The 42,029-nt window shown below is 66.5% G+C and carries 42 protein-coding genes (1 of these 42 only partly in view); 18 read left to right on the top strand and 24 right to left on the bottom strand.

Features of this window, described 5'->3' with window-relative positions; translation table 11 throughout:
- The 10 genes from ACFOLG_RS14825 to ACFOLG_RS14870 form a co-directional block, all read right to left on the bottom strand.
- Positions 1-2, bottom strand: partial view of a flagellar hook-length control protein FliK gene (locus tag ACFOLG_RS14825; protein ID WP_386093183.1) — a 2-nt sliver only. Its footprint begins 1,069 nt before the window's first position; just 2 of its 1,071 coding nucleotides fall inside the window; only part of the start codon is in view: it crosses the left edge, with 2 bases visible at positions 1-2; its stop codon lies beyond the left edge, outside the window.
- A 6-nt stretch (positions 3-8) separates the two neighbouring features.
- On the bottom strand, positions 9-308 hold the full coding sequence (locus ACFOLG_RS14830) for a hypothetical protein (RefSeq protein WP_386093185.1): 300 nt from the start codon (positions 306-308) through the stop codon (positions 9-11).
- Positions 301-690 carry a flagellar export chaperone FliS gene (gene fliS, locus ACFOLG_RS14835; RefSeq protein ID WP_386093186.1) on the bottom strand — a complete coding sequence of 130 codons (390 nt, stop codon included), beginning with the start codon at positions 688-690 and terminating at the stop codon, positions 301-303. The genes ACFOLG_RS14830 and fliS overlap by 8 nt, the downstream gene beginning before the upstream one ends.
- A 23-nt stretch (positions 691-713) precedes the next feature.
- Positions 714-2,072, bottom strand: coding sequence for a flagellar filament capping protein FliD (fliD, locus tag ACFOLG_RS14840; protein WP_386093188.1), 1,359 nt, complete (start codon positions 2,070-2,072; stop codon positions 714-716).
- A gap of 76 nt (positions 2,073-2,148) precedes the next feature.
- Positions 2,149-2,592, bottom strand: a complete 444-nt coding sequence (locus tag ACFOLG_RS14845; RefSeq protein ID WP_386093190.1) for a flagellar FliJ family protein — start codon at positions 2,590-2,592, stop codon at positions 2,149-2,151.
- Complete coding sequence (fliI, locus tag ACFOLG_RS14850) at positions 2,589-3,896, bottom strand: flagellar protein export ATPase FliI (protein ID WP_386093192.1); 1,308 nt, start codon at positions 3,894-3,896, stop codon at positions 2,589-2,591. The genes ACFOLG_RS14845 and fliI overlap by 4 nt, the downstream gene beginning before the upstream one ends.
- Positions 3,893-4,579 carry a flagellar assembly protein FliH gene (gene fliH, locus ACFOLG_RS14855; protein ID WP_386093194.1) on the bottom strand — a complete coding sequence of 229 codons (687 nt, stop codon included), beginning with the start codon at positions 4,577-4,579 and terminating at the stop codon, positions 3,893-3,895. The genes fliI and fliH overlap by 4 nt, the downstream gene beginning before the upstream one ends.
- Positions 4,579-5,604, bottom strand: coding sequence for a flagellar motor switch protein FliG (locus ACFOLG_RS14860; protein ID WP_386093195.1), 1,026 nt, complete (start codon positions 5,602-5,604; stop codon positions 4,579-4,581). Before ACFOLG_RS14860 ends, fliH begins: the two co-directional genes overlap by 1 nt.
- Complete coding sequence (fliF, locus tag ACFOLG_RS14865) at positions 5,597-7,270, bottom strand: flagellar basal-body MS-ring/collar protein FliF (RefSeq protein ID WP_386093197.1); 1,674 nt, start codon at positions 7,268-7,270, stop codon at positions 5,597-5,599. Before fliF ends, ACFOLG_RS14860 begins: the two co-directional genes overlap by 8 nt.
- A gap of 12 nt (positions 7,271-7,282) precedes the next feature.
- On the bottom strand, positions 7,283-7,615 hold the full coding sequence (locus ACFOLG_RS14870) for a flagellar hook-basal body complex protein FliE (RefSeq protein WP_386093199.1): 333 nt from the start codon (positions 7,613-7,615) through the stop codon (positions 7,283-7,285).
- Positions 7,616-8,084: 469 nt separating this feature from the next.
- Here ACFOLG_RS14870 and ACFOLG_RS14875 point away from each other — a divergent pair, with 469 nt between their 5' ends.
- Genes ACFOLG_RS14875 through ACFOLG_RS14905 form a run of 7 tightly spaced genes read left to right on the top strand, consistent with a single transcriptional unit; the run spans position 8,085 to position 14,326 of the window.
- On the top strand, positions 8,085-8,957 hold the full coding sequence (locus ACFOLG_RS14875) for a FliM/FliN family flagellar motor switch protein (protein ID WP_386093201.1): 873 nt from the start codon (positions 8,085-8,087) through the stop codon (positions 8,955-8,957).
- A 4-nt stretch (positions 8,958-8,961) separates the two neighbouring features.
- A complete protein-coding gene (gene fliN / locus ACFOLG_RS14880; RefSeq protein WP_386093203.1) occupies positions 8,962-9,309 on the top strand; it encodes a flagellar motor switch protein FliN in 348 nt (115 codons plus the stop codon).
- Positions 9,306-10,055 carry a flagellar type III secretion system pore protein FliP gene (gene fliP, locus ACFOLG_RS14885; RefSeq protein ID WP_386093205.1) on the top strand — a complete coding sequence of 250 codons (750 nt, stop codon included), beginning with the start codon at positions 9,306-9,308 and terminating at the stop codon, positions 10,053-10,055. Before fliN ends, fliP begins: the two co-directional genes overlap by 4 nt.
- A gap of 1 nt (position 10,056) precedes the next feature.
- The gene (fliQ, locus tag ACFOLG_RS14890; protein ID WP_449369293.1) at positions 10,057-10,329 is read left to right on the top strand and encodes a flagellar biosynthesis protein FliQ; all 273 of its coding nucleotides are present in this window, start codon (positions 10,057-10,059) and stop codon (positions 10,327-10,329) included.
- Positions 10,330-10,333: 4 nt separating this feature from the next.
- Complete coding sequence (gene fliR / locus ACFOLG_RS14895) at positions 10,334-11,110, top strand: flagellar biosynthetic protein FliR (RefSeq protein WP_386093207.1); 777 nt, start codon at positions 10,334-10,336, stop codon at positions 11,108-11,110.
- Positions 11,103-12,236 carry an EscU/YscU/HrcU family type III secretion system export apparatus switch protein gene (locus ACFOLG_RS14900; protein WP_386093209.1) on the top strand — a complete coding sequence of 378 codons (1,134 nt, stop codon included), beginning with the start codon at positions 11,103-11,105 and terminating at the stop codon, positions 12,234-12,236. The genes fliR and ACFOLG_RS14900 overlap by 8 nt, the downstream gene beginning before the upstream one ends.
- 2 nt (positions 12,237-12,238) lie before the next feature.
- A complete protein-coding gene (locus tag ACFOLG_RS14905; RefSeq protein ID WP_386093210.1) occupies positions 12,239-14,326 on the top strand; it encodes a flagellar biosynthesis protein FlhA in 2,088 nt (695 codons plus the stop codon).
- 30 nt (positions 14,327-14,356) lie between these two features.
- Here the strand turns inward: ACFOLG_RS14905 and ACFOLG_RS14910 are convergent, their stop codons facing one another.
- The 5 genes from ACFOLG_RS14910 to ACFOLG_RS14930 form a co-directional block, all read right to left on the bottom strand.
- Positions 14,357-15,088 (bottom strand): PilZ domain-containing protein, encoded by a 732-nt coding sequence (locus tag ACFOLG_RS14910; RefSeq protein ID WP_386093212.1) that lies wholly within the window; start codon positions 15,086-15,088, stop codon positions 14,357-14,359.
- Positions 15,085-16,050, bottom strand: coding sequence for a hypothetical protein (locus ACFOLG_RS14915; protein WP_386093214.1), 966 nt, complete (start codon positions 16,048-16,050; stop codon positions 15,085-15,087). The genes ACFOLG_RS14910 and ACFOLG_RS14915 overlap by 4 nt, the downstream gene beginning before the upstream one ends.
- Positions 16,051-16,139: 89 nt before the next feature.
- Positions 16,140-17,006 carry a flagellin N-terminal helical domain-containing protein gene (locus ACFOLG_RS14920; RefSeq protein WP_386093216.1) on the bottom strand — a complete coding sequence of 289 codons (867 nt, stop codon included), beginning with the start codon at positions 17,004-17,006 and terminating at the stop codon, positions 16,140-16,142.
- A gap of 195 nt (positions 17,007-17,201) precedes the next feature.
- A complete protein-coding gene (gene fabG, locus ACFOLG_RS14925) occupies positions 17,202-17,942 on the bottom strand; it encodes a 3-oxoacyl-ACP reductase FabG (RefSeq protein WP_088966535.1) in 741 nt (246 codons plus the stop codon).
- A gap of 298 nt (positions 17,943-18,240) precedes the next feature.
- Positions 18,241-19,872 (bottom strand): ABC-F family ATPase, encoded by a 1,632-nt coding sequence (locus ACFOLG_RS14930; protein WP_386093218.1) that lies wholly within the window; start codon positions 19,870-19,872, stop codon positions 18,241-18,243.
- Between the two features lie 171 nt (positions 19,873-20,043).
- Between ACFOLG_RS14930 and dapA the strand changes: the two genes are divergently transcribed.
- Positions 20,044-20,919: a 4-hydroxy-tetrahydrodipicolinate synthase gene (dapA, locus tag ACFOLG_RS14935; RefSeq protein ID WP_386093220.1), complete on the top strand. Its 876-nt coding sequence runs from the start codon at positions 20,044-20,046 to the stop codon at positions 20,917-20,919.
- A gap of 16 nt (positions 20,920-20,935) precedes the next feature.
- Entirely contained in the window at positions 20,936-22,051 is a 1,116-nt protein-coding gene (gene bamC, locus ACFOLG_RS14940; protein ID WP_386093221.1) for an outer membrane protein assembly factor BamC, read from the top strand.
- A 589-nt stretch (positions 22,052-22,640) separates the two neighbouring features.
- On the opposite strand, the gene ACFOLG_RS14945 is transcribed toward bamC, so the two are convergent.
- Entirely contained in the window at positions 22,641-23,912 is a 1,272-nt protein-coding gene (locus ACFOLG_RS14945) for a ribosomal protein uL16 3-hydroxylase (RefSeq protein ID WP_386093223.1), read from the bottom strand.
- Between ACFOLG_RS14945 and ACFOLG_RS14950 the strand changes: the two genes are divergently transcribed.
- Positions 23,911-24,390 carry an FKBP-type peptidyl-prolyl cis-trans isomerase gene (locus ACFOLG_RS14950; RefSeq protein WP_386093225.1) on the top strand — a complete coding sequence of 160 codons (480 nt, stop codon included), beginning with the start codon at positions 23,911-23,913 and terminating at the stop codon, positions 24,388-24,390. The genes ACFOLG_RS14945 and ACFOLG_RS14950 overlap by 2 nt on opposite strands.
- A 30-nt stretch (positions 24,391-24,420) precedes the next feature.
- On the opposite strand, the gene ACFOLG_RS14955 is transcribed toward ACFOLG_RS14950, so the two are convergent.
- From ACFOLG_RS14955 to ACFOLG_RS14985, 7 genes are all read right to left on the bottom strand, one after another.
- A complete protein-coding gene (locus tag ACFOLG_RS14955) occupies positions 24,421-24,960 on the bottom strand; it encodes a phosphatase PAP2 family protein (RefSeq protein ID WP_386093227.1) in 540 nt (179 codons plus the stop codon).
- Positions 24,885-25,109 carry a hypothetical protein gene (locus tag ACFOLG_RS14960; RefSeq protein WP_386093228.1) on the bottom strand — a complete coding sequence of 75 codons (225 nt, stop codon included), beginning with the start codon at positions 25,107-25,109 and terminating at the stop codon, positions 24,885-24,887. The genes ACFOLG_RS14955 and ACFOLG_RS14960 overlap by 76 nt, the downstream gene beginning before the upstream one ends.
- A complete protein-coding gene (prmC, locus tag ACFOLG_RS14965; protein WP_386093230.1) occupies positions 25,106-25,921 on the bottom strand; it encodes a peptide chain release factor N(5)-glutamine methyltransferase in 816 nt (271 codons plus the stop codon). Before prmC ends, ACFOLG_RS14960 begins: the two co-directional genes overlap by 4 nt.
- 3 nt (positions 25,922-25,924) lie before the next feature.
- Positions 25,925-27,367: a magnesium transporter gene (mgtE, locus tag ACFOLG_RS14970; protein WP_386093232.1), complete on the bottom strand. Its 1,443-nt coding sequence runs from the start codon at positions 27,365-27,367 to the stop codon at positions 25,925-25,927.
- Between the two features lie 260 nt (positions 27,368-27,627).
- Positions 27,628-28,311 (bottom strand): monofunctional biosynthetic peptidoglycan transglycosylase, encoded by a 684-nt coding sequence (gene mtgA, locus ACFOLG_RS14975; protein ID WP_386093266.1) that lies wholly within the window; start codon positions 28,309-28,311, stop codon positions 27,628-27,630.
- A gap of 3 nt (positions 28,312-28,314) precedes the next feature.
- A complete protein-coding gene (gene aroE, locus ACFOLG_RS14980; protein WP_386093234.1) occupies positions 28,315-29,136 on the bottom strand; it encodes a shikimate dehydrogenase in 822 nt (273 codons plus the stop codon).
- 110 nt (positions 29,137-29,246) lie between these two features.
- A complete protein-coding gene (locus ACFOLG_RS14985) occupies positions 29,247-29,696 on the bottom strand; it encodes a rhodanese-like domain-containing protein (RefSeq protein ID WP_386093236.1) in 450 nt (149 codons plus the stop codon).
- A 322-nt stretch (positions 29,697-30,018) separates the two neighbouring features.
- Between ACFOLG_RS14985 and glnA the strand changes: the two genes are divergently transcribed.
- From glnA to ACFOLG_RS15015, 6 genes are all read left to right on the top strand, one after another.
- Positions 30,019-31,437 (top strand): type I glutamate--ammonia ligase, encoded by a 1,419-nt coding sequence (glnA, locus tag ACFOLG_RS14990; RefSeq protein WP_386093238.1) that lies wholly within the window; start codon positions 30,019-30,021, stop codon positions 31,435-31,437.
- A 135-nt stretch (positions 31,438-31,572) separates the two neighbouring features.
- Entirely contained in the window at positions 31,573-32,016 is a 444-nt protein-coding gene (locus ACFOLG_RS14995) for a DUF4124 domain-containing protein (RefSeq protein ID WP_386093240.1), read from the top strand.
- A gap of 107 nt (positions 32,017-32,123) precedes the next feature.
- Positions 32,124-33,176, top strand: coding sequence for a nitrogen regulation protein NR(II) (gene glnL / locus ACFOLG_RS15000; protein WP_386093242.1), 1,053 nt, complete (start codon positions 32,124-32,126; stop codon positions 33,174-33,176).
- A gap of 17 nt (positions 33,177-33,193) precedes the next feature.
- The gene (ntrC, locus tag ACFOLG_RS15005) at positions 33,194-34,657 is read left to right on the top strand and encodes a nitrogen regulation protein NR(I) (protein WP_386093244.1); all 1,464 of its coding nucleotides are present in this window, start codon (positions 33,194-33,196) and stop codon (positions 34,655-34,657) included.
- On the top strand, positions 34,654-35,172 hold the full coding sequence (locus ACFOLG_RS15010) for a GNAT family N-acetyltransferase (protein WP_386093246.1): 519 nt from the start codon (positions 34,654-34,656) through the stop codon (positions 35,170-35,172). The genes ntrC and ACFOLG_RS15010 overlap by 4 nt, the downstream gene beginning before the upstream one ends.
- Before the next feature lie 71 nt (positions 35,173-35,243).
- Entirely contained in the window at positions 35,244-37,925 is a 2,682-nt protein-coding gene (locus ACFOLG_RS15015) for an HAD-IC family P-type ATPase (protein ID WP_386093248.1), read from the top strand.
- Positions 37,926-37,956: 31 nt separating this feature from the next.
- Here ACFOLG_RS15015 and ACFOLG_RS15020 read toward each other — a convergent pair whose 3' ends face one another.
- A complete protein-coding gene (locus ACFOLG_RS15020; RefSeq protein WP_386093249.1) occupies positions 37,957-38,883 on the bottom strand; it encodes a LysR family transcriptional regulator in 927 nt (308 codons plus the stop codon).
- Positions 38,884-38,981: 98 nt separating this feature from the next.
- Between ACFOLG_RS15020 and metE the strand changes: the two genes are divergently transcribed.
- Both metE and ACFOLG_RS15030 read left to right on the top strand, forming a co-directional pair.
- The gene (gene metE / locus ACFOLG_RS15025) at positions 38,982-41,261 is read left to right on the top strand and encodes a 5-methyltetrahydropteroyltriglutamate--homocysteine S-methyltransferase (protein WP_386093251.1); all 2,280 of its coding nucleotides are present in this window, start codon (positions 38,982-38,984) and stop codon (positions 41,259-41,261) included.
- Positions 41,262-41,369: 108 nt separating this feature from the next.
- Positions 41,370-41,711 carry an FKBP-type peptidyl-prolyl cis-trans isomerase gene (locus tag ACFOLG_RS15030; RefSeq protein ID WP_386093253.1) on the top strand — a complete coding sequence of 114 codons (342 nt, stop codon included), beginning with the start codon at positions 41,370-41,372 and terminating at the stop codon, positions 41,709-41,711.
- Positions 41,712-42,029 lie beyond the last annotated feature (318 nt).

Here is a 42,029-nt window from a genome sequence, read left to right on the forward strand (position 1 = left end):
ATGCGGGCTTACTCCATCTCTTCGGCGGCCAGGGCGTAAGCGACCCAGCCTTCACGGTTGTGCTGCCAGCCGGCCAGCTGCTCGCCCAGCCGCTGCGTCTCGGCGGCGCAGCTGCGGCGCGCCTGGCGGTGCGCGGCCAGCAGCCGCGGCAGCTGGCTGCGCTCGGCGCTGCTCAGCGGCCGTTGCTGCAGCCGTTGCGCCAGCGTGGCCAGCTCGGCGTCGGCGGCGGCCAGCGCTTCCCAGTCCTGGCGCAGCGAGGCCTGTTCCAGCCGGCGCGCCAGCGTCTGCAGCAGCGCGGCGTCAGCCATTGGCGGCCTCCACCTGGTGCCAGCCGCCTTTCAGCGTGGCCACCAGCCGGGTGACTTCGTCGATCATCGCGGTGTCCAGCTTCAGCCCGGCCTCGTTCAGGCGCCAGGCGCAGTAGTCGTACAGCCGCGCCAGGTTGGCCACCACTTCGCCGCCGGTTTCCATTTCCAGCGCGCTGGACAGGCCGTTAAGGATGTCGATGCACTTGTTGATGCTGTTGCCCTTGGCCTCGAAGCGCCGCTGCTCGATATGGGCACGCGCGCGCGCCATTTCTTCCAGCAGGCCGTTCATCAGCACCAGCACCAGCTGTACCGGCGAGGCGTTGGCGGTCTGTGCGTCCAGGTTGACAGCGTGGTAGCTGCGGTAGCCTTCGTAATCCAACATCCACTCCCTTGTGACGGTGTCGCTCAGGCGCCCAGGCCGGCGAGGATGCCGCTGGTATCGCTCATGCGGGATTGCAGGGTCTGCAGCTGGGTGAACTGCAGCAGGTAGCGGTTGTAGGCCTGGTCATAGCGCATGCTCAGCTGGTCCTGGCGCCGGCTCAGGTCGTTCTGCAGCCGGTCCAGCGATTCCTGGCGCTGCTTGAGCTGGCCGCCCACCGAGCCCAGCCAGACATTGAGATAGTTCTTGTTGCCGGCCAGCAGGCCGCCAGTGCCGCCCAGCAGCTGGTCCAGCCCGCCGGGGTTGGCCGCCAGCGCCGCATCCAGCTTGCTCTGGTTCAGCGACAGCGTGCCGTTGCGGTCGGCGCTGACGCCGTAGCTGAACAGCGTCTGGCTGTTGAAGCTCTGGCGCAGCATGCTTTCCAGCTTGCTGCGCAGGCTGCGGATGCCGGCGTCGCTGGCGAACACCGACGCCGCCTTGCCGCTGGCGGCATCGCCGCTGTCGGTCAGCTCGTCCAGCTTCTGCTTCAGCGTGTTGTAGGCGTCGACAAAGCTCTGCACGTTCTTGGCGGTGCCGCCGTTGTCGGCCGCCACCGTCAGCGTTACCGGTGCCGTGCCGCTGGCCATCGCCTGGGTGAAATTGATGCTCACGCCGCTGATGCCGCTGTAGCTGTTGCTGGCCTGCTGGATGTGGATACCGCTGCCCTCGGCGCCCAGCCACACGTCGGCGTCCTGCGCCGCGGCCAGCTGCACCGGCGCCGCGTTCAGCGCGCTCTGCAGCGCGCCGTCGCTCACGCCGCTGGTATCCAACGTGATCTGGCTGCCGGCGCCGGTCTTGCCGGCGGTGAGCAGCAGCTGCGGCTGGCCGTTGACGGTCATCACGCTGGCGGCCAGCTTGCTGCCGTTGCCGGCGGCCTGGTTGATGGCGCGGGCGATTTCGGTCGGGGTCAGGCTGCCGTTGCCGTCCAGGTCGCCGCTGCTCAGCGTTACCGAGAAGCTGGAACCGTCGGCCAGGCTCACGCCCAGCGTGCCGGCGCTGCTGGCGGTAACGCTGGTGGGCACGCCCTGGTAGGCCAGCTGGTTGGCACTGGCCAGCTTGGTAACGAAAAAGCTGTAGCTGCCGGCCTGGGCGCTGCCATTGGTGCTGGCATTGGCCACCGCGCTGTTGGAAAAAGTGGCGCTCTGTTGCACGACGCTGCTCTTGCCGGACAGCGTGCCGATGGCAGTCTGGAACGCCTGCAGCGCGCTGCGCAGCGACTGCAGCGCCTTGCTGCTGCTGCTGGCGCGCTGGCTCTGGCTGTCCAGCAGGGTTTGCGCCTGCTGGGTGTAGGCGGTGGCCAGTTGTTGGGCCAGTTGTGACGGATTGATGCTGGAAACGTCGCTCATCTTGCATTCCCCTGTGCGGCATTGAACGTGGCTGTCAGCAGTTCAAGGCGACCGTTGTCCGACAAAACTGAAATCCTCATGCCTGCCTCCGCAGCCACACCTGGGTGGCCAGGTCGTCCTGGCGTTTCTGCTCGCCGCGCGCCAGTTCCTGCTGCCAGGCGCTGTGGCGCTGGCGGTAGTTGTGCGCCAGTGCCTCGCACTTGCGGCTCAGCTGCAGCAGGCGCGCGCGGTTGGCCGCCATGTCGGCCTCGTGCAGCGTCAGCTCCTGCTGGTGCTGCGCCATCATGCTCAGCACGTTCTGCTTGTAGTTGCCGCAGTTGGCCACCAGCGCCGGCGCCAGCGCGCCGCTGCTGCCGCTGCCGGCGCACAGCGCCGCCATGCGTGCCATGTTGCGCTGGTAGCGCTGACGCAGCGCCTCCTGCTGCGCCATGCCGATTTCCAGCTGCTGCACCTCGTCCTGGCGCAGCGCCAGCAGGCGCGCCAGGCCCTGCAGCTCGTCCGGCAGTTGCGATTTGCTCATGCGGCCAACGTCTCCAGTTGTGCCAGCGTCTGCGCCAGCGGCGCCGCTTCGGCGGTGTCCTGCTGCAGGAAGGCCTCGATCTGCGGGTACAGCTGTACCGCGCGGTCGGTGGCCGGGTCGGCGCCGGGCACGTAGCCGCCCAGCGGAATCAGTTCGCGCACCTGGGCGTAACGCGCGGCCAGGTCTTTCAGCTGCCGCGCGGCGCGCAGGTGGCCGCCGGCGGCCAGCTGGCTCATGCAGCGGCTGACCGAGGCGGCGATGTCGATGGCCGGGTAGTGGCCGCGCTCGGCCAGCTCGCGCTTGAGCACGATGTGGCCGTCGAGAATCGCGCGCGCGGTGTCGACGATCGGGTCCTGCTGGTCGTCGCCTTCCGCCAGCACGGTGTAGATGGCGCTCATGCTGCCGGCGCCCTCGCCGTTGCCGGCGCTTTCCACCAGCTGCGGCAGCAGGCCGAACACCGACGGCGGGTAGCCGCGGGTGGCCGGCGGCTCGCCCAGCGCCAGCGCCACTTCGCGCCGCGCCATGGCGTAGCGGGTCAGCGAATCCACCAGCAGCAGCACATGTTGGCCGCGGTCGCGGAAATGGGCGGCGATGGCGTGGCACAGCTCGGTGGCCATCATGCGCATCAGCGGCGATTCGTCGGCCGGCGCCACCACCAGGATGGCCTTGGCCAGCCCCTGCGGCCCCAGCGCGTGTTCGACGAACTCGCGCACCTCGCGGCCGCGCTCGCCGATCAGCCCCACCACCACCACGTCGGCGGCGGTCTGGCGGGTGATCATGCCCAGCAGCACACTCTTGCCGACGCCGCTGCCGGCGAACAGACCGACCCGTTGGCCGCGGCCGATGGTCAGCACGCCGTTGATGGCGCGCACGCCGACATCCAGCACCTCGCGCACCGGCTGTTTCTTCAGCGGATTGACGCGCGGCGGATGCACCTCCAGCGGCGCGTCGCCGCCAAGCTTGCCCAGGCCGTCGATGGCTTCGCCCAGGCCGTTGACGATGCGCCCGAGCCAGGACGGGCCGATCTGCAGCCCGGCCTGCTCGCCGGCCGGCAGCACGCGGGCGCCGGTGGCCAGGCCACGCGCCGGCTTGAACGGCATCAGATAGGAAATCTCGTCGCGGAAGCCCACCACCTGCGCCTCCAGCCACTGGCCGCCGTCGGCCTCGATCAGACAGCGCTGGCCGGTGCTGAACGGGCAGCCGGTGGCTTCCAGCAGCAGGCCGGCGGCGCCGGTGAGGCGGCCGGTGCGGCGTGCCACCGGCACCTCGCCCAGTTCCAGCTGGCGCAGCGCGGCGGAAATCATGCGGCGGCCTCCGGCGACGGCGACTCGGCCAGCTGTTCGCTGACCTGCTCCATGCAGGCGTCCAGCCGCTGGCGGCAGCCGGCGTCGGCTTCGTGGTTGCCGGCGCGCACGCGGCATTCGCCCGGCTCCAGCCGCGCATCCGGCGTCAGCGCCCAGCGCGCGGCGCGTTCCGGCGCCAGTTCGCGGATGCGCTGGCATTCTTCCGGGTTGAGGAACACGCTGACCTGCTCGTCCGCCACCGGCGGCAATGCGGCCAACGTTTCATCCACCAGCGCCAGCAATTGCACCGGCTGCAGCGCCAGCTCGCAGCGGATCACCTGGCGCGCCACCTTGGCCACCAGTTCCACCACCTCGCGGCGCAGCGCCTGCTGGTAGTCGCCCTGCAGCTGCTGCAGCGCCTGCAGCATGGCGTCCAGCGGCTGCGCCAGGCTGTCGAAACGGCTGCTCACCTGCTGCTGCGCGCTGGCACTGCCCTGCTGCCAGCCGGCGTCGTGGCCGGCGGCGTAACCGTCGCGCTGGCCCTGCTCCACGCCGCTGTCGTAGCCTTCGCGGAAGCCGCTTTCCATGCCCTGCTGAAAGCCCTGTGTCAGCTGCGCCTGCTGCTGCACGGCGTCGTTGCCGCTGGCCGCGGCCAAGGTGGGCAGCGACAACGGCGGGAAGCGATACGGACGGAAGGCGCTCATCACTCCACCACGTCCTCGGCAAACAGTTGCAGGTCGATCTCGCCGCCTTCGGCCAGCTCGCGCACTGCCTGCATGATTTCCTGGCGCACCTGCTCGACGCGGCTGATCGGCACCGGGCCGGAGCGGCGCATGCTGTCTTCGAAGGTCTGCGCCTGGCGCCGCGGCATCGACTGCACGATGGCGTTGCGGATCGCCGGCTCGGCGCCCTTGAGCGCGATCGCCCACTGTTCCAGCGCCACCGCCTCGACGATGCGCAGGATCACCTGCTCGCTCTGCCGCGACAGCAGGAAGAAGTCGTACATGCTGTCTTCGATGGCGGACACCACGCCCGGATCGTGCGCGCGCAGCAGTTCCACCATCTGCGCGCGGTCGCCGCTCATGCGGTTGATGATCTCGGCGGCCTGGCGCACGCCTTCCACGCTGGCGCTCTGGCTGCCCAGGCTGTCCAGGCAGCGGTTCACCACCTGCTCCAGCTCCTGCAGCAGTTCGTGGTCGATCTCCTTCAGCCGCGCGATGTTCACCAGCACCTGGTCGCGCTGCGCCGCCGGCAGGGCTTCGATCACCTCGCTGGCCTGCGCCGACGGCAGGAAGGCGAGGAACACCGCCTGCATGCGCACGTGTTCGTTGGCGATGCGCTCGGCCAGCCACGCCGGCTGCACCCACTGCAAGCGCGCCATCTTCGGGCGGATGGCATCGCCGTAGATGCTGTTGAGCACGCTGCTGGCGATGTCGCTGCCCAGCGCCAGCCCCAGCGAGCGCTGCAGGAAGGAGCGCGAGGCGCCGTGCACCCCGCTCTGCTCGCGGTATTCGTCGAAGAACTGCTGCAGGCTGTGGCGCACGGTATCCACCTTGATGCCGCTCATGCGCGACATCACCTGGGTGACTTCCAGCAGCTCGTCACGCGACAGGCAGCGCAGCACGGCGGCGGCCGGCTCCTCGCCCATGCTCAGCAGCACGATGGCGGCGCGTTCCACCGGCGACAGTTCCTCGCCCGGGTTGGCCGCAAGGTTCAGCGTATCAGCCACGTTTTTGCACCCATTGTTTGACGACTTCGGCCACCCGTTCCGGCTCCTTGCCGGCCAGGGTCTTCAGGTGATCCACCAGCACGTCGACGCTGGAGCCGGCCGGCGGCAGGTCGTAGTTTTCCAGCAGCGGCACCATCGGCAGCGCGGCGGCGGCCGGTGCGGCCAACGTGGCCGCCGGCTTGGCGGCCAGCAGCTCGTCGCCACTGTCCTGCGGTGCCGCCAGCGCGGCCTGCGGTGCCATGGCGATCTCGTTCAGTTCCACCTGCTGCTGGCGGGTGGCCAGCCACTGGCGCATGAGCTTGAACAGCGGCCGCACCAGCAGCAGCCAGCCCAGCAGCAGCAGCAGCGCGGAGGCGCCGTAGGACACGCCGCTTTCCACCGTGCTGCGCTCCTGCCACCACGGCAGCGGCGCCTCGCGCGGCGGGAAGTTCAGCGACGACACCACCAGCTTGTCGCCGCGCACGGCGTCCAGCCCCAGGCCGTTGCGCAGGATGCGGTCGATATTGGCCAGCTGTGCCGGGGTCCAGCCGCTGGCCGGGGTCGGCGCGGCGCCGTTGTTGAGCACCACCGCCACGCTCAGGCGCTTGAGCGCGCCGCGGCTGCGCTTGACCTGGGTGATGGTGCGGTCGTAGGCGTACTGACGGGTGGAAGCGTTCTTGCGCGACACGTTCGGCGCGGCGCCGGCCGGGGCCGAGGCTTCGATGGTGACCGGGCGGTTGCTCAGCGAGCCGGGCACGCCCAGCGCCAGCGGCTCCTGGTCCTGCTCGTCGCGCACCGCCTCGTTGGTGACTTTCGGCGCTTCGCCGTACTGCTCGCGGGTTTCTTCCACCCGGTCGTTGTCGATGTCGGCGGTGACGCTGACCTTGAAGTTGTTGTCGCCCAGCGTCGGCGCCAGCAGCTCGCGCACATTGCGCAGCGTGTCGTTGCGGAAGCGGCTGGCGGCGTCGCTGCCGCCGGCCAGGCCGGCCACGCCCTCGCTGGTATCGACATGGGCGGACAGGAAGTTGCCGTCCTGGTCCACCACCGTCACCCGCGCCGGCTCCAGGCTGGCCACGCTGCCGGACACCAGGTTGATCACCGCCAGCGTCTGCTCGGCGTTCAGCTGCTGCCCGGGCTTGAGGTTGAGCATCACCGAGGCCGAGCTTTTCTCGCCGTCGCTGCTGACGAACGAGCTGCTGCGCGCCAGCGACAGATGCACGCGGGCATTGGCCACCGGCCCCAGCGCCATGATGCTCTGCGCCAGCTCGCCTTCCAGCCCGCGGCGGAAGCGCACGTCCTGCACGAACTGGCTGACGCCCAGCGGATCGTTCTTGTCCACCAGCTCCAGCCCGTCCGGCAGCTTGGCCACCACCCCCTTGCCGGCCAGCAGCATGCGCACGCGGCCCAGCTCGTCTTCCGGCACCAGCACCTGGCCGCTGGCCGGGTGGATGCGGTAGCGGATCTGTTCGGCATCCAGCACCGCCATCATGTCGGCGGCCGGCACCCGCTCCTGCGCGCCGAACACCGGCTTGTAGCGGGCATCGTCGTGCCACAGGTACATCATCGCCAGCGCGGTAATGCCGGCGGCCAGCAGCAGCATCGGCAGCAGCATGCGCAGCGCCGAGGGCGCCATCAGGCCGCGCGCCGAAGCGATGCGGCCAACCCGGGATTTGAGCGTATTGATCACGTGCGACCCACCTTACAGCGACAGCTTGCTCAGCTCGTCCACGGCGCCCACCACCTTGTTGCGTACCTGGGTGAGCATGGAAAACGACAGGCTGGCCTGCTGGCTGGCCAGCATGGCGCCGACCAGGTCGTCGCTGCGGCCGCTGTCCACCGCCGCCAGCCGGTCGGCGGCGGCGTGCTCCTTGGCATCCACGTTGACGAAGGCCTGGCGCAGGCTGTCGCCGAAGCTGGCGCCGCCCGGCTGGGCGCCGCTGGCCGGCTGGATGGCCTCGCCACCCAGCGCCGTCATGTCGCTCTGGATGCGCGCCCGGTCGGCAAGAATGAGCTGGATCGACTGCTCGAACATGACACCCCCTGATACGGCACCGGCACGCTTGCCGAAGCCACTGAATTTCCAACAGAAAAAACGAATTACGTGAACGTAATATCGCGCACTGCGTCGTCACACTCCGTCACAAAGCGACAACGTTAGCGTTACTGACCGGATACATTTTACAGACAAACCGTCCGATATTAAAATTTATCCATCAACTGACGAGCCGTTTCTTTAACTTACAGTTACAAGAAGTAGTTAAGTCCTTACCGTTAATAGGCTTTTTACTGTGACAAACTGCACACAGCGGCACAGCAAACCCCCAGCAACGGGCAGGTACTTCATCGACAAAAATGATTGAAAAACAGCAAGCAGCCGCTCTGCGCGCGGGCTTGCCCCGCGCGCCGCAGGCCTGACGGGTAAAAAAACAACAGCAGTCGGGGCGCGCGCGCAGCATGGCGCGGCGCCCGCCTCCCCAATCGACTTGATGAGCAGCCAGTAAGTGACCAAACGTACGCAAGCCCTGAGCAGGGCCAGAAGCAAGCTGCTCGCCGCGGCCGACGCCAGCCGCTGCCCGGTACTCGACCCGCGCACGCTGGGGCGGCCGTTCCACCAGCTGCAGGATTTCACCGCGCGGCTGGGCGAGGCGCTGGGGCGCTACTTCGCCCAGCGCTTCAACCGCCGCTACGGCTGCGCCTTCAGCGTGGCCGGCGTGCGCCTGCAGCTGGCGCAGACGCCGCCGGGCATGCAGTGGTGCAGCTACCGCACCGCCGGCGGCCAGATCAGCGTGGCGCTGAAGCGCTCGCTGCTGCTGACGCTGCTGGACTACCGCTACGGCGGCAGCGGCGAGCTGCCAGCGGGCGCCGACGCCGGCCCGGAAACCGAAAGCGAGCTGCGGCTGCTGGATCTGCTGGGCCGCGAGCTGGCGGCACTGCTGCAGCAGAGCATCCAGCCGGAAGCCGCGGCCGCCGACGCCGGGCCGCCGCTGTGGCAGCCGCCGCCGGCCGGCAGCCAGCTGCTGCAGATCACCCTGCACGAGAACACCCGCCAGCTCAGCGGCATGCTGTGGCTGGCGCTGGACGAGCGCTGGCTGGGCCAGCTGCTGGCCAGTGTGGCGCCGCGCCCGCTGCCCGCCGCCGGCGACGAGCCGGCCGCGCTGCCGCTGGGCCGCCAGCTGCAGTTGCGGCTGAACGCGCAGCTGCTGGAACTGCAGCTGCCGCTGGGCGAGCTGCTGGCGCTGCGCCCGGGCGACACCCTGCCGGTGCGCCTGCCGCCGCTGGCGCGGGTGCAGGTGGGCGACGCGCACCTGTTCGATGCCGCCGTGGCCGAACACGACGGCAAGTTGTGGCTAACCTCTTTTCAAGATGTGGAGTAAGGGCATGGAGCCTACCGACGCTTTCGATATCGACGCTATGTTGGCCGCACCGGCCGACGCTGCCGCGGAGCCTGCGGCCAACGTGGCGCCGCGCCGCGACAATCTGCAGATGCTGCGCAAGATCCCGGTCACCCTGACGCTGGAAGTGGGCAGCGCCAAGGTGTCGCTGCTGGAGCTGATGGCCATCGGCCCCGGCTCGGTGGTGGAGCTGGACCGGCTGGCCGGCGAGCCGCTGCTGATCAAGGTCAACGGCACCACCGTCGGCCAGGCCGAGGTGGTGGTGGCCGGCGACAACTACGGGCTGAAGGTGGTGGAGCTGGCGGCACTGGACCTGGACACGCTGCAGCCATGATGCGTCGCGCGTGGCGTTACGCCGTGCCGGCCGGCACGGCGTTGTTGTGTTCGCCGGCCGTGCTGGCGGCCTCGGTGCCGCTGCTGTCCGGCAGCGCCGGCGGCGCGCCGGTGGATTTCACCGTCAAGACGCAGATCCTGATCATCATGACGCTGCTCGGGCTGTTGCCCGTGCTGCTGCTGATGATGACCAGCTTCACCCGTTTCGTGATCGTGCTGTCGCTGCTGCGCCAGGCGCTAGGGCTGCAGCAGGGCCTGCCCAACCGCGTGCTGACCGGGGTGGCGATGGTGCTGACCATCCTGGTGATGCGCCCGGTGGGGCTGGAGGTGTGGGACAAGGCCTTCGTGCCCTACGACGCGGAAAAGATCGGCTTCCAGCAGGCGCTGCTGATCGCCGAGGCGCCGCTGTCGCGCTTCATGCTGGCGCAGACCGGCAAGACCGCGCTGGCGCAGGTGGCGCGGCTGTCCGGCGAGAGCAGGATCAGCCAGCCGCAGCAGCACAGCTTTCCGGTGAAGCTGGCCGCCTTCATGCTCAGCGAGCTGAAGACCGCGTTCCAGATCGGCTGCCTGCTGTTCATTCCCTTCCTGGTGATCGACCTGGTGGTGTCGTCGGTGCTGATGGCGATGGGCATGATGATGCTGTCGCCGCTGGTGATCTCGCTGCCGCTGAAGCTGCTGCTGTTCGTGCTGGTGGACGGCTGGACGCTCACCGTCAACACGCTGGTCTCCAGCATTCAGGCGTATTGAGATGCTGACTCCGGAAATCGCGGTCGACCTGGTGGCCGACTCGCTGCAGGTGGTGATGCTGCTGGTGGCGGTGCTGGTGGTGCCGGGCATGCTGGTGGGGCTGCTGGTGAGCCTGTTCCAGGCCGCCACCCAGATCAACGAACAGACGCTGAGCTTTCTGCCGCGGCTGATGGTGACGCTGCTGGTGATCTGCGTCAGCGGGCACTGGCTGGCGCAGACGCTGATGGATTTCTGCGTCGACATCTTCCGCCGCGCCGCGCAGCTGGTGGGTTAGCCGCGTGGAAGCGCTGATCACCCAGCTGCCGCAGCTGTTGCTGGCGGTGTGGTGGCCGTTCTGCCGCTTCATGGCGGCGCTGTCGATGTCGCCGCTGGTCGGCGACGTGATGGTGCCGCTGCGGGTGCGGCTGATGCTGGCGCTGACGCTGGCGGTGGTGGTGCTGCCGGCGATGCCGGCGGCCGGCATCGACCCGTTCTCGCTAGCCGGCATCGCCAGCGCGCTGCAGCAGGTGATCATCGGCAGCGTGTTCGGCCTGGTGTTCCAGCTCAGCATCGCGCTGCCCTTGCTGCTGGGCAACCTGGTGTCGTCGCAGATGGGGCTGTCGATGGCGGTGATGAACGACCCGGTGAACGGCTCGTCGTCGGACGTGGTGTCCAGCCTGCTGTTCGTGCTGTGCGCCCTGGTGTTCTTCGCCATCGACGGCCACCTGGTGCTGGTCAACGTGGTGTACGCCAGCTTCCGCGTGTGGCCGGTGGGGCACGGGCTGGATATCACCGTGCTCAAGCTGCTGGCCTACCAGGTGGGCTGGGTGTTTTCCGCCGCGCTGCTGCTGGCGCTGCCGGTGATTTTCTCCACCCTGGTGGTGCAGCTGGGGCTGGGTTTTCTCAACCGCGTGGCGCCGACGCTGAACCTGTTCTCGCTGGGCTTCTCGGTGGTGACGCTGTTCGGCCTGTTCATGCTGGCGCTGCTGGTACGCACGCTGCCGGAACATTATCTGCAGTTTACCCAGCACATGCTGGAACTGCTGGACCGCAGCCTGGAGGCGACGCATGGCTGAGCACGGCAGCGGCGACAAGACCGAAAAACCGTCGCAGCAGAAGCTGCGCAAGGCGCGCGAAGCCGGCCAGGTGGTGCGCTCGCGCGACGTGGCCACCGCCATCGGCATCGTGTTGAGCCTGAAGCTGCTGCTGTTGCTGCTGCCCGGCTGGCTGGACGACTTCCGCCGCCTGTTTGCGCTGGGCATGGCACACGGCGGCAGCGAGGGCGCGCTGGACAATGCGCTGAGCGAGGCGTTTCCGGCGGTGCTGTGGCTGCTGGCCAAGATGCTGCTGCCGCTGGCGGTGATTCCGCTGGCCATCGTCGCCGGCGCGCTGTTTCCCGGCGGCTGGGTGTTCAACAGCAGCCACTGGCAGCCGAAGCTGGAACGGCTGAACCCGGCGGCCAACGTTGGCCGCATGTTGTCCGGCAAGCAGCTGCTGCAGGTTGGCAGCGGCCTGCTGAAGGCGCTGCTGCTGAGCCTGCTGCTGTGGCACCTGGCGGCGGACAGCCGCCTGGACTACCTGCGGCTGCAGTCGCTGCCGCTGTCCGACGCCATCGTGCGCGGCGCGGTGCTGATGCTGGATGGCGCGCTGGCGCTGGGCATGGTGTTCGTGCTGTTCGCGCTGGTCGACCTGCCGCTGCAGTGGCTGCTGTTCCAGCGCAGCCAGCGCATGAGCAAGCAGGAAGTGAAGGAAGAACACAAGAGCAACGAGGGCCGCCCCGAAGTGAAAAACCGTATCCGCCAGCTGCAACGCCAGTTCGCCATGCGCGGGCTGCGCAAAGCCGTGCCCCAGGCCGACGTGGTGATCGTCAACCCCACCCACTACGCGGTGGCGCTGAAGTACGACGACAAGCGCGCCGAGGCGCCGTTCGTGATCGCCAAGGGCGTGGACGAGATGGCGCTGGTGATCCGCGAGCTGGCCGGCGCGCACCGGGTGGAGGTGCTGGAGCTGCCGCCGCTGGCGCGCGCCGTCTACCACACCAGCCAGGTGAACCAGCAGATTCCCGCCGCGCTGTACCAGGCGGTGGCGCAGGTGCTCACCTATGTACTGCAACTGAAGGCGTTCCGTAACGGCCGCCGCCGCCGCGAGCCAGAGCTGCCCGCCGATTTCCACCTTCCGCACGAACTGACCGAGCCACGCTGACCATGACTGCCTTCCACCGACTGCTCGCCGCCCTGCGGCGCCACAAGTTCGCCACGCCACTGTTCCTGCTGGCGGTGCTGGCGATGGTGATCCTGCCGCTGTCACCGGCGGTGCTGGACGCGCTGTTCACCTTCAACATCGTGCTGGCCATCGTGGTGATCCTGGTCAGCGTCAATGTGAAGCGGCCGCTGGATTTCTCGGTGTTTCCCACCATCATCCTGGCCACCACCCTGCTGCGGCTGACGCTGAACGTGGCCTCCACCCGCGTGGTGCTGCTGCACGGCCACGAGGGCACCCATGCCGCCGGCCGGGTGATCGAGGCCTTCGGCCAGGTGGTGATCGGCGGCAACTTCGTGGTCGGCCTGGTGGTGTTCGTGATCCTGATGATCATCAACTTCGTGGTGGTGACCAAGGGCGCCGAGCGCATCTCCGAGGTGTCGGCGCGCTTCACGCTGGACGCGCTGCCCGGCAAGCAGATGGCGATCGACGCCGACCTCAACGCCGGCCTGATCAACCAGGAAAAAGCCCAGCAGCGCCGCAAGGACGTGGCGATGGAGGCCGACTTCTACGGCGCCATGGACGGCGCCTCCAAGTTCGTGCGCGGCGACGCGGTGGCCGGCATCCTGGTGCTGCTGATCAATATGCTGGGCGGCCTGGCCATCGGCGTGGCGATGCACGACCTGAGCTTTGCCGAGGCGTTCAAGCAGTACGCGCTGATGACCATCGGCGACGGCCTGGTGGCGCAGATTCCGGCGCTGCTGCTGTCGGCCGCCGCCGCCATCATCGTTACCCGCATCAGCGACGATGGCGACTTCGAGCAGCAGGTCGGCTCGCAGCTGCTGGCCTCGCCCCACGTGCTGTACAGCGCCGCCGGGGTGATGTTCGTGCTGGCGGTGATTCCGGGCATGCCGTGGTTCAGCTTTCTGGCCTTCGCCGCGCTGCTGGCCTATGTCGGCTGGCGCGTCGGCCAGCGGCAGCCGTTGGCCGCCGACAACGGCCAGCAGGCGCTGGGCCAGGCGCTGCTGGCGGAAAACCGCAGCGAGCTGGAATGGCACAGCCTGCCGTATGTGGAGCTGCTGTCGGTGCAGCTGGGCTACAAGCTGGTACACCTGCTGGACCCGGGCCAGGGCGCGCCGCTGCTCAAGCGGGTGAAAGGCATGCGCCAGAGCCAGAGCGAGGCGCTGGGGCTGCTGCTGCCGCCGATTCCGCTGCGCGACGACCTGGCGCTGAAACCCACCCAGTACACCATCCAGCTGGGCGGCACCGTGGTGGCGCAGGCGGACATCCCCGCCGAGCGGCTGATGGCGATCCCCTCGCCGTCGGTGTATGGCGAGCTGGACGGCATGCCGGGGGTGGAGCCGGCCTACCGCATGCCGGTAATCTGGATTGCCGCCGAGGACAAGGCGCACGCGCTGGGGCTGGGCTACCAGGTGGTGGACCCGGCCAGCGTGATCGCCACCCACCTGGCCAAGACGGTGCGCGACTACCTGCCGGAATTGTTCCGCCACGACGATGTGGCGGCGTGGCTGGAGCGCCTCACCGCGCAGGCGCCCAAGCTGGCCGCCGCGCTGGACAAGGCGCTGACCCACAGCCAGTTGCTGAAGGTGTTCCGCGTGCTGCTGGCCGAGCACGTGGCGCTGAAGGACGTGGTGCCGATCGCCAGCACGCTGCTGGAAAACGCCGAGGCCACCAAGGAGCCTATCCTGCTGGCGGCGGAAGTGCGCTGCACGCTGCGGCGCCAGATCGTGGCCGGGCTGATCGGCCCGCAGGCGGAGATGCGCGCCTTCAACCTGGGCGGCGAACTGGAAAACATGCTGCTGGGCGCGCTGAGCCAGGCGCAGCAAAGCGGCAAGGTGGCGCTGGACAACTACCCGGTGGAGCCGAACATCCTGGCGCAGTTGCAGCAGAACATGCCCATCATCCGCGAGCAGATGAAGCAGCAAGCCAGCGCGCCGCTGCTGCTGGTGATGCCACAGATCCGCCCGTTGCTGGCGCGCTACGCGCGGCTGTTCGCGCCGGGGCTGGCGGTGCTGTCCTACAACGAGATTCCGGAAAACCGCGACGTCAGCATCATCGGCAGCCTGGGCTAGCCGCCCGGCCGCGGCCAACGTTGGCCGCAGTTACGGCGGTGGCAGCTGCAGCGCCGCCAGCTCGGCCAGACAGCCGCGCAGCAGCGCGGCACCCTGCTCGCTCAGCGCGCGGATGCGGCAGCCGACGTGCAGCTGCTCGCCCAGCAGCCGCGACTGGAACGGCCGGCACAGCCGCACCTCCAGCTCGGCCTGCAGCACGCGGCCATGCCCCAGCTCGATGCGCACCTTGGGCAGCAGCCGCCCCGGGTGCAGCTGCGGCAGTTCGCGCGGCGACGCGTACAGGCCGATGCCGCCCAGCGACAGGTCGTAGACATTGGCCTGGTACGGCTCGCCCAGCAGGGTGAAGCTGGCGCTGAAGCTGCGCCCCAACGGCGCATCCAGCCGCAGGAAGGCGCGCCGCTGCCAGCGCGTCAGCTGCCACGGCAGCGCGCACTGCAGTTGCTCGCCCAACTGCTGCAGCGGCGGCAGTTCGCACTGCACGATGCAGCCGCCCCCGATCAGCACCAGGCGCCAGCCGCTCGCCGGCAGCGGCTCTAGTGCGGCCGGCAGCTGCAACTGCAGCGTGGCGCCGGCCAGCGGCAGCAGCCGCGCGCCGTCGACGGCCTGCTCGCTGCCCGGCGGATACAGGTATAGCGCCGCCTTGTCCTGCTGCAGCGCGTGCAGCAAGGCGGCGATCTGCGCACCATCGCTGACCAGTTGCGGCCCGGTATCGGTGGCCGGCTGTACCACGCCGGCGGGCAGCATGCTTTCGACTTCGCTCATGTCTGGTTACTTTCTGCTTGCGCTGGCTGGCCGTCGGCCGCCTGCGCTTCTTCTGCCGCCGCCTGCAGCAGCAGGATCATCTGTGCCGCCAGCTGGAACTGCGCCAGTGCCGGCAGTCGGGCGCGGCTGGCGGGGCCGGGCCGCGCCGCCATCGGCGCCATGCGGCCATGCCGCAGTTGCAGCAGCAACTGCTGGCCGGCCGCCAGCATGGCCTGGCGCCAGCGCGGCAGACAGGCCTGCCACTGTGCCAGCACCGTGGTGGATTCGCTATGCAGTTGCAGCAGGGGGCCGGCAGCGCTTGGCCGCAGGCGCAGCAACACGGCGCCCCAGTACGGCAGCTGCAGTTGCAGCAGCAGCTCGTCGCTGCCGACAACGCCCCCCTTCGGCGCCGCCTCGCCCAGCGCCAGCCGCAGCGTTTGCCCCGGCCAGCAATGCGCCAGGCACCAGCCCTGCTCGGCCAGGCTGCGCGCCTGCGCCAGCGGGTCGTGCTCGGGACGCGCCCCCGCCAGCAGCATGGCCGGCAGCAGCGCGCTGCCGGGCGGCGGGCTGGCGACGGCGGCCAGCAATACCCCGCGCCAGCCTGCGGCCAACGTTTCCGCTGCCGGCTTGCTCGCCGGCCAGCCCGGAATACGCGCCTGCTCCGCCGCGGCGGGCAGCTGCGCGGCCGCCAGCGGCGGCCCGGACGGCGCGGCGGCCGGCGACGGCAGCAGCTGCAGTTGCAGCCGCGGCTGGCTGGCCAGCACCCGCATCAGCAGCTGCGCCCCCGGCTGCAGCTCGGCGGCCACCAGCCCTGGCAACAGCAGCGTCAAGCCGTGCTCGGTGACCACCCGCACGCCCAGTTGCTCGCGCGCCAGCACCGACAGCTGCAGGGTGCTGCCCACCGCCGGCAGCGGCAGCGCTGGTGCCGCGGCTTGATGGCCGCTACGCAATGCCTGCACGCCGAGCGAAGGCTCCACGATCATGATGCTATCCCTGCCGCTGGCTGGAAACGGAAAAAGCCAGCTGCTGGGCAGCTGGCGTCAGTGAGCAAAACGCGAGGTTTGCCGTGGAATTACTGCAGCAGCGACATGGCCATGGAGGACATGCTGCCGGACTGCTTCAGCATCGAGGTGCTGGCCTGCAGCAGCATCTGCTTGGTGGTCATGGTGGCGCTTTCCGACGCGTAGTCGGTATCCATGATGCGGCCCTTGGCCTGGGAGACGTTGCCGCTCATGTTGTTCAAGTTGTTGTACACGTGATCCAGACGGTTAGCCGCGGCACCCATCTTGGCGCGCAGGGCACCAACGGTATCCAGGGTGTTGGCCAGGGTGTCGATCATGGTGTTGGCGGGGCCGGCGGTGGCGATTTCAGTACCGGCCGCGCCCGGAGCGGCGGCGTAGTTGGTGCTGGCGGCGCCCAGCGCGGTGGTCAGCGCGGTCAGTTCGGTGGTGGCGTTGAAAGCCATTTTTTCCGCGGTGCTGGAACCGATCTGGAAGTTGACGGCAGCGGTGAACTTGCCACCGGCCTTGAACAGCGCAGCGCCGCCGAAGGTGGTGTTGTTCATGATGTTGTACATTTCCTGACCCAGCTGGTCGTATTCAGCCTGCATCGCAGTCTGGTCGGCGCTGCTGGAGGAGCCGTCGGCGGCCTGGGTAGCCAGGTCTTTCATGCGGGTCAGGATGTTGGTCACTTCGCCCAGCGCGCCTTCGCCGGTCTGCAGCATGGAGATGTCGTTCTGGGTGTTGCGCATCGCCACTTTCATGCCGCTTACCTGGGCGTTCAGGCGGGTAGCGATCTGCAGGCCGGCGGCATCGTCCATCGCGGAGTTGATGCGCAGGCCGGTGCCCAGGCGCTGCATCGAGGTGGACAGGTCTTTCTGGGTACCTGCCAGCGCGGACTGGGTGGACAGGGAAGCGGCATTGGTGTGCAGACTGAGCATGACTAACTCCTTGTATGTTGTCGGATGCGGGCAGCGTTGCATGCCCTCACTGACACAAGGCGGCGCCCGGGGCGCGAAGCTTAAATTTTATTTTGAAAATTTTTACGCCAGTAGAAAGCCAGCCCTGCAAATCCCGCCGGCTGGCCATAAAAAACGGGGCGCCTGGCGCCCCGTTGCGGATGATGCGGCCAACCTTTACAGCGTCAGGCCGCCGGTTACCTCAATGGCGGCACCGTTGATGTAGCTGGCTTCGTCGGACGCCAGCCAGGCATACACGTTGGCGATTTCTTCCGGCTGCGCCATGCGCTTCATCGGCACCTTGTCTTCCATTGCCTGGATCACTTTTTCCGGCATGGATTTCAGGATCGGGGTGGCGACGAAGCCCGGGCATACCGCGTTGGCGCGAATGCCCTTCTTGCCCAGCTCCTTGGCCCAGGTCTTGACGAAGCCGATGACGCCGAACTTGGATGCCGCGTAGTTGGTCTGACCGAAGTTGCCGTATACGCCCACCACCGAGGAGGCGTTCAGGATCACGCCGGCGCCCTGCTCGATCATGGTGTCGACCACCGCCTTGGTACAGTTGTAAACGCCCTTCAGGTTGATGTCGATGACCTTGTCGAACTGGTCGTCGTTCATCTTGATCAGCTGGGCATCCATCACGATACCGGCGTTGTTGACCAGCACGTCAATGCGGCCGAACTGCGACTTCAGCGCGCCCACCATGTCGGCGATCTGCGCCTTGTCGGTAACGTCAACCTTGTAGCCGACTGCTTCGGCACCGCTGGCCTTCAGCTCTTCCACCACGGCATTCACCGCGTCCAGATTGATGTCGCAGACGGCGACGATGGCGCCTTCCTTGGCGAATTTTTCGGCAGTGGCCTTACCAATGCCACTGGCACCACCGGTAATGATGGAGACTTTCCCTTTCAAGCGCATAATTCTTCCTTTGCTGAAATTGCAGGCGACCCGTTAGTCGACCGGTCATGTCCTCCACCACCGACCTTACGAGATAGCTATCCCTGTTTTTATCTGTCTTTTTGCTTATTATGCAGGCTGGATAACGCAATATATTGCGCCGCACAACCTATCGTGCGGTGCAATATAGCGCATGGTTGCCGCGAAGGTAAAGCAATCGCTCTAGCGGCTTTACCGGCACTGTCGGCGGTGTGGCAACTAAGGCGCAACATGCAAAAAGGGTGGCTTGCGCCACCCTTTCTTGCATTCCGGGAACCGATTATTCCAGGCCCTTGCTGGCCAGGTAGTCCTCGTAGTTGCCGGTGTAGTAGTCGTAGCCGCCCTTGCCGTCCAGCTCGATGATGTGGGTAGCCAGCGAGCTGACGAACTGACGGTCGTGCGACACGAACATCAGGGTGCCCTTGTACTTCTCCAGCGCCATGTTCAGCGCTTCGATGGACTCCATGTCCATGTGGTTGGTCGGTTCGTCCATGATCATCACGTTCGGTTTCTGCAGGATCAGCTTGCCGTACAGCATGCGGCCCTTCTCGCCACCGGACAGCACGCGCACCGCCTTGTCCACGTCGTTGCTGCCGAACAGCAGGCGGCCCAGCGTGCCGCGGATCACCTGCTCGTCGTCGCCGTCCTGGCCCCACTGCCGCATCCACTCGGTCAAGTTCCAGTCCAGGTCGAAGTCGGCCTCGTGATCCTGGGCAAAGTAGCCCACCTGGGCCTTTTCCGCCCACTTGATGCTGCCGTGATCGGCGGTGACGCCTTCGGCGAACGGAGCCTCGAAGGCGCCGGCCAGCAGTTTCACCAGCGTGGACTTGCCGGCGCCGTTGGGGCCGATGATGGCCAGGCGTGCGCCGGCCTCTAGGATGAAGTTCACGTCCTTGAACAGCACCTTGTCGCCGTAGCCCTTGTTCAGCGCGGCCACGTCCACCGCCTGGCGGTGCAGCTTCATTCTGTCGTCCATCTCGAAACGGATGAACGGGCTCTGGCGGCTGGACGGCTTCACTTCCACCATATCGGCCTTCAGCTTGTCCACCTGCTTCAGGCGGCTGGTGGCCTGGCGGGCCTTGGACTTGTTGGCCGAGAAGCGGGCCACGAATTCCTGCAGTTCCTGGATGCGCTCCTTGGCCTTGGCGTTGGAGCTGAGCTGACGTTCACGCGCCTGGGTGGAGGCGATCATGTAGTCGTCGTAGTTACCCGGGTAGATGCGGATGGTGTTGTAGTCCAGATCCGCCATGTGGGTGCACACTTCGTTCAGGAAGTGACGGTCGTGCGAGATGATGATCATGGTGGAGTTGCGCTCGTTCAGCACGTGCTCCAGCCAGCGGATGGTGTTGATGTCCAGGTTGTTGGTCGGTTCGTCCAGCAGCAGGATGTCCGGGTTGGAGAACAGCGCCTGTGCCAGCAGCACGCGCAGCTTCCAGCCGGGGGCCACTTCGCTCATCGGGCCGAAGTGCTGCTCCACCGGAATGCCGACGCCCATCAGCAGCTCGCCGGCGCGCGCTTCGGCGGTGTAACCGTCGTACTCGGCGAACTTGGCTTCCAGGTCGGCGGCGCGCATGTAGTCGTCTTCGCTGGCTTCCAGGTTGGCGTAGATGGCATCGCGCTCGCTCATCGCCGCCCACATTTCGCTATGCCCCTGCAGCACCACGTCCAGCACGCGCTGGTCTTCATAGGCAAACTGGTCTTGGCGCAGCTTACCCAGGCGCAGGCCACTTTCGATCGCGACTTCACCGCTGGTCTGCTCCAGGTCGCCGCCCAGGATCTTCATGAACGTGGACTTGCCGGAACCGTTGGCACCGATCAGGCCATAGCGGTTGCCTTCGCCGAACTTCACGGAAACCTTGTCGAAAAGCGGCTTGGCGCCGAACTGCATGGTAATGTTGCTTGTCGTAATCACGCGGCTAATTCCTTATACCAGTCTCTGATGTGTACCGGAAAACCGTGCATTTTAGCACAAACCTCCTAACAATCAGCGGCTTGCGCCTTGTACGTATTGCTTGCGCCCGGCAACGGGAATTCCGCTACAATCAGCCGTCTCTATTCAACTCTTATCCAGATAGGCAGACCCATGCTCACCGGCAGCCTTGTTGCACTGGTCACCCCGATGTTCGAGGACGGCCAGGTCGATTTCGAATCGCTCAATCGTCTCGTAGACTTCCATATTGCTAACGGCACCAGTGGCATCGTCGCCGTCGGCACCACGGGCGAATCCGCCACTCTGGGCGTAGAAGAGCACATCAAGGTCGTTGAGGCCGTGGTCAAACATGCCGCCGGCCGTACCCGCGTGGTAGCCGGCACCGGCGGCAACTCCACCGCCGAAGCCATCGAACTGGCCCGCCTGGCCAAAGGCGCCGGCGCCAGCCACACCCTGTCGGTGGTGCCGTACTACAACAAGCCGACCCAGGAAGGCATCTACCAGCACTTCCGCGCGATTGCGGAATCGGTGGATATCCCGGTGATCCTGTACAACGTACCGGGTCGCACCGTGGCCGACATGAGCAACGATACCGCGCTGCGTCTGGCCCAAATCGACAACGTGGTCGGCATCAAGGACGCCACCGGTGATATCGGCCGTGCCTGCGACCTGGTGCTGCGCGCGCCGGCCGACTTCGCGCTGTACTCCGGCGACGACGCCACCGGCATGGCCTTCATGCTGTGCGGCGGCCACGGCGTGATCTCGGTTACCGCCAACGTGGCGCCTCGCCTGATGAGCGAGCTGTGCCAGGCGGCCCGTGCCGGTGAAACCCACACTGCCCGCAAGATCAACGACCAGCTGCAAGGCCTGCACAAGCAACTGTTCATCGAACCCAATCCGATTCCGGCCAAATGGGCGATGCACCGCATGGGCATGATGCCTGCCGGTCTGCGCCTGCCGCTCACCCCGCTGAGTAGCAGTGCCGAATCCATCGTCGAAGCCGCCATGCGCCAGGCCGGCGTCCTGTAACCTGCCGAACATGCCAATGAACAAGACCCTGATGACCGGCCTGCTGTGTGCAGGCCTGCTATCCGCCTGCGCCAGCAGCAACCCGGACAGCAAGTACGATTTCAAATCCGACTCGCCGAAAACCAAAGCCGGCCTGGAAGTTCCGCCGGACCTGAGCCTGCCGAGCCAGCAGGATCGCTACCCGCTGCCGAGCAGCACCAGCGCACTGGCGCAGCAACAAGCCGCCGCCCAGCCGGGCAAGCCGGCCGGCCAGGCCATTCTGCAGCAGACCGCCAATGCCAGCCTGGAACGGGCCGGCAGCCAGCGCTGGGTAAGCGTGCAGAACAAATCGCCGGCGGAACTGTGGCCGCTGCTGAAAGCCTTCTGGCAGGACAACGGCTTCGTGATCCAGAACGAAGACCCGGAAATCGGCTACATGGAAACCGACTGGGCGGAAAACCGCGCCAAGCTTGGTGCCGGTGCCATCCGCAACATGCTGGAAACCGTCGGCCTCGGCTCGGTGATGTCGACCCCGGAGCGCGACCGCTTCCGCATCCGCATCGAAAAGAGCGCCACCGGCACCGATGTGTTCTTCAGCCATCGCGGCATGTACGAGATCTACATCAACGAAGCCAAGGAAGAGACCCGCTGGCAGCCGCGCCCGACCGATCCGGAACTGGAAGCTGTGTTCTTGGAGCGCTTCATGGTGCGCCTGGGCGTGGATGAAAAGGTTGCTGCCCAGAGTCGCACCCAGGTTGCAAGCGCCGCCCCTGCCAGCAAAGCGCGTCTGGCCGACGGCGTGATCCAGCTTGACGACAGCTTCGAACGCGCCTGGCGCCGTGTCGGCCTGGTGCTGGAACACAACGGCCTGACCATCACCGACCGCGACCGCTCGCTGGGGGTGTACTTTGTCAGCCCGGCAGAAGATGAGGCCAAGGCCAAAGAAAAAGAAGGCGGCGGTTTCTGGAGCAGCCTGGCCTTCTGGCGCGACAACACCAAACCGGCCGACGATGCCCGCGCCAGCCTGCGCGTGCAACTGACCGCCGCCGGTGAGCGCCAGGTCAGAATCGACATCCGCCCGGAAGGCAACACCCCGCTGCCGGCCAAGCAGAAAGAACAGCTGCTGCAGAAAATGGCTGCCGAGCTTAACTAAGCGCCTGCTGCCCGCCACCAAAAAAGCCCGCGATTGCGGGCTTTTTTTCGACTCTAGGCAAGCAGCGTCAGCTGCAGGCAACAAAAAACCGGCCAGAGGCCGGTTTTTTCGCAATCACAAAAGTGATTACTGAGCTGCGGAAGCTGCCGGAGCGGAAGCGTCAGCTGCCGGGGCGGAAGCGTCAGCTGCCGGAGCGGATGCTTCAACCGGAGCGGAAGCCTCAACGGCCGGAGCGGAAGCTTCTACCGGAGCTTCTTCTTTTTTACCGCAAGCGGACAGAGCAACGGCCAGCAGGGCAGCAACGAGGAGCGACTGTTTCATTTGGTTATTACCTTTGAAAGTAAGTTGAACAAGACGTCTGGTTCACCACCTTCTTAGCAAAAACGCTTACTAAAGAAAGCAGTGTAGATACTGTCAGTGCGCAGAATTGTAGCACGAATAAAATTGCTGGGAAGAGGGAATGCGCTAATTTATTGCAGATATTTCGTCCTTCAATGCTGCATTGCAGCAACAAGAACGATCCACCCTTCCCGACTCCGCAAATATTCTTCGTTTTCGATCCTGCAAGAATATTGGCATGTTACGGCAATTAGCCGGCCTCTACCAGTGGGTACCACCATCCCGTGAGGTAGCCTTCATACAATGTGGGCAACATCGTGTCTGTAACGCCACTTCCGGCGAGCTGCCTGTCATTGGCCAATTGTTGCCAAGCAGTCAGGTCATCCGGTTCGCATTCCAACACGCTTCCGTTGCAGTACAGCATTTTTTTGGCATAAAGAATCTGGCTTTTTAAATCCAGCACGATGCCATGTTGTTGAACCGCATCGGCAAATTCCACCTCGTCCAGCTCCTCATCCGGCGCATCGTAGAATACATGCGGCTTGGGCTCGGTAAGGTAATGGCCAAGAAAATCGGACACGGTAGCGTCGTCCCAGCGGATCTCGCGCAGCATGCGGCCAACCTGCGCCACCATGCTGTCATCGATGCGCGCCGGATCGGACTGCGTCGTCAACTGCGGATCGGCATATCTACCATCCATGCAAATGCGGTCCTGCAGGTAAACCAGGAATTCCGTCGCTAACTCCTGCGCAGATGGCGCCCTGAAGCCGATGGAATAGGTCATGCCCGGTTCCAGCGCCACGCCGTGATGCGCGCAGCGCGGCGGCAGGTACAACATGTCGCCGTGCTCGAGGATGAACTCCTCTTCCGGCTGGAAATCGCGCAGCACCTTGATCGGTGCATCCTCGATGAAGCTTTCGTCCTGCTGCGTCGAGATCTGCCAGCGCTTGCGTCCGCCCACCTGCAGCAGGAACACATCATAAGAATCGAAATGCGGCCCCACCGTCCCGCCCTGCGGCGCATAGCTGATCATCAGGTCGTCCAGCCGTGCATACGGGATGAAATTGAAGCGCCACAGGATATCGGCCACATGCGGCAAATGGTGGTTCACGTTCTGCACCAGGATGGTCCAGTCGCTTTCCGGCAGGCGCTTGAAGCGCGACGGGCGGAACGGGCCGCGCTCCAGCTTCCACTGGCCGTTGCGGAATTCGATCAGGCGCGACTCCACTTCCTCCTGGCCGGCCAGCTCGGCCAGCACGTCAAAATCCACCAGCTCGCCGACATCCTTCAGCGCACCGCGAATCAGCAGCGGCTTCTTGTGCCAGTAATCCTGCAGGAAAGTGGCGGCCGACATGCCGCCCAGTAGGTCAATTGGTTTCATGGCAATTTCTCGTTGTGCCATCAGGCAATGGTTTACAATATCAACAGCGTGTTTTTCGCAGAAGTCTGGCGCATCTGCCGCCACAGCGGCATGCGATGCCGCAAACTTCCCCTCATTTTCTTTACGACGGTACCGCCTCATGCAAATCGTTAAAAACTCGGTCGTGACTCTCCATTACGAAATGTACGACGCCGACAACAACCTGCTCGACAAGACCGAAGAGCCGATCGCCTACCTGCATGGCGGCTATGACGGCATCTTCCCGATGGTGGAAGAAGCCCTGCACGGCAAGGCCGTTGGCGAGTCCGTTACCGTGACCATGAGCCCGGACGATGCCTTTGGCGACCCGGAAGAAGAGCTGATCCGCGTTGAACCGCTGGACGCGCTGCCGGAAGACGCCGAAGTAGGCATGATGTTCGAAGCCGACGATCCGGAAACCGGCGACATCATCCTGTTCCGCGTCACCAACGTGGCCGACGGCAAAGCCGTACTGGACGGCAACCACCCGCTGGCTGGCCTGACCATCCGCTTCGTGGCCACCGTGGCCGAAGTGCGTGAAGCAACCCAGGACGAAATCACCCACGGCCATGCCCACGGTGAACACGGTCACCACCACTAAGCCGCCACGCGCGCGCTGACAAAACGGGGCTCAGGCCCCGTTTTTGTTTTGTCGCCACGCCAGCACCGCCAACAGCAGCACCAGCAGGTTGTAGCCAAGATACGCTTCGTTCGGCACACCGCGCTGCAGCTTCCATATCGCCACCGCCACCGAAACCGGCAGCAACAGCGCCAGCAGCAGCCGCGCCTGCGGCCAACGTACGGCCTGCACGCGCCATGCCAGCGCCGCCACCGCATAACCCACCGCCGCCCCGGCAGTCACGTCCAGCGGCCAGTGCACGCCGATGGCCAAGCGCGACAGACACACCAGCGACACCAGTAGCAGGCCGGCCAGTTGCCACGCCAGGCGCTGCCCGGCTGCCAGCAAACCGCACAGCAGCGCCACCGCCATGGCATGGCCGGATGGAAACGAGCCGTTCGCCGGCAGCACATCCAGCAACTGCACGCTGCCCGCCGGCAATACCAACGGCGGGCGCGGCACCGCGAAACCCGCCTTCAGGCCGATGGCGGCGGCAACAGCTCCGGCAGCCGCGCCGCGCGCCACAACAGCAACGCCACCACCAGCGTCCACTCCCCCGCCATGCTCAGCAGGCGCCAGAGCACCGCCGGCAGCGACTGCGCCGCATGGTGCAGCACCAGAAACAGCGCCTGATTGACGCCGCTGGCGGCCAACGTCAGCGCCAGCAACGCCCACAGCAGTGCCAGACGCGGATTGCTCACGGTTGCTGGCCCAGCGTCACGCGGTCGTTGCCGGCCAGGTCCGGCAGGGTCGCCACCTGCTGCAGGCCGGCGGCGACAAACAGCGCGCGACAGGCCGCGCCCTGGTCATAGCCGTGCTCCACCAGCAGCCAGCCACCCGGCAGCAGGCGCTCGGGGGCGCCGGCGGCGATCGCGCGCAGGCACGCCAGGCCATCGTGCTCGTCGGTCAGCGCCATGCGCGGCTCGAAGCGCACGTCGCCCTCGTCCAGGTGGTGATCGTGCTGTTCGATATACGGCGGGTTGCTGACGATGGCATCAAAGCGCAGCGCCGGCGGCAGCGGCGCCAGCCAGCTGCCGTGATAGAACTGCACCGCGGCACCAAGGTTGGCCGCATTGGCCTGCGCCACGACCAGCGCCGCAGGCGACAGGTCCACCGCCGCCAGCTGCCACTGCGGTGCCTCCAGCGCCAGCGTGCAGGCGATGATGCCGCTGCCGGTGCCCAGGTCCACCACCCGCGCCTGGCGGGTGCGGCCAACCTTGTCCAGCGCCGCCTCCACCAGGTGTTCGGTTTCCGGGCGCGGGATCAGCACCGCCGGCGACACGGCAAAGTCGCGGCCATAGAATTCGCGCCGTCCCAGCAGATAGGCCACCGGTTCGCCGGCCAGGCGGCGCGCCGCCAGCGCGGCATACGCCTGCCACTGCGCCTCGGGCAGCGGGTCCGCCCCGGCCGACACCATGGCGGCATGGCTCAGCCCGCTGACGTGGGCCAGCAGCAAGCGCGCCTCCAGGCGTGGCAGCAGGAAATGGCGCAGGGCTTCGTTGAGTGTCGGCATGATTTACAACAGGAACAGGCTGGCCAGCCCCAGGAAGATGAAGAAGCCGCCGGAGTCGGTACAGGCGGTAATCAGCACGCTGGAGCCGACCGCCGGGTCTTTGCCAAACCGCTCCATCATGGTCGGGATCAGCACCCCCATCGACGCCGCCAGCATCAGATTCAGCGTGGTGGCCGCCAGCATCACCAGCCCCAGCGAGAAGCTGCCGTACAGCAGCCAGGCCAGCACGCCCAGCGCCGAACCCCACACCAGACCGTTGATCACGCTGACCCCCAGCTCCTTGCGCCACAGCCGCTGCGCCTGCCCCGGCTGCAACTGCCCCATCGCCAGCGCGCGCACGATCATGGTGATGGTCTGGTTGCCGGAGTTGCCGCCGATACCGGCGACGATCGGCATCAAGGCGGCCAGGGCCACCAGCTTTTCGATGGAGCCTTCGAACGCCCCGATCACGCGACTGGCGACGAACGCGGTGCACAGATTGATCGCCAGCCACGACCAGCGGTTCTTCACCGAGTCGATCACCGGCGCGAACAGGTCTTCCTCTTCTTTCAGGCCGGCCAGGTTCAGCGCCTCGGTGTCGGATTCCTCGCGGATCACGTCCACCATCTCGTCCACGGTCAGGCGACCGACCAGCACGCCCTTGTCGTCTACCACCGGCGCGGTCACCAGGTCGTAACGTTCGAACGCCAGCGCCGCATCCACCGCTTCTTCTTCCGGGCTGAAGCTCACCACCTCGGTGGCCATGATGTCGACGACCAGCGCCTCCGGGTCGGAGATCAGCAGCTTGCGGATCGGCAGCACGCCTTTCAGCACGCCGTCTTCATCGGTAACGAAAATCTTGTCGGTCTGGTGCGGCAGCTCGTCGAAGCGGCGCAGGTAGCGCAGCACCACCTCGCAGCTGACGTCGGCACGGATCTTCACCAGCTCGAAGTCCATCAGCGCACCGATCTGGTGCTCCTCGTAGGACAGCGCCGATTGCAGCTGCTGGCGCTCTTCCTCGTCGAGGCCGCCCATCACCTCGTACACCACCTGGCGCGGCAGGTCGGCGGCAAGATCGGCCAGCTCGTCGGCGTCCAGCTGCTCGGCCGCCGCCACCAGCTCGTGCTGCTCCATCGACTCGATCAGCGATTCGCGTACCGCGTCGGACACTTCCAGCAGGATGTCGCCTTCGTCGTCGGCGTCCACCAGGTCCCACACCAGCAGGCGGTCGTCCAGCGGCAGCGCTTCCAGGATGTAGGCGATGTCGGCCGGGTGCAGTCCCTGCAGCTTGTTTTCCAGCTCGGCCAGGTTCTGCTTGTGGACCAGCGACTCCACCAGGTCATGCTTGGGCATGTCCTGGCGATGCACGAGCTCCTCCACCAGGCGCTGACGCTCGATCAGGCGCTGCACTTGGAGCAGGTTTTCCTGCAGACGATCGGTAGGTTGTTTCTTGTCGACAACCGTCATGCACGTCTCCTTCCGCCCAGGGCGGAGTGCACGCACAATCCGGCAATAGGCAGGGTTATTGGTCAGCCAGCGTGGCTGTTAAAAGATAGGGCAAATGAAAACTGGGTAAGTCCATGAGTAAAACCGCGCTCCCTGCGCAGCCATCACGAATAGAGGCGCGCATTGTAACATGCCGCCTGCGGGCAGCGGTTACCGATTGTTGACGGCAAAATGGCCGCGGACGGGCAGTCGGCGGCCATTTGGAACGGGCGTGCGGGCGGTTACGGCGTGTCGGCGTAGACCATGCGCCGCTGGATGATGCGGGTCTTGCGCGCCAGCCCCGGCGCATTGCGGTGCTCATCGTAAAAGCGCGGGTTGGGCACCATGGCGGCCAACTTGGCGGCCTGTCCGGCGGACAGCCTGGCGGCGCTGCTGCGGTAGTAGTGCTTGGCGGCGGCCTCGGCGCCGAATACGCCGTTACCCCACTCGATCACGTTGAGGTAGATCTCGAAGATGCGGCGCTTGTCCAGCACCGCCTCCAGCATCACGGTGATCACCGCCTCTTCCAGCTTGCGCCACGGCGTCTTCTTGCTGGACAGGAACAGGTTTTTCGCCAGCTGCTGGCTGATGGTGGAGCCGCCGGCCACGATGCGGCCCTGCTTCAGGTTCTTGTCGAACGCTGCCTCGATGCCATCCCAGTCGAAGCCTTCGTGGTCGACGAACTTGGCATCCTCGGAGGCGATCAGCGCGCGCTTGAGGTTGCCGGAGATGCGCTCATACGGCACCCAGCGGTGACGCAGCTCGGCCTCCGGATCGTCTTCCTGCAGCCGGGCCAGCTGCTCGTTCATGAAGGCGCTGGCCGACGGGTTGTAGCTGCGCCAGTAGACGATGTGGCTGAAGATCCACAGGTTGTACAGAAAAAGGGCGGCCAACAGCACCGCCCCGATTCGCAGAGTCCAGCGCAGCACTTAGGCCAGTACCTCGCGCAGCAGGTTGGTGACCTTGCGGGTATCCGGCTGCTCTCCGCGCCAGATGCGGAACGCCTCAGCCGCCTGCTCCACCAGCATGCCCAGGCCATCGGCCAGCATGCCGCAATGCTCGGATTGCGCGCGGCGCAGGAACGGGGTCAGCCCGCGGCTGTACACCATGTCGTAGGCCAGCGAACGGCCGCTGAAGATACCGGCCGGGATCGGCGGCAGCTCACCGGACAGGCTGGTGGAGGTGCCGTTGATGACGATATCGAACTGCTGCCCCGCCAGCGCCTCGTAGCTGCAGGCGGCAATCTGCCCCAGCGCACGGAACTGGTGCGCCAGTGCCTCGGCCTTGATCACGGTGCGGTTGGCGATGGTCACGCTGGCCGGCTTCTCGGCCAGGATCGCCGGCAGCACGCCGCGCACGGCGCCACCGGCCCCCAGCAGCAGCACGCGCTGGCCGGCCATCGGCACGTCCAGGTTTTCCACGATGTCACGCACCAGGCCCACGCCGTCGGTGTTGTCGCCATACACCTTGCCGTCGCGGAAGCTCAGCGTGTTCACTGCCTCGGCCAAGCGCGCGTTGTCGGACACCTCATCGGCAAAACGGAAGGCATCGCCCTTGAACGGCAGGGTGACATTGAGGCCCTTGCCGCCGGCGGCGGCAAAGGCGGACACCACCTCGTTGAACTTGCCGAGGTCGGCAAACAGCTTTTCATACTGCAGCACCTGACCGGTGGCGGTGGCGAACTCGGTATGGATGAACGGCGACTGGCTGTGCGACACAGGATTGCCGATGACGGCGTAACGATCAATCATGGTTTACATCTTCCGATAAGGGTAACTGGGCAAGCCGGTGGCAGCCGCTTGGCCGAGGGCACACTTTGCCTTGTCGGCCAGGAAACTGCAACCGTTGCCCCGCCTTGCTGTCAGCCCTGAATCCAGGGCAAGCCGGCGGCCTTCCAGCCATTGACGTTGCCGCGGTGCTGCGCCGCATCGCGGTCGCCCTCGAAGCCTTCCAGAATGTTGTACACCTCGCGGTAGCCGGCAGCTGCGGCCAACTTGGCGGCCTCGTCGGAACGGGCACCGGAGCGGCAGATGAACAGCACGGTGGCGTCCTTGGCCACCTGCGCCTCCAGCTGCGGCACGAACTGGGCATTGGGCACCATACCGGGGAAGGTGCGCAGCTCCACGCGCACCGCTTCCGGCACCACGCCGACGAACTGCCACTCGGCGGCGCTGCGCACGTCCACAATCACGCTGCCCGGCAGCGCCTGGCGCAATGCCCAGGCCTCGGCAGGCAGCAGCGCGCCACTATAGGTAAGACCGAGTTGGGCGCCGCGTTCGCGCGCCGTGGCCAGCAGGTTTTCTGTCGTCATGTTGTATTCCTTCTAACGCCGGCGCCTTGCGCCGCGGGTGAATGGGCTGTCATCGGGACATCACAGTGTCAGCTGCATGATAATGGCTGTCATCAGTCAGCGGGCAAATGGCACGCAAGTCGGTTTCTCGCACCAATTTGACGCGGCAATCACACCCTGCGCCTCAAGTTGGTGCACCATAATGGAACGAGTGCGGCCAACCTTGCGCCAGCGCCCTGAAATAGCGCCGTTACAATCTGGCACGCTTCATGCTTTAACCCTGGCACACCTGTATAGAGTGCCTACAATCCCCGGCACATAGCTTTCTCACTAGGAGATCTCCATGGCGGTTGCAGACGTAGTCAAGCTGATTCAAGACAACGACGTTAAATTTGTCGATTTGCGCTTTACCGACACAATGGGTAAAGAACAGCACGTTACCATCCCGGCACACGTACTGCTGGAAGATGCCGACGAGTGGTTCGAACGCGGCCATGCGTTCGACGGCTCCTCCATCGCCGGCTGGAAAGGCATCCAAGCCTCCGACATGCTGCTGATGGCCGACCCGGCTACCGCCAAGATCGACCCGTTCTTCGACGAGCCGACCGTATTCATGTCCTGCGACGTGATCGACCCGGCCGACGGCAAGGGCTACGACCGCTGCCCGCGTTCGGTTGCCAAGCGCGCCGAAGCCTACCTGAAGGCCTCCGGCATTGGCGACACCGCCTTCTTCGGTCCGGAACCGGAATTCTTCATTTTCGACAGCATCACCTGGGGCACCGACATGTCCGGCTGCTTCGTGAAGATCAAGGCAGAAGAAGCTGCCTGGGCTTCCGCTGAAGAATTCGAAGGCGGCAACACCGGCCACCGTCCGGGCGTGAAGGGCGGCTACTTCCCGGTACCGCCGGTTGACTCCTCGCAAGACATCCGCTCGGCCATGGTGCTGCTGCTGGAAGAGCTGGGCGTACCGGTAGAAGTACACCACCACGAAGTGGCCACCGCCGGCCAGAACGAAATCGGCACCAAGTTCAGCACCCTGACCCAGCGTGCCGACTGGACCCAGATCCTGAAGTACGTGGTACACAACGTGGCGCACAGCTACGGCAAGACCGCTACCTTCATGCCGAAACCGATCGTTGGCGACAACGGCTCCGGCATGCACGTGCACCAGTCGATCTGGAAAGACGGCAAGAACCTGTTCGCCGGTGACGGCTACGCCGGCCTGTCCGACATCGCCCTGTACTACATCGGCGGTATCATCAAGCACGCCAAGGCGCTGAACGCCATCACCAACCCGGGCACCAACTCCTACAAGCGTCTGGTTCCGCACTACGAAGCACCGGTGAAACTGGCCTACTCCGCCAAGAACCGTTCCGCTTCCATCCGCATCCCGCACGTGGCCAACCCGAAAGGCCGTCGTATCGAGGCACGCTTCCCGGATCCGCTGGCCAACCCGTACCTGTGCTTCTCCGCACTGCTGATGGCTGGCCTGGACGGCATCCAGAACAAGATCCACCCGGGCGACGCCGCCGACAAGAACCTGTACGACCTGCCACCGGAAGAAGACAAGCTGATCCCGACCGTGTGTGCATCGCTGGATGAAGCGCTGGCCGCACTGGACGCAGACCGCGAGTTCCTGACCCGTGGCGGTGTGTTCTCCAACGAGTGGATCGACGCCTACATCGACCTGAAGATGAAGGAAGTGAACCTGACCCGCATGACCACCCACCCGGTGGAATTCGCGATGTACTACTCGCTGTAAGCGACTCGACCCCGCGTTACAGCCACCCCGCACCGGCAACGGTGCGGGGTTTTTCACGTCCGGCCGCCGGCGGCCAACATGACGCCGACCGGGCAATTGACTATCATCCACGCAGAACCCCTGCCGAACACCCCGATGCCACGCCACCTGACTGCCCTGCTGCTTGCCGCCTTCTGCGGCGCCACCCATGCCGACACCATCTACAAGTTTGTCGACCAGGACGGGCACGTCACCTTCACCAATGTCCCCCGCCCCGGCGCCAGGGCCATCATGGTCAGCCCCAATGGCGGCGCCACCCCGGCCGGTCCGCGCAAGAAAACCAGCCTCAGCCAGCCGGCGGACAACGGCAACACCCCCTCCATCGCACCCGGCGTGCAGAAGCAGCGCGACGCCGGCCGCCGCCGCATCCTGGAAACCGAGCTGGCCAACGAACACAAGGCGCTGCTGCTGGCACGCACGGCCCTGACCGAAGCCCAGCAGAAAGCCGGCAGCAAGCCGGAGCAGCTGCAGCGCCTGCGCGACGAAGTCACCGATCGCGAGCGCAATATTGATGCACTGACCCGGGAGCTGGGCGGCTGAATGCACTAAACTAGTGCATAAGCCGCTGCTGCACTATTCTGCAGCAGCCCGGTGGCGGGCTTGCTTCTTGCTAGTTGCCTGCCACACCAACATCGGGCATCCGTCACATGACAACGCACGCTTATTCCGGCCTGGAACTGCTCGATACCCCGGTCTTGATCGTCGAACGCAGCGGCCAGCTGCACTTCGTCAACCCCGCCTGTGAAGACCTGCTCGGCATCAGCCACAAGGAGCTGAAAAAGCTCACCCTGTACGAACGCTTCCACCACAACAAGGCGCTGCGCAACGCGGTGCAGATGGCGCTGGACCACGCCGGCAGCTTTATCGAACACGACCTGGAACTGCTGCCGGACGGCGACGAAGCCATCCACGTCGGCCTCACCGTCACCCCCATCGACAGCCCGCCGCGGCTGGCACTGCTGGAGATGCGCCCCATCGACCAGCAGCTGCGCATCGTCAACGAAGAACGCCACCTGCTGCAGCAACAGGCCAACCGCGAGCTGATCCGCAATCTGGCGCACGAAATCAAGAACCCGCTGGGCGGCATCCGCGGTGCGGCGCAGCTGCTGGAGCACGAAATTGCCGACCGCCCGGAGCTGCTGGAATACACCGGGGTGATCCGCGAGGAAGCGCTGCGGCTGCAGCACCTGGTCGACCGCCTGCTGGCGCCGCACCGCCGCCACGTGGCCAGCGACGTCAACATCCACGAAGTGCTGGAGCGGGTGCGCAGCATCCTGCTGGCCGAGTACCCGCAGCAGCTGAGCATCCGCCGCGACTACGACATCAGCCTGCCGCAGCTGGCCGCCGACAAGGAGCAGCTGATCCAGGTGGTGCTCAACATCGGCAAGAACGCGGTGCAGGCAATGAAAGGCAGCGGCGAGCTGATCCTGCGCACCCGCGTCGCCCGCCAGGTCACCCTGGCACGCAAACGCCATAACCTGGCACTGAAATTGCAGATCATCGACAACGGCCCCGGCATCCCGGAAGAAATCCGCGAACACGTGTTCTACCCGCTGATCACCGGGCGCGCCGAAGGCACTGGCCTGGGGCTGACCCTGGCGCAGACCTTCGTGCACCAGCACGGCGGCACCATCGAATTCGACTCCCGGCCCGGCAACACCTGCTTCACCGTACTGCTGCCGTTCGGCCCGGATCAATAACCAAAGGCAAGCCAAGCATGACGCAAACAGTCTGGATCATCGACGACGACAAGGCCATTCGCTGGGTACTGGAAAAGTCCCTGGCGCGCAGCGGCATTGCCTATGTGAGCTTCCCCAGCGCCGACGACGCGCTCAACGCGCTGTACGATGCCACGCCCAGCGTCATCATCAGCGACATCCGCATGCCCGGCACCGACGGGCTGAAATTCCTCGCCAAGGTCAAGCAGGAGCACCCGTCGCTGCCGGTGATCGTGATGACCGCGCACTCCGACCTCGACTCCGCGGTGGCGGCGTTCCAGGGCGGCGCCTTCGAATACCTGCCCAAGCCGTTCGACGTCGACCAGGCGGTGGCGCTGATCGAGCGCGCACTGGCGGAAAGCCGCAGCGGCGACAACGCCGACGAGGCGGCAGTGGACATGCCCACCCTGCTGGGGCAGGCGCCGGCGATGCAGGACGTGTTCCGCGCCATCGGCCGCCTCAGCCAGTCCAGCGTCACCGTGCTGATCACCGGCGAATCCGGCTCCGGCAAGGAGCGAGTGGCCGAGGCACTGCACCGCCACTCGGTGCGCGCCGGCAAACCGTTCATCGCACTGAACACCGCGGCGATCCCGAAAGACCTGCTGGAATCCGAGCTGTTCGGCCACGAGAAAGGCGCCTTCACCGGTGCGCTGGGCACCCGCCGCGGCCGCTTCGAGGAGGCCGAGGGCGGCACGCTGTTCCTAGATGAAATCGGCGACATGCCCACCGAACTGCAGACCCGCCTGCTGCGCGTGCTGTCCGACGGCCACTTCTACCGCGTCGGCGGCCACACCCCGATCAAGGCCAATGTGCGCGTGATCGCCGCCACCCACCAGAACCTGGAAGAACACGTCAAACAGGGCAAATTCCGCGAAGACCTGTTCCACCGCCTGAACGTGATCCGCCTGCGGCTACCAGCGCTGCGCGAACGCAGCGAGGACATTCCGCTGCTGACGCGCCACTTCCTGGCGCGCAGTGCGGCCAACCTTGGGGTGGAACCCAAGCGCCTCACCGACGCGGCGATGGAGCTGGTGCGCCACTACCCGTTCCCCGGCAACGTGCGGCAGCTGGAAAACCTGTGCCAGTGGATCACGGTGATGGCGCCGGGGCAGACGGTGGAAGTCTCCGACCTGCCGCCGGAATTCCGTAACGAACCCGGCACCGTCAGCAGCGAACCCGCCGTCGCCAGCAGCAGCGCCACCGGCAGCGTGGCCACGCCGCCGGCCAGCAGCGGCAGCGCCGACTGGGCGCAGTTGCTGGCACGCGAGGTGAGCCAAAGGTTGGCCGCAGGCGAAACCGGCATCATCGATGACCTGACCGCGCGCTTCGAGAGCACCTGCATCAAGAGCGGCCTGGCGCATACCGGCGGCCGCAAAGTAGAAGCGGCGCAGCTCTTGGGCTGGGGCCGCAACACCCTCACCCGCAAGATCCAGGAACTGGGCCTGGAGCACGGGGCGGAATGATGCGCATCCTGGAGCTGCGCCAGATCGACGCCGAACAGCTGGCACAGCTGGTGGCGCTGCTGCAGGACTGCGTGCACGGCGGCGCCTCGGTCGGCTTCCTCGCGCCGCTGGCGGACAAGGAAGCGGCGCGCTACTGGCAGCAGCTGGCGCGCGAGCTGCACCTGGACAGCCTGCGCTGCTGGGTGGCCTTGTACGACGGCCGCATCGTCGGCAGCGTGCAGCTGGCGCTGTGCGGCAAGGCCAACGGCCGCCACCGCGGCGAGATCCAGAAGCTGCTGGTGCACAGCAGCCAGCGCGGCCGCGGCATCGCCGGCCGGCTGATGCAGGCGGCGGAGCAGGCGGCGCGCGACGTTGGCCGCACGCTGCTGGTGCTGGACACCGACAGCAACTCGGTGGCCGCCCGCCTCTACCCGCGGCTGGGCTGGCTGCCGGCCGGCGACATCCCGCACTACGCCGCCAGCCCGGACGGCCAGCTGCACGCCACCCGCTACTTCTACAAGACCCTGCCCGCCTGACAGCGGCGGCGCGCCGCCCGGGCGCGCGGCCACGTTCTATCATGACAGCACTCCCCCGCCGCGAGCCCGTCATGCCGCCACCCGCCCCGCCGTGCTGGCACCAGCTGGATAGCCAGCAGGTGCTGGCCCACTGTCACAGCCGCCGCGACGGCCTGAGCGCCGCCGAGGCCGCCAGCCGCCTGGCCAGCCACGGCGCCAACCTGCTGCCGCAGCCGGCGCGCAAGAACCTGCTGCAGCGCTTCCTGCTGCAATTCCACAACCTGCTGATCTACCTGCTGCTGGCCGCCGCCGCCATCACCGCCGTGCTCGGCGACTGGGTGGATACCAGCGTGATCGTGGCGGTGACCGTGATCAACGCCGCCATCGGCGCGCTGCAGGAAGGGCGCGCCGAAAGCGCGCTGGCGGCGATCCGCAAGCTGCTGGCGCCCGGCGCCATCGTGGTGCGCGGCGGCGAGCGCCACGCCGTGGACGCCAGCCAGCTGGTGCCGGGCGACATCGTGCTGCTGCAAAGCGGCGACAAGGTGCCGGCCGATGTGCGGCTGCTGGACACCCGCTCGCTGCGCATCGACGAAGCGGCGCTGACCGGCGAATCGCTGCCGGTGGACAAGCACAGCGCGCCGCTGCCGGCCGACACCGCGCTGGCCGAGCGCAGCAATATGGCCTATGCCGGCACCCTGGTGAGCGTCGGCCAGGCGCATGCGCTGGTGGTGGCCACCGGCAGCGCCACCGAGCTGGGCCGCATCAACGCCATGCTGGGCAGCGTGCCGGCGCAACTGACACCGCTGAGCCGCGAGCTGGCGCGCTTTGCCCGCCAGCTCTCCATCGTCATCGTGGCGGTGGCGCTGCTCACCATCGCGCTGGGCATCCTGTGGCGCGGCCATCACTGGCAGGCGATGTTCATGGCCGGCGTCGGCCTGGCGGTGGCGGCCATCCCCGAGGGGCTGCCGGCCATCGTCACCATCACCCTGGCCATCGGCGTGGAGCGCATGGCGCGCCAGCGCGCCATCATGCGCAAGCTGCCGGCGGTGGAAACGCTGGGCTCGGTGACGGTGATCTGCTCCGACAAGACCGGCACGCTGACCCGCAACGAGATGACCGCCAGCCAGGTGCAGCTGCGCGACGGCCAGCTGCAGGTCAGCGGCAGCGGCTACGCGCCGGAAGGCGGCCTGTTCCGCCACGGCCAGCCGCAGCACTACGGCAGCCACGCCGCGCTGGATGCGCTGCTGCAGGCCGCCGCACTGTGCAACGACGCCCGGCTGCAGCCGCAGGCCGGCGGCTGGCAACTGCTGGGCGACCCTACCGAAGGCGCACTGCTGGCACTGGCGCTCAAGGCACGGCTGCCGCTGGAGCAGCTGCTGCAGCGGCTGCCGCGACGCGATGCCATTCCGTTCGAGTCGGAACACCGCTTCATGGCCACCCTGCATCACGACCACAACGGCCAGCGGCTGATCCTGCTCAAGGGCGCGCCGGAGGTGGTGCTGGCGCGCGTCAGCCACGAGCTGGCCGCCGGCGGCGAGCAGGCGGCCAACCTGCCGTGGTGGCAGCAGCAGGCCGCCCGCCTGGCCGGCGACGGCGGCCGGGTGCTGGCGCTGGCCAGCCGGCAGCAGGCGCACGGCAGCAGCGAGCTGAGCTTCGACGACGTGGCCGGCGGGCTGACGCTGCTGGGGCTGGTGGTGCTGCTCGACCCGCCGCGCGCCGAGGCGCGACAGGCGGTGGCGTTGTGCCGCGCCGCCGGCATCCGCGTCAAGATGATCACCGGCGACCACGCCGCCACCGCCGCCGCCATCGGCCGCCAGCTGGGCATCGGCGATGGCCGCGCGCTGAACGGCCACGACCTCGACGCGCTGGACGACGCCGCGCTGGCGGCCGCGGTGCAGCAGGTGGACGTGTTCGCCCGCGCCAGCCCGGCGCACAAGCTGCGGCTGATCGCGGCGCTGAAGCAGCACGGCGAGGTGGTGGCGATGACCGGCGACGGCGTCAACGACGCGCCGGCGCTGAAACAGGCCGATGTCGGCGTGGCAATGGGCGGCAAGGGCACCGAGGCGGCCAAGGAGGCGGCGGAGATGGTGATCAGCGACGACAACTTCGCCACCCTGGTCAGCGCGGTACGCGAGGGCCGCACCGTGTACGACAACCTGAAAAAGGCCATCCTGTTCATTCTGCCCACCAATGTCGGCCAGGCGCTGATCATCATCGCCGCCATCCTGTTCGGTGTGGCACTGCCGGTCAGCCCGGTGCAGATCCTGTGGGTGAACATGGTGTCGGCGGTGACGCTGGCGCTGGCGTTCGCCTTCGAGCCGACCGAACACGGCGTGATGCGGCGCCCGCCGCGGCCGCCCGGCGCGCAGCTGCTCGACCGGCTGTTCCTGTGGCGGCTGGTTTTCGTCGGCCTGCTGATGGTGGCGCTGCCGTTCGCGCTGTACCTGCAGCTGCTGGCCGAAGGCGGCGGCCACCCGCTGGCCAGCACCATGGCGGTGAACAGCATGGTGGCGATCGAGATCGCCTATCTGTTCAACAGCCGCCAGCGCCACGCCAGCGCCTGGCGCCGCGACACGCTGCTGGGCAACCCGGTGGCGTTTGGCTGCGTACTGCTGCTGATCGTGCTGCAGCTGGCGTTCAGCTACCTGCCGTGGCTGCAGGCGCTGTTCGGTACCGCCGCGCCGAGCGGCCGCCACTGGCTGCTGGCCGCCGCCAGCGGCGCGCTGGCCTTCGTGCTGATCGAAGCGGAAAAGGCGCTGCTGCGCCCGCGCTGAGTGCGGCCAACGTTGGCCGCATTCAGCGCCATCACGCCAGCACGCTCAGCCCCGGCAGGGTGGCAAAGCTCTGCTCGCGCACGGTGTGCAGGAAATCCTGCATATAGCCCAGCTCGGCATCGTCGCTGCGCAGCGCGGCGTACAGCTCGCTCTGCAGCCCGCCGGCGCCGATGCGCGCGCTGGCCACGTAGCCGCGCTCCAGGTAGGGCTGCACCGCCCAGTACGGCAGCGCCGCCACGCCGCGGCGGCTGGCCACCAGCTGGATGATGGCGATGGTCAGCTCCGACGAACGCCGCGCCGGGTTCACCCCGGCCGGCTTCAGCACCTTGCGCATCAGCTCCAGCATCGTATCCGGCACCGGGTACTGGATCAGTGTTTCACCGACAAAATCCTCGGCCTGCCACACCGGCTTGCCGGCCAGCGGGTGGTCATTGGCCATGATCAGTACCATCTCGTAGGCGAACAGCGGCTGATAGCTCACGCCATCCAGCGGCTCCGCCTCCGAGGTAATCGCCAGATCGGCGCGCCGCGTCGGCAGCAGCCCCACCGGGTCGGCGTGGAAGCCGGACACGATGTCCAGCTCCACCGCCGGCCAGTGGCGGCGGAAGGCGTCCATCGCCGGCATCAGCCAGTCGAAGCAGGTATGGCATTCCACCGCGATGCGCAGCTCGCCGGCCTCGCCCTCGCGCAGGCGGGCGATGTCGCGCTCCGCCGTGGCGATGCGCGTGCCGACTTCGCGCGCCAGCGTCAGCAGCCGTTCACCGGCCGGGGTGAAGCGCAAGGGCTGCGTCTTGCGTTCGAACAGCGGCAGGCCGTAGTACTCCTCCAGCGCCTTCAGCTGGTGCGACAGCGCCGACTGGGTAAGGAACACCCGCTTGGCCGCCTGCGAGACGCTGCCGGTCTCGGCCAGCGCCAGCAGGGTCTTCAGGTGCCGCAATTCCAGCAAGGTTTGCGACATGAATTCACCTCATATTGATCAGTAAAATAATGAAATTGCCTCATGATTGTAGGTGCCGCATGCTGAATGCACAATTTTAATCAGCCAAGGCATTCCACATGAGCCACATTCACCTTTTGGGTTTTCCCCGCATCGGCGCCAGGCGCGAACTGAAATTCCTGGTCGAGAAATTCTGGAACAACGAAATCGATGACGCCGCCCTGCAGGCCGGGGCGCGCGAACTGCGCCAGAAGCACTGGCTGCTGCAGAAAGGCGCCGGCCTCGACATCAGCCCGGTGGGCGATTTCTCGCTGTACGACCAGGTGCTGGACGCCCAGCTGCTGGTGGGCGCCATCCCGCGCCGCTTCGGCTTCGATGCCGCCAAGCTGAGCCCCGCGCAGTACTTCCAGCTGGCTCGCGGCAACCAGAGCCAGCACGCGCTGGAAATGACCAAGTGGTTCGATACCAACTATCACTACCTGGTGCCGGAATGGCACGCCGACAGCAGCTTTGCGGCCAACCCGGCACCGCTGCTGGCGCAGGTGGCCGAAGCGCAGGCGCTGGGCATTCACGCCAAGCCGGTGCTGGTCGGCCCGCTGACCCTGCTGTGGCAGGGTAAGGCCAAACAGGCCGGCTTCGACCGCCTGACACTGCTGCCGGCGCTGCTGGCGGCCTACCAGGAGCTGCTGGCCGCCTTGCACGGCGCTGGCGTGCAATGGGTACAGCTCGACGAGCCTATCCTGAGCCTGGATCTGCCGCAGGCCTGGCTGGACGCACTGGCCGACAGCTACCCCCAGCTGGCGCACAGCCCGCTCAAGCTGCTGCTGGCCACCTACTTCGGCGATGTCTCCGCCCACGCCGCACTGCTGAAGGCGCTGCCGGTGGCCGGCCTGCATCTGGACCTGGTGCGCGCACCGCAGCAACTGCCAGTCTTCCTGCAAGGTTGGCCGCAAGACAAGGTGCTGTCCGCCGGCCTGATCGATGGCCGCAATATCTGGCGCGCCGACCTGGATGCGGTACTGCAGCAGGCCGAGGCGCTGCGCGCCCAGCTGGGCGACAAGCTATGGCTGGCCCCCAGCTGCTCGCTGCTGCACAGCCCGTTCGACCTGGCACAGGAAATCCAGCTGGATGTGGACCTGAAGAGCTGGCTGGCGTTCGCGGTACAGAAAGTGAACGAGCTGAAACTGGTCAAGCGCGGCCTGCTGCAGGGCCGCGACAGCATCGGCAACGAGCTGGCCGCCAGCAACTTCGCCCGTGAGCAGCGCCGCAGCAACCCGCGTATCCACCGCGCCGACGTGGCCAGCCGCCTGGCCGCGCTGCAGCCGGGCAGCGACCGCCGCGCCAGCCCCTACTCGCTGCGCGCCGCGGCGCAGGAAAGCTGGCTCAAGCTGCCGCTGCTGCCCACCACCACCATCGGCTCCTTCCCGCAGACCAGCGAGATCCGTGCCACGCGCGCCGCCTTCAAGCGCGGCGAGATCGATGCGGCCAACTATGAAGCGGCGATGAAGGCGGAAATCGAACTGGTGATCCGCAAGCAGGAGGTACTGGACATCGACGTGCTGGTGCACGGCGAAGCCGAGCGCAACGACATGGTGGAATATTTCGGCGAGCAGCTGGATGGCTTCGCCTTCACCGAGTACGGCTGGGTGCAGAGCTACGGCAGCCGCTGCGTCAAGCCGCCGCTTATCTACGGCGATGTGGTGCGCCCGCAGCCGATGACCGTCAGCTGGACGGTGTACGCGCAGAGCCTGACCCCGCGCCCGGTAAAAGGCATGCTCACCGGCCCGGTAACCATCCTGCAGTGGAGCTTCGTGCGCAACGATCTGCCACGCAGCGAGGTGTGCCGCCAGATTGCGCTGGCGATCAACGACGAAGTGCTGGACCTGGAAAACGCCGGCATCAAGGTGATCCAGATCGACGAGCCGGCGGTGCGCGAAGGCCTGCCGCTGAAGCGCGGCGACCGGGACGCCTACCTCGCCTGGGCCGGCGAAGCATTCCGTCTGTCATGCGCCGGCGTGGACGACAGCACCCAGATCCACACTCACATGTGCTACTCCGAGTTCGGCGACATTCTGCCGGCAATCGCCGCGCTGGATGCCGACGTGATCACCATCGAAACCTCACGTTCCGACATGGAGCTGCTGCGCGACTTCGGCAGCTTCCACTACCCGAACGAGATCGGCCCCGGCGTGTACGACATCCACAGCCCGCGTATTCCGGCGGAGCGTGAACTGGAAAACCTGCTGGCCAAGGCACTGGACGTGATCCCGGCCCGCCGCCTGTGGGTGAACCCGGACTGCGGCCTGAAAACCCGCGGCTGGCCGGAAGTGGAAGCCGCGCTGCAAGCCATGGTCAACGTCACCAAGCGCCTGCGCCAGCAGCTGACCGCCACCGCCTGACAGCACAACTGAAGCCAGCCAACGCCCGTCTGCCCCGCGCAGACGGGCGTTTTCGCATCCCGCGCCACGGGGTAGAATCCTGCCCAGTTTCCTAGCGGCAAGACATTCATGAGCACCGAACTGCAAATCGAAGACATCGTGGTGGGCGACGGCAAGGCCGTGGTCAAGGGCGCGCTGATCACCACCCAGTACACTGGTTACCTGGAAGACGGCACCAAGTTCGACTCCTCCTACGATCGCGGCAAGCCGTTCCAGTGCGTGATCGGCACCGGCCGGGTGATCAAGGGCTGGGACATCGGCCTGATGGGCATGCAGGTCGGCGGCAAGCGCAAGCTGTTCGTGCCGGCCCACCTCGCCTACGGCGAGCGCCAGATCGGCGCCCACATCACACCTGGCAGCAACCTGCTGTTCGAGATCGAGCTGCTGGAAGTGCTGACCCGCGACGACTGAGCCTCTGCTTATCGCCCGACGCCCCAAACACCAAAGCCCGCTAACGCGGGCTTTTTGCTTGTCTGTGCAGCGATTGGGCCGACCGGCGGCCAACGCTGATCACATGGGCAGACATGAGGTGGGGAATCGGGCGGCGTGCAGGCGGGCTAGCGGCTTGGGTCCGGTACGGTGCGTGCGCAGCACGCACGCCACAAAGCACAAAGCCCAGCTTGATCTCTCAAGCTGGGCTTCACATGGGGGAGTCTGGCGGTGTCCTACTTTCACACAGGTATCTGCACTATCATCGGCGCTGAGGCGTTTCACGGTCCTGTTCGGAAT

Origin of the sequence: Vogesella facilis (genome assembly GCF_042648525.1) — a bacterium.
GTDB lineage: Bacteria > Pseudomonadota > Gammaproteobacteria > Burkholderiales > Chromobacteriaceae > Vogesella > Vogesella facilis.

What these genes read in the sequence shown, in the direction of transcription:
- ACFOLG_RS14830 (WP_386093185.1), bottom strand. Translation starts at nt 308, where the DNA reads ATGGCTGACGCCGCGCTGCTGCAGACGCTGGCGCGCCGGCTGGAACAG.
- fliS (WP_386093186.1), bottom strand. Translation starts at nt 690, where the DNA reads ATGTTGGATTACGAAGGCTACCGCAGCTACCACGCTGTCAACCTGGAC.
- fliD (WP_386093188.1), bottom strand. Translation starts at nt 2,072, where the DNA reads ATGAGCGACGTTTCCAGCATCAATCCGTCACAACTGGCCCAACAACTG.
- ACFOLG_RS14845 (WP_386093190.1), bottom strand. Translation starts at nt 2,592, where the DNA reads ATGAGCAAATCGCAACTGCCGGACGAGCTGCAGGGCCTGGCGCGCCTG.
- fliI (WP_386093192.1), bottom strand. Translation starts at nt 3,896, where the DNA reads ATGATTTCCGCCGCGCTGCGCCAGCTGGAACTGGGCGAGGTGCCGGTG.
- fliH (WP_386093194.1), bottom strand. Translation starts at nt 4,579, where the DNA reads ATGAGCGCCTTCCGTCCGTATCGCTTCCCGCCGTTGTCGCTGCCCACC.
- ACFOLG_RS14870 (WP_386093199.1), bottom strand. Translation starts at nt 7,615, where the DNA reads ATGTTCGAGCAGTCGATCCAGCTCATTCTTGCCGACCGGGCGCGCATC.
- fliN (WP_386093203.1), top strand. Translation starts at nt 8,962, where the DNA reads ATGGAGCCTACCGACGCTTTCGATATCGACGCTATGTTGGCCGCACCG.
- fliP (WP_386093205.1), top strand. Translation starts at nt 9,306, where the DNA reads ATGATGCGTCGCGCGTGGCGTTACGCCGTGCCGGCCGGCACGGCGTTG.
- fliQ (WP_449369293.1), top strand. Translation starts at nt 10,057, where the DNA reads ATGCTGACTCCGGAAATCGCGGTCGACCTGGTGGCCGACTCGCTGCAG.
- ACFOLG_RS14900 (WP_386093209.1), top strand. Translation starts at nt 11,103, where the DNA reads ATGGCTGAGCACGGCAGCGGCGACAAGACCGAAAAACCGTCGCAGCAG.
- ACFOLG_RS14905 (WP_386093210.1), top strand. Translation starts at nt 12,239, where the DNA reads ATGACTGCCTTCCACCGACTGCTCGCCGCCCTGCGGCGCCACAAGTTC.
- ACFOLG_RS14910 (WP_386093212.1), bottom strand. Translation starts at nt 15,088, where the DNA reads ATGAGCGAAGTCGAAAGCATGCTGCCCGCCGGCGTGGTACAGCCGGCC.
- ACFOLG_RS14915 (WP_386093214.1), bottom strand. Translation starts at nt 16,050, where the DNA reads ATGATCGTGGAGCCTTCGCTCGGCGTGCAGGCATTGCGTAGCGGCCAT.
- ACFOLG_RS14920 (WP_386093216.1), bottom strand. Translation starts at nt 17,006, where the DNA reads ATGCTCAGTCTGCACACCAATGCCGCTTCCCTGTCCACCCAGTCCGCG.
- fabG (WP_088966535.1), bottom strand. Translation starts at nt 17,942, where the DNA reads ATGCGCTTGAAAGGGAAAGTCTCCATCATTACCGGTGGTGCCAGTGGC.
- dapA (WP_386093220.1), top strand. Translation starts at nt 20,044, where the DNA reads ATGCTCACCGGCAGCCTTGTTGCACTGGTCACCCCGATGTTCGAGGAC.
- bamC (WP_386093221.1), top strand. Translation starts at nt 20,936, where the DNA reads ATGAACAAGACCCTGATGACCGGCCTGCTGTGTGCAGGCCTGCTATCC.
- ACFOLG_RS14950 (WP_386093225.1), top strand. Translation starts at nt 23,911, where the DNA reads ATGCAAATCGTTAAAAACTCGGTCGTGACTCTCCATTACGAAATGTAC.
- ACFOLG_RS14945 (WP_386093223.1), bottom strand. Translation starts at nt 23,912, where the DNA reads ATGAGGCGGTACCGTCGTAAAGAAAATGAGGGGAAGTTTGCGGCATCG.
- prmC (WP_386093230.1), bottom strand. Translation starts at nt 25,921, where the DNA reads ATGCCGACACTCAACGAAGCCCTGCGCCATTTCCTGCTGCCACGCCTG.
- mgtE (WP_386093232.1), bottom strand. Translation starts at nt 27,367, where the DNA reads ATGACGGTTGTCGACAAGAAACAACCTACCGATCGTCTGCAGGAAAAC.
- aroE (WP_386093234.1), bottom strand. Translation starts at nt 29,136, where the DNA reads ATGATTGATCGTTACGCCGTCATCGGCAATCCTGTGTCGCACAGCCAG.
- ACFOLG_RS14985 (WP_386093236.1), bottom strand. Translation starts at nt 29,696, where the DNA reads ATGACGACAGAAAACCTGCTGGCCACGGCGCGCGAACGCGGCGCCCAA.
- glnA (WP_386093238.1), top strand. Translation starts at nt 30,019, where the DNA reads ATGGCGGTTGCAGACGTAGTCAAGCTGATTCAAGACAACGACGTTAAA.
- ACFOLG_RS14995 (WP_386093240.1), top strand. Translation starts at nt 31,573, where the DNA reads ATGCCACGCCACCTGACTGCCCTGCTGCTTGCCGCCTTCTGCGGCGCC.
- glnL (WP_386093242.1), top strand. Translation starts at nt 32,124, where the DNA reads ATGACAACGCACGCTTATTCCGGCCTGGAACTGCTCGATACCCCGGTC.
- ntrC (WP_386093244.1), top strand. Translation starts at nt 33,194, where the DNA reads ATGACGCAAACAGTCTGGATCATCGACGACGACAAGGCCATTCGCTGG.
- ACFOLG_RS15010 (WP_386093246.1), top strand. Translation starts at nt 34,654, where the DNA reads ATGATGCGCATCCTGGAGCTGCGCCAGATCGACGCCGAACAGCTGGCA.
- ACFOLG_RS15015 (WP_386093248.1), top strand. Translation starts at nt 35,244, where the DNA reads ATGCCGCCACCCGCCCCGCCGTGCTGGCACCAGCTGGATAGCCAGCAG.
- ACFOLG_RS15020 (WP_386093249.1), bottom strand. Translation starts at nt 38,883, where the DNA reads ATGTCGCAAACCTTGCTGGAATTGCGGCACCTGAAGACCCTGCTGGCG.
- metE (WP_386093251.1), top strand. Translation starts at nt 38,982, where the DNA reads ATGAGCCACATTCACCTTTTGGGTTTTCCCCGCATCGGCGCCAGGCGC.
- ACFOLG_RS15030 (WP_386093253.1), top strand. Translation starts at nt 41,370, where the DNA reads ATGAGCACCGAACTGCAAATCGAAGACATCGTGGTGGGCGACGGCAAG.